Source organism: Halobacillus sp. K22, assembly GCF_052246795.1.
Lineage (GTDB): Bacteria > Bacillota > Bacilli > Bacillales > Halobacillaceae > Halobacillus.
The window spans coordinates 1-57671 of sequence record NZ_JBQQCN010000005.1; the positions used below are offsets into that span (position 1 = coordinate 1).

A 57671-nucleotide genomic window follows, 5' to 3' on the forward strand; every position below is an offset into this window, starting at 1 on the left:
CTCGAAAACTGACATTTTCCGTTAGATAGCGGTGTACGGCCAAGTGTTTTTCTTGGGAAGTAAGTTTGGACATATGGTGGATCCCTCCTAGGTTTCGTGAGGTGTCCAACATTTGGGGGTCATTACAGGAGTGAAACGAGCGAGGAAGCTCACCATTCCCCCATAGGAAAGCGAGTTATTTACCCCTTCCAACATAGAGTAACGGCCTCGATATATCTCGAAACTGAGTCTTCCAGAAACGGGAGCTTATTTGGAAAAATAGACAGAGAGATTTACTTGAGCTAAGAGTTTGATAAGAAGGCAATGCCTTCGGGAGTGATTTGGGTGCCGGAGCGTCCCCGTTTAATCGTTACATATCCGCGGGCTTTCAAATTCTCCAGTATTCTTCTTATCTGCTGTTCTGTTAAATGCAGAGTGCTGTGGTCAAGGCTTTCATAAATTTTTTTCCGACTGGCATTCGTGAAAGAATCATTTAACTCCTTAACCACAGTTAAAATCTTTTGATTTAACCTTTCATCCATAACACTTTCCGAGTTAGGGCGGGACTGTGCTTTCGGTCTCTGGAAAAACTCTTTACCTGGTAAATCTTCCATAGTAATGATCGGATTCTCGGATACGGTAATTAGATACGAGATGGTATTTTTTAATTCCCGGATGTTTCCGTACCAGTCATAGCGCATCAATTCGTTCATTAAAGAAGGATGAAACTCTTGATCCTGTCTTTGGTTCACTTGTAAAAATTGTCTTACCAGTGCAGGGATATCAGCTTTACGTTCCCTTAAAGGAGGAACATTTAAAAATAGTACTTTCAACCGGTGGTATAAATCCTCTCTAAATTCTCCGTTCTCGATTAAGTCCAGTAAATTTTTATTTGTAGCTGCAATAATCCTCACATTAATCGGGATCGTTTTAGTACCGCCGATTTTCCTTATCTCCATTTCCTGAATGACCCTCAGCAGTCTCGCCTGCAGTTTTAAGCTGATGTCTCCAATTTCATCCAGGAAGATCGTTCCGCCATCCGCCTGTTCGAATAACCCTTTCTTTCCGCCTTTCTTGGCCCCGGTAAATGATCCTTCTTCGTAGCCAAATAATTCACTCTCCAGCAAATCCTCAGGTAAAGCACTGAAATTAACGGCGAGAAAAGGTTCATAGACACGTTCTGAATGGTGGTGAAGGGCATGCGCAAATAATTCCTTTCCAGTGCCGCTTTCTCCTTGAATCAATACGGGCAGCTCTGTACTTGCTAATTGCCTGGCTATTTTTTTCGCTTGCTGGATAGCGGGGCTGGTTCCCAATATATGATCGAAGGAATGTTTAGCAATATATCCTGTCTTCAGCAACTGCTTACGCGCGGCTTTTTCCATGTTAATGGTTTCATCCGTGTTTTTAAAAATGAAGATGACATTCTCGCTTTCTTCCCATTGCACGCGATAGATCATCAGATTATACCCATTGATGGTAAAGTACTTTCCCTCCTCTTGGGGATTCGATAAAAATTGAAGCAGTTTGGTATCTTTGAATAACTGAGGCACTGTTCTTCCAATAGCGTGAGTACTGGATATACCGCTGTATTCTTGAATGAAGGGATTAAAAACTGTTACCTTTCCGTGTCTGTCAATCGCCATCACTCCGTCGTTCACTCCATCTACGACCTGCTGAAGGTGATGATTTAACAACTCAGTCTGGCGATTCATATCAGCAAGCTTTTTACTGAGTTCGATAATCTTACCGGTGTAACGACTGGAGATTGTTCCGCCCAGCAGCTGTTTAAGTTCAAAATGATCCAGTATTTCGATTAAGGTGGTAATATCAATTAATCGAACACCAATATCAATAATCGTCTTTACGGAAGAAGGGGCAAAAGTAATTTCTCCAGGGGTAACGGCCGTTTCAATTTTTTTATCTGATTTTTTGCCGGGATAATATGGAAAGTAGGAAAGGTGATTCATGCCGATTTTTTTCAGAGTATCGATCGTTTCCTCTGCCATTTGCCGCGTATCGTTCACGCAAAGAACAGAAGTTCCTTTCTCAAGTTCAAACAAACGATCTATGTGCTGGTAGTTCATTGTTCTGCGAGCTGTCCTACATGGAGATGAAGTTGAAACAATGGGGGAGGCTTCTTCTTCAACTAAGTAGGAAGAAAAAATAATGAGGCGGTTATTTAATTCCTCCGGTACATACTCATCGACGGCGTAGCTTGTGATCTGAATAAACTCCCCCAATAGATCTTCAAGTTGTTCATGTAAGGCCAATTTAGTTTCAGGTGTGCCTGTGATCAGAGTTAAATGATTATTCATGTAAACCTTCCTTTTGATGATAATTAGTTGTTATTATAACACCCAATTACAACCAAAAGTCGTTTTTTGGATAATTAAATACTTAAATATTCAGAATTTGAGGTTGGCATGATTTTTGCATGTAACCAGGGGAGAGGAAAAAATAAAGGAGGAACTTGTAATGGATAACAAGAAAAAAGGATTCGAAATGCCGCACACATACGTGATTATCTTTTTCGTAGTATTACTGGCGGCGGTCCTTACGTATCTCATTCCTGCGGGGATGTTTGAAACGAAGGAAGTTACTTATGAACATTCGGGTGCAGAGGAGACGCAAACGGTCTTAATCCCTGGAAGCTTCAACGTGGAAGAGGGATCCAGTGAAGGTACCAGCTTATTTGAACCCGGAGGAGGAGCCGGTTTATTAAATTATGTGTTTGAAGGGCTAGTTTCTGGAGATAAGTGGGGGTCTGCGGTAGGAGTCGTTGCTTTTATACTTATTATTGGCGGTGCCTTTGGAATTATTATGAGAACTCGAGCTGTTGAAGAAGGCATCTTATCCGTTATTGACAGGACCAAAGGGAAAGAAGTTCTGATTATTCCAGTTATGTTCTTCTTATTCTCTTTAGGCGGAGCGGTTTTTGGAATGGGAGAGGAAGCTATCGCTTTTGCTATGATTCTTGTTCCGCTTGTCGTCGCCTTAGGATATGATGCGATCACTGGGATCATGATTACGTATGTAGCAACACAAATCGGCTTTGGGACCTCCTGGATGAACCCATTTGGAGTAGCTATTGCTCAAGGTGTATCCGATGTGCCTGTATTATCCGGCACACCATTCCGGTTTGTAATGTGGCTGGTGTTTACAGCGGTTGGAACATTTTATACTTGGAAATACGCGAGCAAAATTAGAAAAGACCCGACGCAATCCTTATCCTACGAGTCTGATCAATACTTCCGTGATGACTTTGATCATCAAGACATGACTGTTAAATTCAGAACAGGACACATGCTTGTATTGCTTACTGTCGCTGCAGGTATTGGCTGGATTATTTGGGGAGTTATTCAGCACGCGTACTATATTCCCGAGATTGCGAGTCAGTTCTTTACGATTGGTCTTGTAGCTGGGATCATCGGGGTAATTTTTAAATTGAATAATATGAAAGTAAATGATATTGCTGAAGGATTTGCTCAAGGAGCGAAAGACCTGCTTCCGGCTGCCCTGGTCGTTGGTATGGCAAAAGGTATTATCATCATTCTAGGTGGAGATGATCCAACCACGGCTTCTGTACTGAACACAATTCTGCACTCGGCTGGTCAGTTGTTTGAGGGAGTACCGGAAGTTATTTCTGCCTGGCTTATGTTCCTTTTCCAATCTATCTTTAACTTCTTTGTCGTATCTGGTTCAGGTCAGGCTGCTCTGACGATGCCTTTAATGGCACCACTTGCAGATATTGCCGGAGTAAGCCGCCAAGTAGCCGTACTTGCCTTCCAATTAGGAGACGGATTAACGAATATTATCGTTCCGACATCTGCCGCCTTAATGGGAACACTTGGTGCTGCTCGGCTGGATTGGGGAAAGTGGTTCACGTTTATTATTAAATTCCAATTACTCATGTTTGGTTTGGCGAGTGCGTTCATTATCACGGCGGTATTGGTTAATTTCACTTAAGGATACAGGAGGTAGTTATGATGATTACATTAATTAAGAATGCAGCCCTATATACTCCTGAGTTTTCAGGTAAAAAAGATGTCCTGATCGCTGATCAGCGAATTGCAGAGGTAAGTGACTCTATCGATATATCAAGCAACACCAATTCTGTCCGGGTAATCGAGGCGGAAGGTAAAGCGTTAACTCCCGGCTTTATAGATGGTCACGTGCACATTACGGGAGGAGGCGGAGAAGGGAGTTTCCGGTCCCGCACTCCTGAATTAAAACTGACCGATGCGACTAAAAATGGAGTTACGACTGTTGTCGGTGTGATTGGCACAGATGGAACCACCCGGACAATGACTAACTTAGTAGCGAAAGCGCGGGCTCTGCAGGAGGAAGGCCTTTCTTGTTACGTTCATACCGGATCCTATCAGGTTCCAGTTAAAACGCTGACAGGTAAAATTGAGGATGACATTATTCTGATGGATATTATTATAGGCGCGGGCGAAATTGCCATCGCTGATCACCGCTCTTCACAGCCCACGGTGGAGGAGTTGGCAAAAATCGCTTCTCAGGCAAGGATTGGTGGCATGCTTTCTGGAAAAAAAGGAGTAGTTAACATTCACTTAGGCGACAGTAAAGATGGCTTGTCTCTTATTGAAGAAGTCGTTGCCACCACAGATATTCCAATAAGTCAATTTTACCCTACCCATATAAACCGGACGAAGCAGTTATTTGAAGATGGCATCGACTATGCACTAAAAGGCGGGTTTGTAGACTTCACCACAAGTACCATTCCTAAGTTTATTGAAGATGGCGAGGTGAAAAGCAGTGAGGCGCTGAAGCGGATGCTCGACCGGGGCGTTCCTGTGGAACAGATGACTTTTACATCGGATGCGCAGGGAAGTCTGCCGGATTTTGATGAAAAAGGAAACCTTGTCGGTATGAAGGTAGGCAAAATCCAATCCCTTTTTGAAGCATTTAAAGAAGCGGTCAAACAGCATGGTGTCCCTTTAGAAGATGCTTTAAAGGTTATTACCTCGAACCCTTCTCGTATTTTAGGGCTTCATAATAAAGGAAGCGTTGAAGCTGGAAAAGATGCTGATCTTGTATTAATGGATTCTGAAGATTTAGAAATTCATACAGTATTCTCTAAAGGACAGGAAATGATAGCGGACGGAGAAGTGCTGGTGTACGGTACGTTTGAATAAATCAAGGAAGAAATACCTCGTGACTTTATAGACTGAGCTCAAAAAAATGCTTAATATTCTTTTCATATGGTATTCTTAAATTACTAGATACTAGATGAAAGGATTGCCAATGAAGTGAAAATCCTATCGAAACTAATAAGTTTTACCGTATTCATAGTGACGCTCGGACTGGTAGTCTATATCCTGATTCCAGAGATTGAAAAACAATGGCCCGGATCTCCCTTTGTAAAAAAAGATGTACCGGTGCCTGAGGAACTTCATCCCAGAGTAGAAGAATATAAAGAGAAGCTGGTAGCTCTAACTGCAGAACAGGGAATAGAAATTGCAATCACGGAAGGACACCGCTCGATTGAAAGTCAAAATGAGCTTTATGCACGAGGACGCTCCGAAGAAGGCCAAGTGGTGACCCATGCCAAAGGAGGCGAATCCTACCACAATTATGGCCTTGCTATCGACTTTGCCCTGAAAACGGATCATGGTGTGGTTTGGGATATGGAAAGAGACGGCAACGGCAATGGACAGTCAGACTGGATGGAAGTCGTGGCGATTGCGAAAGATCTTGGTTTTGAATGGGGGGGGGACTGGTCGAACTTTAAAGATTATCCCCATCTGCAAATGGACTTTGGTTTAACGATCCGAGATTTGAAATATGGGAAAAGACCGAACGTAGCGGAGTATGCAGATAACTAAAAATAGCACTAGTCATTTTCACAGATAAGCTCCCGATACCGAAAGACTCAGTTTCGAGATAATGGTTATGAGGAAGGTCCTCCGGGGGACGATTTCGCTTTCCGCGGGCATGTGCTGAGCCTCCTCGAGCAAGCTCTGCGGGGTCTCACCGATCATGTTCATCCCGCAGGAGTCTCCATCGTCCCCCTCCGGACCTTGCCAAATCAGCAATTCGAAACTACTTATGATGTCTTCTAGATAAGCAAAAAGAGCACGGGAACGTGGCACTTTTTCATGCTATAAATATGTGGAATAGCCTGTCATAGAAGCATTTAATACCAGTTAAGAAGGAAAGCATTCTCTCTTATAAAAGGGTCCGTTATTCTACTTGGGCTGGGTTGGTGGGGAAATGATGAGACTCCCATGGGAGAAGGGACTAGGTGAGATCCCGCAGGGAGTGAAACGAGCGAGGAAGCTCACCGTTCCCCCATAGGAAAGCGAGTTATTTCCCCACCATCCCGCTCCTCATTTCGTAACGGGCCCAATATATCTCGAATTTGAGTCTTCAACTATCCGGCCCTATTGTTTAATAATCTTTATAAAAAAAGTCACAAATAATCTTGCCATAATAAAAGCAGTGTCCCCACTCATTGGAGACACTGCTTTTTATTTACTGCTGATACGTTTCATAGGGTTTGATCATGGCGTGAATGGTTTCTGTATAAGGCATGGACAGCCCGACTTCACTCCCAAGTCTTAATGCTCCGCCATGAAGATGTTCGACCTCAAGCGGCAGGCCTTTTCTTCGATCCTGATGCATGGAAGAAGTCATTTCATGGTCAAGTTTACGCAGGTTTTCAAACGCTTTCTCTGCCTGCTCATCTGTTAAGTTTACTTGGTGAGCATTAGCAAGTTCCTTCATTTCGAACAGAATGCGTTCAGCAATACGGAAGGTCTGAGGATAGGAACGGATCTCCCCGATTGGTTGATTAACAGCCGTCGTAATGCCGGAAAAAGCAGAAATGAACATATACTTTTTCCACATATCTTCTAGGATGTTCGGGCTGGTACTCCCATTAAGATTCGACTGGTTACAAGCAAAAGCAAGCTCTTCACATAGGGATTGCTGGGAAGGGTGCAAAGGTCCAAATACAAGATCGTGAAACTCGCTGGAATGCACAACATGTCCTTGTTCATCAAGGGTGGCAATAATATAGGAAAGACCGCCGATGACGGCTTCTTCGCCCAGTTCTTTCTGCAGAATACTAATGTGCTCCATGCCATTCAGAACTGGAAAGACTTTGGCTCCCTTTTGAACCAGCTGCTTCAGCCAATCGATCGTTCCGTGAAGATGATAGCCTTTGACAGCGAGAAAGACTAAGTCGGCATCCTCTATTTCTTCCGGGCTTCTAGCAATGACTGGTTCGGAAACGGTATAATCTCCCATTTTACTATGTAACTGTAATCCGTGTTTCTCCAGTTGTTCTGCTCTTCCTTCTCTTACAAGGTTAACAACTTCGTGTCCAGCCTCTTGCCAGCGTGCCCCAAAGTATGCCCCTAAAGCACCTGCTCCTAATACAACGATTTTCATTTCCTCCACCTCCAATAAATTGTAATTCTATGATAGCACGTCTGCTTAATGACTACACTTAAAATGGAAAGACATGTAATCACAAAAAACCCCCAATACTTATTGAGGGTTTTTAGTAGTGAAAGAAGATGTGACTACACGCGTCATTTCCACTAAATCTTTAATATACTCATCCAGATAATGGATCATGTCATTTGATTTCACACTTTTCATCACTTCATAATAATGATCTTCACTGTTGAAAACGGATTGCGCCATAAGCAATTCTTCATCTTCTTCGACGTCCATTAAATTGAGTACACCCATAGAGCCTTGTCTGCCTGTAAGCATATTGGAAAAATAGACATGATGGGAAATGGTGCCGTGAGATTCCAGGATATCGCCGCTTTTCCTAGTCATTTTCACGAATTTTTCCACGTTCTTTTTTTTGACTCTAAAAAAACAAAGTACTGTATACATAGACGCATCCTCCTCTATTGTAGAAAGATTGATAAATACATTTTCTGGTGTGATTAGATGCTTCTATTTCTTAGCTAGCTTTGCTCTTTTATCCGTGCCAGAGGAAACTCCAGCATCTATTAAAAGCACGATAGCTGTAGTCGTATGCATAATCCAGCCAATGAATGGGATGACTCCTATGGCACTTGTAACAAGACCAAGGATACTACCGACGAAAAAGCGGTTTTCCCTAATGGATACTACCAGAGTGATTAAGTGAAAAATAAACATGAATAGAAGGGGAGCCCATCCATTCCCTAACACAAAGGCGCCGCCGGCAATAGGAATGGCCAAAAATGCTTCACAGGCTCCTGTTATCCATTTTAATAGTGTTGATGTTTTCATAATGAGATCCTGCTCCTTATCAAAAAATCTGTCCTAATTGGACTTCGTGCAGCAGTATCTTAAGCTGAAGCCTCTAGGTATATTCTATCAAATCAAACGCTTTTGTCCATACAAGTGTTAGTATTGAAGAATTAAACTGCCCTGGACTTACTCGTTAACACACTACATAGAGGGAAATACCTGTTGTTTATACGATAAAGGAGTCTTCACATGAAAGAAGCCTTGCGACCGTGACATCGCAAGGCGCCTTCCTTCTGCTCAAATGTGTAAGCCATCTAATTAAACCCAGCGGGAATGAAATGGGGGAACATCTCATCTTTTAAAAAACACAATATATTTCTTAACAAACCTTCTTAATTAGTGGATGCTTTTTGCAGTTTTTGAATCATCTTCAGAGACTTTCCTGTCCCAATAGCTACTGATTCCAGAGGGCTTGGAGCCATGTGCACAGGTACGGATATTTCATTTGATAGCCATTCCTGCATACCGTTTAATAAAGCACCGCCTCCCGTAAGGATGACTCCATGATCAACAATATCGCCGCTTAGTTCTGGCGGGCAATCCTCAAGTGTAGCTCGAATGGTTTCCAATAACTGTTCCAGGGACTCTTTAATGGCCGATTGTACTTCAGTCGATTTTAACTCGATCGTTTTCGGAAGGCCGGTAACCATGTCGCGCCCACGAACATCCATGGTAACTTCAGGATGGTCAATTAAAGCATAGCCAATTTCCATTTTAATTTCTTCTGCTGTACGTTCACCTATTAACACATTATACGCTTTCCTTACGTAATGGATAATCTCTTCATCCATTACATCTCCACCAGTACGTATGGATTTACAGGATACAACGCCGCCAAACGAAATAATGGCAACTTCGCTTGTCCCTCCCCCGATATCAACTATGACATTCGCAATTGGTTCATCAACTGGCAGATCGGCACCGATGGCAGCGGCAATGGGTTCTTCAATTAAATGGACATTTCTTGCTCCATAACTTTTAACGGCATTATGAATAGCCCGGCGTTCTACAGAAGTAGATCCTGAAGGCGTACAGATAACCACTGTAGGTTTGCGCATGGACATACCTGATTTCTTGGATACCTTTTTCAAGAGCTCTTTTAACATTTGAGCTGTTAGGTCATAGTCAGCGATGACACCATCACGAAGCGGGCGTACAGGTATAATATGTTTAGGTGTTTTACCTACCATTTCCTTAGCTTCTTTACCTACGGCTACTACAGTTTGAGTTTCAGTGTTGTAAGCTACTACCGATGGCTCGTTTAAAAGCATACCTTTAGATTTAGAATAGATAAGTATATTGGCTGTACCAAGATCGATTCCAATTTCAGCATTTGAGAACATTAGGACGTACCTCCACAGGTGTCAAATTCTAGTTTATTTTATAAACTAATAGTAACGCTTTTTTGACAGAAGGTCGATACAAAAATCAATCTTTATAACAATGTAGTTTTATAGGCCTACTTCCATGTATAATATAGGCAACGAAAAAGAAGGAGTTTTATAATGGACCGTTTTTTAAAACATCATGAAATCCTGGAAAAATGTGAACGGCTCAATCAATCCTACGAAATTGACCCAGCTTTTTTTGATAACATCATAGATGAATTACTAGATAGTGAGGCTGAAACCGAGACGGTGATTTTACAAGGTTTTCAAAATCTGCTTAAAGAGGTTGATCATGAAATTAACCGTATGGAATCATTCAGTGGAATGGAAGCAAACTGTTTTAAGGGATGTGCATTCTGCTGCTACTTTCCAATTGTTCTGAGCCGGATGGAAGCGAAAATGATGTTTCGCTCCATCGAGCAATTTTCCGAGCAACGAAAGCATGCGATCTTTGAACACTGGGAACGATATTATAACCAGCAGGCTGAGAAGCTTGATACCGCTCTTGCTATGGATCCCGATGATCCGGCAACAAAACTTGAGTACAAAAAGCTCAACCTTCCGTGTCCAATGCTTGATCCGGAAACCCAGTTGTGTATGGCTTATGAGGTTCGTCCCATTCCTTGTCGTACGTATTTAAATTATAGCGATCCAACTGTCTGTGCGGAGAATCATATGCCTAAAGAACCTTTCAGCTACGAATTTTTGTACACCTATTATTTTGGGGCGATTAATGAATTAATTCAGGCTTTGTATGAAAATGGAGAAGACGTATTTGTTGATTATCCAAGTGATGCATGGAGCTATGATTTTCTTCCCGCATGGGTGAAAAGCTATAGAGAGGGGACATTGAATGAAATATAAACTCTTATCTTTGAATGTAGGACGCCCAGAGGTGTATGAGACAGAGCAGGGAGAGTTGGAAAGTGCCTACCGCAAAACCCCTGTTCAGGAAAGTACTTATTTAACGTTTTATAATTTTGAAGGAGATGAGCAGGCGGATAAGAAAAACCATGGAGGAAGAGATAAAGCCGTTTGTCTTTATCCTGCTCAGCATTATAAGAATTGGGACGAGCACTATGGTCAGTCTTTCTCTTATCCAGCTTTTGGCGAGAACCTAACAGTTGATGGAATTGATGAGCGTGAGGTTCATATTGGAGACAAATTCCAACTGGGGGACGCTCTCCTGGAGATCTCAGAACCTAGAAAGCCCTGTTATATTATTGCTCGTACTCACGGTATTAAAGATTTTCCTGCAAGAGTGATGGAAACGGGTTACACCGGTTTTTACCTGCGAGTATTGGAAGAAGGAAAAGTAACCCCTGGAAACTATATGACACTTGCGGAACGTCATCCGTCAGCGGTTACCGTCCAGGATGTAAATGATGTACGTTATCACGATAAAAATAATCCTGATAAACTTAAGCGTGTGATTGAAGTCGATGCTTTAGCCAGGGGGTTGCGTGATTCCTTGACTCAGCACCTGAATAAAATAAAGGAGGCGAGGTAACTGTGAATGAATGGATGGAAAAAGCATTAAAGCTTGCAGTAACCAACGTAGAAGAAGGCGGTCACCCTTTTGGAGCAGTACTGGTAAAGAATGGCGTATCCGTAGCAGAAGGTGTTAATGAGCTGCATAGGAAGCCGGATATAAGCGCACATGCAGAATTAGTGGCCATCCGAAAAGCTCAGGAAGACCTTCAGACCACAGATTTAAGTGATTGTACTCTTTATGCTAGCGGCGAACCGTGTCCCATGTGTTTAACGGCTGCTTACTTTGCTGGTATTAAAGAGATTCATTATGCGCAGACCGTCGAAGAGGCCTCTCAAGCAGGATTATCTTTATCAGGCAAGGTGTATGAAGAGTTAACAAAAACTAAAGACGCAAGAGAAATAAATTTTGTCCACGATCCTGTTCAGAATTCTGGGCTTGATGCGATGCAGCTGTATTCCAAGAAATTATAGGAATAAAGGGAGGCGAAGCTATGGATTTTGGTCATATTATAGAAGAGAAAATCAAGCAGTCCATGGAACGTGGTGATTTTGAGGACCTTCCGGGCAAGGGGAAGCCTTTACCAAAAGATGATCTTGCTTACGTCCCTGCAGAACTCAGAAATGGATATCGTATCTTAAAAAATGCTCATATGCTTCCAGAAGAAATGCAGCTCAAGAAAGAAATTGTACAGTTGGAAGAGCTGCTCTCGGAAATCAAAGATCCAGACCGTGCGGACCGTTATAAAAGAGAGTTATCCGAGAAGAGAATACGTTTTGATTTAATGATGGAAAAGAGGAAGCTTAACCAGTCAGGAGCCTATCGTCAATATAGCCATAAAATCCATCGGAATTTTGGATTCTGAACACACAGTCGAAGGGCTGTGTTTTTTAATTACACTAAATGAGTGATTACTCACTTTACTTTTTCAGCATAATGGTGTTTAATAAAAGTGAGTAATCACTCACAATTAGTGGGTAGGGAGGCGAAATGTATGGATTTTGTTGTACAAATGAACGGTATTTCCCATCAGTTCGGAAAAACCACCATTCTTCAGGATATAAATCTTTCAATTGAAAAAGGGGAAATATTTGGCTTGTTAGGCCCTTCGGGAGCCGGAAAAACAACGCTGGTAAAAATGATGACAGGAATTCTGGCACCTGGGAAAGGCGAAGTTTTTCTAAATAATGAATTGATGCCTTCGCTTAAACAAATGAAGAAATACGGGTTCATGGCTCAATCGGATGCTTTGTATCAAGAGTTAACAGCTAGAGAAAACTTGGAGTTTTTTGCTTCCTTGTATAAATTATCTAAAACAAAAAGGAAGCAACGTATTCAAGAGGTCATGGATATGGTGGATTTAACAAAACACCTTGACCAGCCGGTCGAAACCTATTCGGGCGGTATGAAAAGGAGGCTCTCTCTTGCAGCTGCGCTTGTGCATGAACCAGAAATTATTATTCTGGATGAACCGACTGTAGGGATTGATCCAGTATTAAGACAGTCAATATGGCAGGAATTATACCGGTTAAAAGAAGGCGGGGTAACTATAATTGTTACCACCCACGTGATGGATGAAGCAGAAAAATGTGATCGTCTGGCGATGCTCCGCGATGGCAAGGTTATTGCTGTAGATTCCCCTGAACAATTAAAAGATAGGATTGGTGCTTCAACCATCGAAGAAGTATTTTTGCATTATGGGGGTGCTGCTCAATGAATACGTGGACGTTAATGAAACGAATACTAAAGCAGTTTCGCCGGGATAAAAGAAGCATGGCCTTAATGATTGCAGCCCCGATCTTTGTGCTCACCCTGATGTGGCTGGTGCTCGATGGAGGTAGTAAGACGCTTAATATGGCAATCGTTGACGTACCTGATCCTTTTCAAGCAACGCTTGAGGAAACGGAACTCCAGTTGACTTCCATGAGTTTAGCTGAAGCGGAGCAGCAAATAGATGAGGGAAAGATTGATGCCTTCCTGCAGTGGAAAGAACAGAAGCCTTTATTAACATTAGAAGGAAGCGATCCTAATACAGCAGGTGCCATACGGACGGAGTTACAGGCAGCAGGACCAAAGAATCCATCGAATGATATTAATGTAAGTTTCTGGCATGGTTCGGAAGATATGGAACTGTTTGATTATATCGGCCCGGTATTGATCGGTTTCTTTGTTTTCTTTTTCGTATTTATAGTTGGTGGTGTATCCTTCCTTAGAGAACGAACGCAAGGCACACTGGAGCGGTTGTTAGCATCGCCAATTAAGCGAAGTGAGGTAGTTTTTGGATATCTAGGAGGTTTTGGATTATTCACGATCTTTCAATCCATACTAATTGCGGTTTTTTCCATTTATGTATTACAGGTATATATGACTGGAGAGCTAATATATGTGTTGCTGATTACTTTTCTATTAGCTCTTACTGCTCTTAGTCTTGGAACGCTGCTTTCTGCCTTTGCCAAAAATGAGTTTCAAATGATTCAGTTTATCCCTCTTGTAATTGTCCCTCAGGTCTTCTTTTCAGGGCTTTTTCCAATTGAAGGTCTGGCCGTCTGGCTTCAGGCGATAGGCCGTATTATGCCGCTCACATACGGTGCAGAGGCATTGAGGGGGATTATGCTGCGTGGCGAGGGGTTAGCAGAATTTCAGTTTTCCATGTATGTACTGATCGGTTTCGTAATTTTGTTTACCCTTCTCAATATATTCGCGTTAAAGCGGCACCGGCGTCTATAATGGTAGTAGAGAGACTGATAAGTGAGGAGGACGCAAGTGAGTGAATTTAAAGAGATCTATCATGCTATAAATGAAGCCCAGGATGGAAAGGGTTTAACCCCAAAACAGGAACAAATTCTGAAAGCGGCCGTAGAAATCTTTGCCGAAAAAGGATATGCATCTTCCTCTACCAGCGAAATAGCAGCAAGAGCCGGAGTAGCTGAAGGAACGATCTTTCGACACTATAAAACAAAGAAGGATTTACTATTTTCTATCGTGACCCCTTTTATGACCCAATTTACTGTTCCTTTTTTAGCAAGTCACTTTACAAAAGAAGTGTTTGATGAACCACCTGAAGATTTTGAACCATTCCTTAAGAAAATTATTAAGAATCGGTTTGAGTTTGCAAAAGAAAATTCGCCCTTATTAAAAATTGTTTTACAGGAAATTGCTTTTCAGCCTGAACTTCAGTCTCGTTACGAGTCTGTATTTCTTGAAGAAGTTTTTCCTAAATTTGAACACTCCTTAAATCAATTGAAAGAGCGGGGGAGTGTGATTGATTTCCCTAATCGTTCGATTATCCGGATGATTATTTCGACGGTGGTGGGCTTTCTGGTCACCCGATTTTTACTTGCTCCGGAAAGTGACTGGGAAGATGAAGAAGAGTTAGATCGAACGATTCATTTTATTATGTATGGATTAGCAGGGAAATAACTTTTCCGCGAAAGGTTCAGCTACATATTCGGCTGGACCTTTTAATAATTAATGCGGCTGGTATGCCGGTTAAACAGGAATCTCGAGTGGGTATAATAATAAAAAATGTGTAGGAGGAGTTAGGAATGTGCGGAAGGTATACCTTGTTTTCCGAAGAAGCTCAAATAGTAGAAGAGTTTGGAATTAATCATTCAATTGAGGACTATCAACCACGATACAATATTGCGCCAGGTCAAAAGGTTCTCGCTATTATTCATAATGGTAAAGAAAAGAAAGCAGGCTTTATGTACTGGGGACTGGTGCCTTCCTGGGCGAAAGATCCTAAGATCGGTTATAAAATGATTAACGCTCGAAGTGAAACAGCTCATGAAAAGCCTAGTTTTAAGCATCTAATGTCCAAAAAAAGATGCCTGATTGTTGCGGACAGTTTTTATGAATGGAAAAAAACTGAAAATGGGAAACAGCCGCTACGCATTTATCCGGAAAACCGTAAATTGTTTGCTTTTGCGGGGCTTTGGGATCAATGGAAAACGGAAGAGGAAGAACGCTTTACATGTACCATCTTAACTCAGGAAGCGGACCGTTTTATGGCGGATATTCACCACAGAATGCCTGTAATTCTACCAAAACAAGAACAGGAAAAATGGATTGAACCCCTTAAATGGAAGCCAGAAGAAGCGCATGATTTTGTGCAGGATTTGGGCGGTGAAAGTCTGGAAGCTTACGAGGTAAGTGATTACGTGAACGCTGCTCAGCGTGAAGGGGAAGAATGTATTAAACCTTTAATCTAACTAACTGGTTATATTGTCTTCTTTTAATCCATTCGTTCAGATATACTTTGATCATAAGCGTTTTCACATGAGGAGATATAGAATGTGGCGAATAAAGATACCCCGATTGATTTAGAGAAAATTACCCATATTTGTGAGCAGCTGGCATCCAAAGCGGGAGACACTTCTTCCTTTACCCTTTTGGAAGAAGTGAAGAATATTATCCTCCCACACATAAAAGAATATGAAGAATTGGAATCAAAACGGTTTCTTCAAAGACAGGATTTCTCACGTACGCTTGAAGCTATCGTGAACGTAGTATTTAAAGTAAAGAAGAAGGAAGATCAATCGTTCTACTATGCCCTGTTTGAAGGGAAATTGGCGAAAGACTTAGGATTGACTACAGCTTTGGTAAAAGGGAAAAGTTTAGAAGAGCTGTTCACGTACGAACAGGCAGCTTTTTTCCGTCAAAAATATGTACTGGGTTTTTTAGGAAAGACAATATCTTATAAACATTTTTATAAAGGAAGGTATTTCCAAACTACGCTTTCTCCTATCCAAGAAAATGGAAGAGTTACAGAATTTATCGGAAGTTCAGTTGAAGTAACTTCTTATGAAGAAGCAGAACAGCGGATCGAACACATGGCTTCCCACGACCATTTAACCAATCTCCCTAACCGAAACAGGCTTCATAAAGATTTTACGGACTTCAGCAGCGCAGCAAGTCCATTTACGATTATGTTCTGTAACCTGGACCGATTCAAGTATGTAAATGACACCATGGGGCATATGGCTGGAGATCAGGTGCTGCTGTTAATGGCTGAGAGGATACAGCGTTCACTTTCTGCGAAAGATCAACTGTACCGTATGGGTGGGGATGAGTTCGTTGTGTGCCTGGAGGGCGAGCATTCTCCGTCTGAAATTGTCAGGCTGGGGAAAGAGATTTTACATAATATCCGTCACCCAATTAACTTGCTGGGGAGACAGTTTTTTATTACCGCAAGCCTCGGCGCAGCACAATATCCTAAGGATGGATCAACGGTTGCTCAACTGCTAAGCAGTGCTGATATCGCGATGCATTTCTGTAAACGGAACGGGGGTCAGAATTTGTTATTTTACCTGCCTAATATGAACCAGCATTACGAAACAGTAATTACTTTAGAAGGGGACTTGCGACAGGCAATCACAGGGAATGAGCTTTATTTACATTATCAGCCTAAAGTGGATATCCGTACGGGCTACATAAGCGGAATGGAAGCTTTAGTAAGGTGGGAGCATCCGAAACGAGGGAGGGTCTCTCCAGCAGAATTTATTCCAGTTGCTGAGGAAACTGGATTGATAAACCAGCTCGATGAGTGGGTTCTCAAGGAAGCCTGCAGGCAGAATCAGGAGTGGATTGATCACGGATATGCGCCTGAGCGAGTAGCTGTTAACGTTTCGGCCAATGAGATTCAGCGCAATGATTTCTCTGAGAAAGTAAGGCGCATCTTAATGGAAACCAGACTGGAGCCTCAGTACTTAGAAATTGAAGTAACGGAAAACAGTGTCATGAGAAATACGGAACAATGTATTCAAACCATGCAGGACCTTAGATCAATGGGAGTATCTTTATCCATTGACGACTTTGGGACAGGATACTCCTCGCTAAGCTATCTCCGCCAGTTTCCTATTCACTATTTGAAGATTGACCAGGCTTTTATCAAAAGAGTACTGACCGATCCGAGTGACGCGGAAATCGTCAAAACGATGATTCAGCTGGCCGACGCCTTCAAATTGGAGGTTGTAGCGGAAGGGATAGAGGATCAGGATGTCCTGGATTTCTTAAGAGAGAATGAGTGTGCCTACTATCAGGGATATTACTTCAGCAAGCCATTGCCTCCCCACGAGATGGAAAAGCTGCTGATCAAAAAGCAGATCTACTCCTAATAAAACCCTCCAGTAAAATCAATTTATTTTAAAGATAAGCTCCCATTACTTGAAAACTCAGTTTCGAGATAACTCCGGTCCGTTGCCAAAAAAGAATGAGGGCGGCTACGGAAACAACTCGCTTTCCTAAGGGGTAACAGGCAAGCTCCTCAGTCGTTAACACTCCTTGTGGGGTCTCGCCTAGCTCCTTCTCCCGTTCTTACACTCATGATAGATGGATTCATAATTTAATTCCTAAACGGCATGGAGTGCTATCCAGCTTCAGCACCTAGCGGCTAGTGAGACTTCCCTCGCTTCTGTACGAAAAGGCAACATCGAATCGCTCCGCTCTTCGTGTTTTCTTTATCTCCGCCAGCTCTAGGCTAGTTTTGGTGCCTAGCCTCTCGAGGTCTTAACTCCAACCATGATAGGAAGAAGGGCACTTCCTTTCATGGTCGTTCTTAAGCTTGTCGAGGCTGAACAAGGCACCTCCACATTTAAACGTCCAGTCCATACGCCGCTGACCAAGGTGCTTCCGCTTTCAAATTGTGAGTCTCGTTGTTTCCTTCGCCACCCCAGCGTAAAAGGACTCTGCCATTGGAGATATAAGCCATAATGCTTCTGCTTCAAATGCTTCTACAACAAGGTTCCTACACGTAAACAAACATTAAATCCCAGGTTTGTGGATTATAGATGATCCTTGTTCATTGGAAGGCGTTTAAGCAAAGATTTCGTGCTCTCAATAATCGCAAAGGGGCGGAAGGGAACGGCGAAGACTCCTGCGGGATGAACATGACAGGTGAGGCCCCGGAAGGCGCCAGCCTGAGGAGACTCAGCGCAAGGGATGTTCGACTAAGGTCGCCACGTCCTGTGGCAACGTCGAACGACCCTGCGTCGTGCAGGGCCGCGGAAAGCGAGTCGTTCCCTGGAGCCCCTTTCTCTACACAATATCTCGAAACTGAGTCTTATAGTAACCGGTCCGATTGTGTAAGAATTGTAAATCAATAGGGACGATTTAAAGACTCAACAAAAAAGCAGGCCGGAATTTCTTCGGGCCTGCTTTTTTGTTTAATTTGTATATTGTGCTTTTTTCTCCTGTTCCCGCTCTTTTTTAGCTACTTTAAGGAACTTGGTTGTTTCAGCTCCTACAACACCTGATAGAAGCAGTAAGCCGATTAAGTTTGGAAAGGCCATTAGTCCGTTCATAACGTCTGCGAACTTCCAAACCGTATCAAGCTGAGCAACGGCACCTACGAAAACGAATAATACAAATACAATTTTGTAAAGTCCTAATCCTCTTTGACCGGTTAAATAGCCGAAACATTTTTCTCCATAGTAGGACCAGCCTACAATTGTAGAGAAGGCAAAGAAGACCAGGCCGATCGTAACGATATAAGACCCAAAATCACCTAGGAAAACGCCGAACGAAGCGGTTGTTAGGTCAGCTCCATCCAGCTGTCCTTTATATTGTCCGGCCATAACAATGGTCAAGCCGGTCATGGTACATACAATAATGGTATCAATAAAAACCTGGGTCATGGACACTAATGCCTGACGTCCGGCATAATCCGTACGTGCGGCTGCGGCCGCAATAGGCGCCGATCCCAGACCGGCTTCGTTGGAAAATACACCACGGGCCACACCAAAACGAATCGCTGTTCCAAGAAGACCACCGCCAACTGCGCTGCCTGTGAAAGCATCACTGAAAATAGTTCCAAAAGCCGGAAGTACTAAATTCAAGTTCATAACGATAATAATAAGTGCACCAACAATATAAAAAACAGCCATGATTGGTACAAAGAAAGCTGTTACTCTCCCGATACTGCGGATCCCACCTAATAGAACAAGCCCGGCAAAGAATAATAATATGAGTCCAGTTACCCAATGTGGCACGCTAAAGCTTGTTTCCATCACGTCGGACACCGAGTTTGATTGCACCATGTTGCCGATTCCAAAAGCTGCTACGGCTCCAAATATGGCGAAAAGAACCCCAAGAGGTTTCCCGAGCCACTTTGTTTTAAGCCCCCTGGATAAGTAATACATCGGTCCGCCTGCCATATTTCCATTTTGATCCGTAATCCGGTATTTAACGGCCAGAACGGCTTCTGCATATTTAGTAGCCATTCCGAATACGGCAGTAATCCACATCCAAAACACTGCACCGGGTCCACCAAGAAAGACTGCGGTCGCCACTCCTGCGATGTTACCTGTCCCAATAGTTGCGGCGAGGGCGGTAGTTAACGCTTGGTAATGGGAGATATCTCCTTTTTCATTCTTTTTCTCTTTGGCTGGTTTGAAGGCCAGCCTTAAAGCGTAGGGAAGAGTTTTAAACTGTAGAAACCCAAGCCTTAGAGTTAAGTATACACCAGTACCAACTAATAGAATTAATAAAACCGGTCCCCATACAATCGCGCTTGCTGCATCAAAAAAGTTATATAATGCCCCTTGATCCTCCATGAATATCCCCCTTCAATTTCTTGAAAATTATGTCTATATATAAAATATTCCGAAAATTATGTATAAAAGTCAAGGAATTTTCAAAAGTTAGAGGAATTAAATCCTGGTTTATAATCACAAGTTGGGGGAAATTATCCACTAGAGTTGTCGAGATAATGCAGGAATTGAAGAGGATTCATAGAAATTATTAAACATGAAATACTATACTTGGGGGCTTAGGAAATGATTCGTGTACTTTTTGTCTGTTTAGGTAATATATGCCGTTCTCCTATGGCTGAGGCCATATTTAAGGACTTAGTGAAAAAGGAAGGACTGGAAAAAGAAATTACAACTGATTCTGCTGGTATAGGGCACTGGCATGAAGGCTCGATTCCTCACGAAGGAACGAGGGGAATTTTAGATGAACATTCCATTTCCTATGAAGGAATGAAAGCTCGACAGGTTGCAGAAGCGGATTGGGACGATTATGATTATCTTATTGCTATGGACAGTAAAAACATTCAGGATCTCAATTCCATCCGTGAAAAAAACGGAGTGACCGTAGCTAAACTTTTGGATTATACCTCTCATGAGGAAGTTGACGTACCGGACCCGTATTTTACCGGGAATTTCCAATACGTATATGAACTGGTAAGTGAAGGGTGTTTTCGCTTACTTGAGCAAATAAAAAAAGATAACCATTTATAAGGAGGAATTGTTATGGGACAGCAAAAGTTATGGAAAGGTGTAGTGATTGGAGCTTTGGTCGGCGGTGCGCTTGTACTAATGGACCGGGATACAAGACAGTATGTAGGGACGAGGTCACGCGAAGCTGGAACGAAGTATAAAGGTTACGTAACCAATCCATCGGACGCCATCCATTCGGTTAGGGTAAATTATGAACAATTTTCTAAACGGGTAAGTAAAGGATTAGAAGATTTAATTGAAATATTGAATAAAGCAGAAGACGTATTGAATAGAGTAGGAGAGATTAATAAAGAGGTTGAACAACAATTGAAAGCAGTAGATGATCCAAAAGAAGCTTCTTAAGTTAGGGTGATGGAAATTTTGAATAGCGTTTTAACATTTGGAAAAGAGCTGCTGACCCGTTTTAGAGATGATGATGTTGCGGGGCTGGCAGCTCAGCTTGCTTATTTCTTCCTGTTATCATTATTTCCATTTATGATTTTCCTGCTTACGTTACTTGGTTACTTAAATATTGACGAAGAACGAGTTCTGGCTGTGATTAGTACCTATGCTCCTCCTGAAACCTTTGACTTGATTACAGAAAACGTAACTTCCTTGTTAAAAAGTGGAAGCGGAAGTCTTTTATCAGTAGGTCTCCTTGGTACATTGTGGGCAGCATCTGTTGGCGTAAGCGCCATTATGCGTGCTTTTAACCGCGCTCATAATGTAGAAGAAGAACGGTCTTTCCTTGTATCAAGGTTTATAGCGATCATCTTGACCATTGCTATGGTTCTCGTTATTTGTATTGCTTTTTTGCTGCCGGTTCTTGGACATACGGTCGGAGTTTTTATCTTTTCTTCTTTTGGCTTATCGGATAGTTTTATTGAAGCCTGGGGAACGCTTCGTTGGGCGATTTCGTCGATTATCTTCTTCATTGTTTTATCCTTTTTATATGTAACCGCTCCAAGTCTTCGTTTGAAATACAGGGACGCAGTAGCCGGCGCAATTTTTGCTACCATCGGGTGGCAGCTCGTGTCCTTATTGTTTTCCTTTTATGTGAGCAGTCTCGGAAACTTTTCAGCTTTTTATGGAAGTTTGGGCGGAGTCATTGTCTTAATGATCTGGTTTTTCCTATCCGGCATCGTTATTATATTAGGTGGTGAAATCAACGCCATCTTCCGTCGTCGTCGGAGAGACAAGAAATATTCCTGAACAAAATAAACGGCACCCCGGTTCCAAAGTCGAGCCGGGAGTGCTTGTTTATTTTAATAATCGCAGACCATTAAGGATAACCAGAATGGTGCTCCCTTCGTGTCCAACTACACCGAGAGGAAGATCAATAACCTGAAGGAAATTGCTGATGATTAACAGCATGATTATGGTTATGGAGAAGACTACATTCTGCTTAACAATCCGATTCATGCGCGAAGATAATCTTCTCGCTTGTGAAATCCGCGATAGGTCATTTTTTATTAAAACAACGTCTGATGTTTCAAGTGCTACATCGGTGCCTCCCCCCATAGCCACTCCTACATTGGCCGTAGCAAGGGCGGGAGCATCATTAATTCCGTCTCCTACCATGGCTACCTGAGTGAAGTGATCTTTCAATTTCTTTATCTCTTCCACTTTTTTCTCAGGAAGCAGTTCGGCAATATAGTGGTCAACTCCGGCTTCAGATGCAATAGCTTCAGCGGTAGCTGAGTTGTCGCCTGTCAGCATTATGGTATAAACACCCTGCTTTTTTAATTCTTCTATAGCCTTTTTGGTATCCTCCCGAACCGTATCCTTCATAGCAAAAACAGCAGCAATTTCATTATTCTTTTTTACAAAAATAACGGTTTTACCTTGTTTGGCTAATGTTTCAGCGATTCCATTCTGGAAAAGGTAGGCTTCCTCTTTCCCGACAAAATCAGGCTTTCCAACTTTCCATTCATTTCCTTCGTGAAAGGCTTTTACACCGTTTCCGCTTATATCCTGCATGTGTTCCACTGGGCTTAGGGGCACTTTTTCCTGTGAAGCATACCGCACAATAGCCTGCGCAATAGGGTGGTTCGATTCCTGTTCGATGGAAGCTGTAATAGAAAGGATCTTTTCTTTACTTTCTTCTCCTGCATAGAACACATCGGTTACCTCAGGGGTTCCATTAGTCAACGTTCCCGTCTTGTCAAACGCGATTGCATTCAGATGCGCCAAATTCTCAAGGTGCACACCGCCTTTAAAAAGGAGACCATGACGTGCTCCGTTTGAAATGGCCGACAAAGTAGCCGGCATAATGGAGGCTACTAAAGCACATGGGGAAGCAACTACAAGCAGGATCATCGCTCTATAGATCGTATCCATCCAGCTCCAGCCAAATAAAAAATGGGGAAGGAATAACATCACAGCGACTACAAAGAGAACAATCTTTACGTAAGTACTTTCAAATCGCTCAATGAAAAGCTGAGAAGGAGATTTCTCGCTTTGTGCAGATTGAACCATGAGTATAATTTTTTGAAATAACGTGTCTGTTGATTTCTTGGATACTTCAACAGTTAGACTTCCATTCAAATTCACTGTGCCAGCAAATACTTCTTTTTCAATCCCCTTGGTTACAGGGACAGATTCTCCAGTAATCGTACTTTCATCAATTGAACTTGCACCTTTAATAATCGTTCCATCAGCCGGGACACGTTCCCCTGGTTTAATTAAGATCAGATCATTTATATGCAAGTCAGTTACCGGAACAATTTCGTATCCCTGTTCAGTCAATTTTAGCGCCACTTCGGGCTGCAAGTCCATTAAAGAAGAGATCTCCTTCTGGCTTTTATTTAATGTGTATGTTTCCAGGGCCCCACTCAGCGCAAAGATAAAAATCAAAATGGCTCCCTCTGTCCAGTAGCCGATAGCTGCAGAACCAATGGCTGCTAAAATCATAAGCAGTTCCACATTCAGTTCTTTTTCGTGTATGGTGTCTTCAAGACCTTCTTTGGCTTTTGCAAAGCCACCGATTACAAAAGCAGCGATATGAATAAATACAAAAGCGCTCTCAGAGATGTAACTGGATAAAAGCCAGGCGGTCAACACAAGAACTCCGCTTAATAATGCAGCCAGAAGTTCTCCGTGCGTTTTCAGAAAATTAAAAGAAGGATAAATGAAACGACTTTGGATGGGGAGAGACCGGGATTCAGAAGACATGATTCTCAACTCCTTGATATAATTGATAACGATTATCATAACCAACTAGCTGTGGAAGGGTGTTTTTTTGGATTTAGATTAAAATGATTATAATTTGATATATATTATTAATATACCACTAAAACGTGTCTAGTCAAGAGTAAAAGAAGCACTATTTTTTGACAATGGAGGAAATCAATATTCGAGCAAGCTGGTTGATATAAATGCCTTAATATTGCTATATTTAATAGGTGCTTAACAATTTAAGAAAGGTGGATATTCATAAATGCGTAAAGGACTTTTATTTATACTTATACTTACGCTTTCTGTGATACTTGCCGCTTGTGGATCAAGTGGAGATGAAAACAGTGAAAGCAGTGAAGATAACAGCTCCAGCCAGGAGGCATCTGGTGAAAAATGGAGTGAGATCAAAGAAGATGGGAAAATTGTAGTCGGTACAGCTGGGACATTATTTCCGGCCTCTTACTATCCGGAAGGTTCGGACAAACTGACGGGCTATGATATCGAAATAATGAGAGAGGTTGCTAAACGTCTGGACCTTGAACTGTCTTTTAAAGAGTACGGAGTAGATGCGTTATTATCCTCCATTAATAGTGGCCGCGTGGATATGGTTATTAACGATTTCCAGCCGACAGAGGATCGTAAGGAAAAATTCGCATTCAGTGAACCTTATAAGTATTCTTATTCTACAATGGTCGTCCGTGAATCTGATCTTTCTGGAATTGAAACGTTGGAAGATCTGGAAGGTAAGGTACACGGAGGAGGAGCTACCACGGTATACTCTCAAATTGCCGAGCACTTTGGTGCAGAAACAAAAAGTTACGGAAATGTTGCGAATGATGTGTACCTTCGTGACGTAGCGAACGGCCGCACGGATTTCATCATTAATGATTACTATTTGCAGACACTCGCTTTAAAAGCTCTTCCAGAGATTGAAGTACAGCTTCATCCTGATCTTCAGTTCCACCCAACCACTTCAGCGATTGTGATGCCTAAGGATGCACAGACGCTGAAAGAGAAGGTTGATGCCACGCTTCAAGAGATGAGAGAAGACGGCATGCTTACGGAAATTTCAAAAGAATTCTTCGGAGGAAAAGATGCTTCCAAGAAACCTGAAAAAGATGTCCGTGAGCTTGAAGGCATCGACTTGTAAGGGTTTATTATGTTAGGAATTCAAATTGATGAGATTAAATTAGACCAGCTTTTTGATACGGAAACCGCCTGGAACAATCTTCCCTTCATTTTAGAAGGGGTTCCGCTCACCTTGCTTATTTCAGTGATAGGTATGACCATAGGGCTGATTATTGGCTTTTTCCTTGCACTTGCCAGGGGAGCGGATCCGATTTGGCTAAGATGGCCTGCCCGCTTATATATCTCATTCATGCGCGGAACGCCGATTCTCGTCTATTTATTTGTGTTGTACTATGGATTTCCGCTTATTGGTATAGAGTTTTCTGCGATAATGGCTGCTATTATAGGTTTTGGTACAAACAGTGCCGCTTATATTGCGGAAATAAATCGCGCCTCCTTAAATAGTGTTTCTTATGGACAATGGGAATCCGCAAGGGCTTTAGGATTCTCCTATTGGCAGACAATAAGACGGATCATCATGCCACAGGCCACGAGAATTGCCATTCCGCCGCTTGGTAACGTATTTTTGGATCTTTTAAAAGCTACGTCACTTGCAGCGATGATTTCTGTACCGGAAATCTTAAACAAGGCTCAAATTGCAGCAGGACGAACGATCGATTCGTTAACGATGTACATTACAGCTGCATTAGTTTATTGGCCGCTGACGATGCTGTTTTCTGCTTTACAGGATTATTTGGAAAAGCGCTACAACAAGTATTTATAGTTCCAACAAGCCGCCGGAGGAAAAATTACTCTGGCGGTTTTATTGTCTCTGTTAAAGTTTATTGTTGTTTTTTCATAAGAAGCTTATTACACAATAGGGCCGGTTTATGGAAGACTCGATTACCAGATAAATCCTGGTCCGTTACTTAAAAGGTATAGGTTTGGTGGGGAAATAACTCGCTTTCCTATGGGGGAACGGTGAGCTTCCTCGCTCGTTTCACTCCCTGCGGGATCTCTCCTGATTCCTTCACCCATGGGAGTCTCGCCATTTCCCCACCAACCCAGCCAAGGGAGAATAACGGACCCTTTCAGAAAAGAGAATGCTCTTCTTCTAAATAGGTCCTAAATGCTTATATGACAAGCTTTTTCACATCGTTTTAGCATGAAATACACTCTTCATCTCATCTTTTTTTCTCGCCAAGCAAACCGCGTATTTAGTGGTTTCGAGTTTCTGATTCAGCCAGGTCCGGAGGGGGACGATGTAGACTCCTGCGGGATGAAAATGACAGGGGAGACCCCGGAAGGCGAAGCCTGAGGAGGCTCCGCGCATTCCCGCGGAAAGCGAAATCGTCCCCCGGAGGACCTTCCGCTCAACAAATATCTCGAAATCAAGTCTTCAAGTAATGGGAGCTTATCCTTAATATCAACACGGAAGTTTAACAGAGCCATTTTTTTAGTAATAATAAAGCTTCTCTAATGGATAAGTATTGCGTGAAAAGCCGTTTTGTTTTATGATGAAAGTTGTGATTTAAATCGTAACCATTATGAATTAGTTGAATAGAAGGGGAACATCCCTGTCATTTACTTAAAGCTCTATGTCTTATATAATTTAAATCGTAATCATTATTATTTTTTGAGAGGGATTAAAATGAGTAATCATCCAATTGTAAAGATGGAACAGGTCTCTTTTAAATATGAAAGAGAATGGGTCGTAAAAGATGTGAATTTGACCATTAGACAGGGGCAGTTCCTGGGATTGGTTGGCCCTAATGGTTCAGGCAAATCCACATTAATTAAGCTCATGCTTGGCCTTGCTAAACCTGACCGGGGTTCCATTACTCTTTACGACCGTCCAATTAAAAACTTCAGTAACTGGCAGGAAATTGGTTTCGTTTCCCAAAAAGCCAATAGTTTTAACTCCGGTTTTCCAGCCACAGTGCTCGAGGTTGTGAAAGCAGGTTTGGTTTCAAGAATTGGTACATTTAAGTTTTTTAATAAAACACATAAAGATAAAGCGATGCAGGCTTTGCATACAGTCGAAATGGAAGATTACGCTCATTCTAATATAGGAGAGTTATCGGGAGGACAGCAGCAGAGGGTGTTTATAGCTCGTGCGCTGGTCAGCGATCCTTCTCTCCTTATTTTAGACGAACCAACGGTAGGGGTGGATGCTAAGCATGTGACCGAATTTTATGATCTGCTCGGCCGTTTAAACAAAGAACAGGGAATTACATTGTTAATGGTAACGCACGATATCGGAACCATCACTGAGCATGCGACCCAGGTGGTTTGTATGAATAAAACCGTTCACTTCCACGGAAATACTGAGGAGTATAAAGAATTCAACGATGAAGACTTAAACCGCCTGTATGGCCATTCTGTACAGCAGTTGACTCATAATCATCATCATGACGAGGTGAATCCTTCATGATTGATAGTTTTTTTCAGTATGAATTTCTACAAAACGCAGCGATTACTGGGATTCTGATCGGGATTGTAGCCCCTCTTCTCGGTGTATTTATTGTGGTTAGACGCCTATCGCTTATTGCGGATGCTTTATCCCATATTACTTTAACGGGGATTGCAGCAAGCTTGTTATTGGAAAAAAAGGTCACAGGCATTAACGACTGGAACCCTGTCTATATGGGGATGGTCTTTTCGGTTGGCGGTGCAATTTTAATTGAAAGACTCCGAAAACTTTATAAGCATTATGAAGAACTTGCTATTCCGATCATCCTATCAGGTGGAATAGGGCTTGGAGTTATTCTTATTTCACTTGCTGACGGTTTCAATACCGATTTGTTCAGCTATCTATTTGGAAGTGTAACGGCTGTGGATCGGACAAGCATGTGGACAGTGCTCATTATTACTATCATGGTTATTGCTATTGTTATACTATTTTATAAAGAATTGTTTGTATTATCCTTTGATGAAGAACAGGCAACGATTTCCGGGGTGAACGGCCGGTGGATTCACCTGTTATTTATTGTTATGGTAGCGCTCGTTATTGCCGCTTCCATGCAGGTGGTGGGTATCCTGCTCGTTTCTGCCTTGATGACACTTCCAGTTGCCTCAGCGTTACGCCTGGCGAGGAGCTTCAAGCAGACAATCGGACTTTCGATTGCATTTGGTGAAACCTCCGTATTAATCGGTTTGTTTTCATCTTACCATTTGAGTGTGCCTCCGGGCGGAACGATTGTTATGGTTGCCGTAATTATTCTTGTGATGACGATTCTTTTCAAAAAAGTTAGAACCCAACAATGGATAAAGGGTGAATTATAATGAATGTTGAGACTGCGTTACAGCGTTTAAAGGAAAAAGGTTATAAACGAACGAAACAAAGAGAACGGATTGTCGAGATATTTGTTCAGCAGGATCAGTACATCGCCGCAAAAGAGATCTTAAAAACGATTCAAGAGGATTTCCCCGGGGTCAGTTATGATACGATCTATCGAAATCTTTACCTGCTTACGGAAGAAGAAATTCTGGAGGCCACTGAGCTTAGAGGAGAGAAACATTTCCGGCTGGGGTGTGACACCCATGGTCATCACCATCATTTTATATGTACCACATGTGGAAAAACGAAGTCTATTGAATTTTGTCCGATGAACAGCATCAATGAAAATTTAAAAGGCTATGATATTGAAAATCATAAGTTTGAAATTTACGGAAAATGTCCTCAATGCAATTAAAGGTCTGCGGTGTCAGGCATCGCAGACTTCTTTTTTTAAACTTTCAAAAAGTAACGGTTACTATTTACAAACTGTAATCGTTACGATACAATTTTGACGTAATGGAGGAGGAGAAATGGTGAAAAAACTAGCAATAATATTATTTATAACGATCTTAGCGTTATTCATGGCGGCATGCAGTGAAGACACTTCAAGTGAGGAAGGTTCATCTGGAGAAAATGATAAGTCTCCTTTGCAAATCCATACGACTGTATATCCTTTACAGTATTTTACGGAACAAATTGCCGGAGATGCAGCTGAAGTGGAAACCATCCTTCCGCCAGGGACAGATCCTCATACGTATGAGCCAACAACTAAGGAAATGGTGAATATGGCTGAGGCTGATGCCTTTATATACAATGGAGCAGGTTTGGAAGGTTATGCTCAAAAAATCTCTGATTCTTTGAAACCTGAAGATGTTAAGGTATTGGAAGCGGCTAAAGGGATTGATTTAGAGGAGAGCGTGCATAACCACGGGGAAGAGACCGAGAACAGTGAACATGCCCATGAAGACGAGGATCATGCTCATACTGACGAAGAAGATAGCACGTCCCATGAGGATGAAGAGCAGAGCGATCATGAAGGCCATAATCATGGAGAAAATGATCCGCACGTATGGCTTGATCCCATCCGGGCGATCCAGTTAGCTGAAAATATAAAAGAAATGCTTGTAGAGCTAAAGCCTGATCAAGAGGAACAATTTAACCAAAACTTTGAAGAACTAGAACAGAAGCTAACGGAGCTGGATCAGCAATTTCACGAACAATTAGAAAATAAGCCAAAAAATGAAATCATAGTTTCTCATGCCGCCTATGGTTACTGGGAGCAGGCATACGGAATCGAACAAATTGCTGTTTCCGGTTTAAGTCCATCCAATGAGCCTTCCCAAAAGGAATTGGAGAATATTATTGAGACAGCTGAAGCTCATGATTTAAACCATGTTCTGTTTGAACAGAACATCACCCCTAAAGTGGCGGAAGTGGTTCAAAGTGAAATTGGAGCTGAACCTCTGCGCATTCATAATCTTTCGGTGCTGACAGAAGAAGATATTCAGAACGAGGAAAATTATATCAGTCTGATGAAGCAGAATCTGGAGAAGTTAAGTGAAGCTTTGGCTGAATAAAGAAAACTGCGGACCTAAGCGTCCGCAGTTTTTTGTGTTTGAGGATCGCTGGATAAAGCGGTGGCAGCAAACACAATAACCAGGAGAGCGACGATAATATAAAAGAATGACAGACCTGGCATAAAATCTAAGAAGGCTCCGGAAATAAATGGACCAAGAATACTTCCAATACTAAAGGCCATTCCACATAGGATATTTCCTGCTGGCAGCAGTTCCCTGGGCAGCAAGTCGGTCATATAGGAAATTCCTAAGGAGAATAACGAGCCAACAAAAAGTCCACCCAGAGCGAACGTAGCGAATAAGCCAATGGTTGATTCCTCGAAGATGGCCGCTAGAATAAATGCAACAATCCCTCCGGATACAACGGTCAGGATGACGACCTTACGACCTATTCGGTCACTAAGTGCGCCCAGAGGGATTTGCGATAGCAGACTGGCCGCTGCAAAAGATGGAATGATAAATGATAGAACATTCACATCGTGTCCTATTCTTAATCCGTAGACAGGGAAGATTCCATGGAGAGTAGCCTCGAGAAATCCATAAGCCATCGGAGGAAGAAATGCGGCCCAGCCGATTTTAATAGCCCCTAGAAATCGCTTGTAAGAGCTGGTTCCATAAGCAGTAGCCTGATCGCTTGGGGGAGTTTCATTATTAACTCTCCACATCATAAGCCAGACCATAAAACTGAGTCCCGAAGATAATAGAAACGGCAAGTAGATACTGAACTCTAGCAAGTTGGTCATTAAAGGACCAATGGTGAACCCTAAACTGAAAAAAAGTCCGTAGTAAGCAATATTTTTGCCGCGTGAGTGCGAGGCAGATGTAGCGGTGATCCATGTCTGGGTGCCGAAATGCAACACCTGGTCACCGACACCGATTGCGACTCTTAATATAAACCAGAACCACAAAGCCTGCCAGAATGGGAAAAGAGCCAATGAGATAAATACCAGGGCTCCTCCAATCATAATCACGGGCTTGTATCCGAGCTTCTGAAGTGGCTTTTCCATAAAGGGAGAGGAAATGAGAATCCCGATGTACAGCCCGGTTGCGTGCAGGCCATTGATTGAAGAGGAGACACCATTTTGTTCAAGAATAACAGCGAGCAGTGGAAGAAGCATTCCCTGCGAAAATCCTGATATTGTAACCAGTCCAATTAAAATCCAAAATCTTGTACGAGTGGAGACCAAAGAATTCCCTCCTCTCCAAATGTATGATACCTTCATTATCGTAAAGGAATCCCAATAAATAGGGCAAGTCTTTTTACTTAGAAGGTTATGGTGAGGGTTAAAACGGTTACTATATAAGTAAAGGCTTGATAAAATTCGAAAGGAGTGGGGAACATGGATTTTTATTTAAAAGAGAACGGGGTACGTACATCATTTGATTATGGACAATTGAATATTTCAGGAGATGAAACATTCGGTTTCCGACCTTATCAATTAATGGTAGCTTCCATTGCCGGCTGCAGCATCGGAGTCTTCCGTAAAATTCTCGATAAACAGCGGATTGAATTTGAAGATATCAAAGTTACGGCGGATGTTACACGTAATTCGGAGATGGCGAATCGAATTGAAAAAATCCATCTCCATTATGCTGTGAAAGGTTATCGACTGAATCAGGATAAACTGCTGAAGAATCTTGATATATCAAGGAACAATTGCTCGATGGTACAATCTGTTCAAAACAGTATTGAAGTGGAAGAAACACTTGAGTGCATTGAACTAAGCTAGTATTATGAAAGAGCCTTATCCTGAAAAAGGATAAGAGCTCTTTTTTTATGAAAAAGCTTTATTAAAACTCAATGCTTGTTCCATATAAGCTCCCGATACTGTAAGACTCAGTTTCGAGATATCTAGTGAGAGAATTAGGTCCTGCGGGGAACGACTCGCTTTCCGGCCCTGCACGACGCAGGGTCGTTCGACGTTGCCACACGACGTGGCGTTCTTAGTCGAACCTCCCTTTCTGTGCTGAGCCTCCTCAAGCTAAAGCTTTCCGGGGTCTCATCGATCATGTTTATCCCACAGGAGTCTCCCCGTTCCCCTCCGGACCTTGCCAAATCAGCAACTCGAAACTAATTAAGACCTCGTCTGCTTGATGAGAAAAAAGAGCAGGGGATAATGAGGAAATTTTTATGCACAATGTGATAGAAGCATTTAAGACCAGTTAAGAAGGAGAGCATACTCTCTACTCTGGAGGGGTCCGTTATTCTCCCGCGGCTGGGTTGGTGGGGAAATGGCGAGACTCCCATGGGAGAAGGAACTAGGTGAGATCCCGCAGGGAGTGAAACGAGCGAGGAAGCTCACCGTTTCCCCATGGGAAAGCGAGTTATTTCCCCACCAGCCCTTCTCCCCATTCGAGTAACGGCCCCCCCTTTATCTAGGATTCGAGTCTTCAACTATCCGGCCCTATAGTGAAACATCTACTTATAAAATTTAACCACGTTGTTTAACGTTGCTTATGGAAAAGGGAGAGAAGTTTATGAAGAACATGGCTTTTAAATCGATATTCTATTTAGTTGGAATTGTTATTATTGCTTTTGGTATATCTTTAACGATTAAAGCCGATTTAGGAGCTGGGGCGTGGGATGCGCTGAACGTTGGATTAACAGAGTCTTTCGGGCTTACAGTCGGAAACTGGGTAATTATCATCGGCGCTTTGTTAATTGTAAGTAATGCTCTAATCGCAAAAGAGAGACCTGATGTACTTGCGGTAATTACTATATTAATCCTGGGGAAAGTCATTGATTTTTGGCTCTTAACCGTATTAGATGCAGTTATATTCTCGGTTTTCTGGGAGCAGCTGGTTATACTTCTTAGCGGAGTTGTCACTATAGCTATCGGGGTTGCTTTATATTTACAATCGAAGTTCTCTCTAAATCCAGTGGATGGATTTATGGTAGCTCTGCAAAAGCGATTTGGCTTCAGTCTAACGCTCTCCAAAACGCTGACTGAAGCATTTGCATTGGTAGGAGCTCTGATACTAGGGGGACCGATTGGCTTTGGGACTCTCGTTATTTTAATAGGCATCGGACCGGCCATCCAATTTTTTGATACAAAAGCTCAATGGGCTATGAATAAATTGCTTTCCTGAGGTTTCCAGCATAGGAGAACTCCATCTTTCGCAGACTAAGAAAAACGAAAGGCGGTCTGGAAGATGGAGTGTAGGAAAATACTTGTTATGGCTATAATGGTGTGTCTGACTTGGGGCTGCTTATTGGGAGCCGCAGTTGAAGCGAAACAGGAAGATAGAATGGAACACGAGATGCCAGGGCATGTGGTCAGCATAGCTGAAGAGAATACGTACACGAATGAGCCTGGCGGCGTTGAGCAGAAACTGAAAAAAGAAAGCAGGACACAGGAACTTCTCAAAGAGACAAACGTGAACATTACCAATCCAAAGTTAATCGAGATGCTCAATGGAACGTCGATTACTCCCTCCCCGTTTGCGATCGGTTATAGAGGTGAGATCTTCCTTGGCCGATGGCCGCTTGCTTATAACTCTAAAGAAACAACAATGAACTGGAAATATCAAAAAATTAATGAGAATGAATTAAGTAATTTAAGCGGCCTCCAGACTGAGAAAGTAAGTTATGAGCAAATCGAAGAGAAGAAGGTTCAGGGCGGTTTGGCCACTCAAATCAGTCACAGTGAACAATTGAGGAAGATGATTTTACTGGAAGCACAAAAAAATACAGAGTTTCCTCTCGCTTTTCAAACCGTGTTCGGAAAAGGAACGACTCATAGCAGGTCCTACGACGTAGCTGTAGATTATAAAGGTCTTCTGGAGGCATACGCTCCAGCTTTGAAGGAAATGGGGGAAGCGGCCTTTGGTGATGTTTACATTCAGCTAAAGGGAAGCGACAAAACAGTTGTTGTAAAGAATGTAACCAAGCAGGAAATAGGAGCCTGGATTCCTATACAAAATCACATTAGTTTTAGATTGATTGCAGAATAGAAGACCTATTCTTCCGTTTCAGAGGAATAAGTCTTCATCTCAATACGCTGTTCAGCCATAGCAATCTTGTGTTTGTGCATGGTCTCAGCGAGGATCCGCCTGGTTTCTTTGGCAGCTGTCCAGTACACAAGATCATAGACCAGTCCAGTCACTGTATATTCATAACCTCGATAGTGATCGTTTAAAGAGGTCATGCCATAGACTTGGAAGGGCTCAATCGGCTTGTCTGCTAAATCCTTCTTCACGTAGATGGACAGTTCTTCATTCATTCGCGCACAGGCTTCTTCTAAAACCTCAAACATGCGCTTTGGATCTTCTTTGAAGTTAGTCGTGACTTTTTCAATTACACGCATATGCTCGAAGTTATAATTCTCAATCGTTGTAATCTGTCCATTACTGATGGTAAGCAGCCGGCCGCTCCATTGCCGGATTTTCAAAAACCGGAGTCCGATTTCCTCTACTGTACCGTGAAAGGTATTATTTAAGGTGATAAAGTCACCTTTATGAAGTTGCTTTTCATAAAGGAGAAATAAACCGGCAAAGAAATCTTTAATTAAATTCTGGGCACCAAAACCAACAATAATACCAATAACTCCTGCACCAGCAAGCAGTCTTCCAATAGGAATGAATTGATCGAGTACAATAAAAATAAAGCCGATGACGGCGGCGTAGCTGATGATGGAGTTAAACATGGATTCTAACGTTTGTTCTTTTCGTTCCTCAATAAAGGAGGTTCGTTTGAAGAATGATTGAATTATTTTTCGGATGATAATGACAGCTAAGAAAAGTAAAATGGCGCTGCTTATAATCACAACTGCCGGGCCTGGATCATTTATCCATTCTTTAAAATTTATATTTTCTAACCCCATAGGATTTGACCTCCTCTTAGGCAAGTATTATAGCATGTTTCTTCTCCAGTATGTCCATGTAGGACATAAAGCTATGCTTATCCTAATTATCCTAATCTCCATTTTCATCTCTCTTTATAGTACGGATTCAGCTCGGTTAAGCATGGTCAAAAACGTGCAAAGTACCTCCCACCATAAGTAATAATTTATATCTTAATGTAACATATTAAAAACATCAGTTAGTTTTGTAAAAACTGGGACCTCAGGTCATCCATATTATGGATGACCTGAGGTCCCAGTTTCTTCTAATTGATATGGGATTTTTAAGATTTTTTTAAGAACTTTATAAATGTCTATTAAGTTTTTTTAGAGATAATAATCTAAACAAGCTTTAGAGGAGGGACAAAAATGAGCCAACCCGTTGCTCAAATTATAAATGTTAAGAAAAGCATAGGAAATACACCCATTATTCATGGAATATCCCTCGATATCTATCAAGGAGAAGTATTTGGTTTTCTTGGACCCAATGGAGCAGGAAAGACCACGATGATTCGAATGCTTGTGGGGCTCATGAAGATGTCTGAAGGAGAGATCTATATTCAAGGCCATCACATTCAGCATGATTTCGAAAAGGCCATCGCTCACGTAGGCGGTATTATTGAAAATCCTGAAATGTACTCTTATCTCACTGGATTTGAAAATTTGAAACAATTTGCTCGTCTTACGCCGAAGGAAATTCCAAAGAAACGTTTAGAGGAGATCATTAAACTTGTAGGGCTGGAAAAAAGAATTCATGAGAAGGTAAAAGGATATTCACTGGGAATGAGACAACGGCTGGGCATTGCTCAGGCTCTTCTCCATTCGCCTTCCTTACTTATTTTGGATGAGCCAACTAACGGCCTTGATCCTGCAGGTATAAGAGAAATTCGTCAGTATATCCGGAGAATCGCTCATGAAGAAAATCTGGCAGTTTTTGTTTCGAGCCACTTACTGTCCGAGATGCAGCTAATGTGCGACCGAATTGGAATTATTCAACACGGGCGGTTGATTCGCGTAGAGAACATACAGGATCTTGTAAGTAAAAATATAGATCTTACAGTTAAGTTGAAAGCTTCCCCTGTTGAAAAAGCTTTCCAGCTATTAACCGACCGTTCTTTGCAGCCTAAAAAGCAGGATGCCTGGATAGAACTGACGGTTTCAGAAGAAGAAGAGCTCCCTGAATTAGCAGAATTATTGGTCTCAAACCAAATTAAACTTTACCAAATCTATTCGAATGTTCAAACCTTGGAAGACACATTCCTAGAATTAACCCGGGAGGAATCCTAATGCATTTTCTAAAAATTTTACAAAATGAACAAGTTAAAATTTATAAAAAAACAGGAACGTGGATTATGATCGGAATTCTTGTTGCTTTACTCCTTGGTTTTGCCGTTTTACAAAAGTATGTGCTGGAAAGTGGAGACCAGTCCAATTGGAGAAATCAAGCGGAAGCGAGAATTGCACAAATGGAAGAGGGGATGGAGAAAGGTCCTTCCATTGAAGCAGGCCGAGAAGCCATGAGGAAGGAGATTGCCATTCAACAGTATCGTTTAGATAATGACGTTCCACCTGTTGCTAACGACTCTTTATGGGGATTTATGATTGACGCAACTAATTTTACAGCAGTGGCGACTCTGTTCACGATTGTCATTGCAGCAGGGATTGTAGCCAGTGAATTTTCTACAGGAACGATCAAACTGCTGTTGATCCGTCCTGTGCGCCGCGGAAAAATCCTGCTGGCTAAGTTTATTACAACGATGATGTTTGCACTTTTAATGCTTGTATTATTATTTGGATTCTCTTACATTTTTGGTCTTACATTTTTCGGACTCTCAGCATCCGAGTTACCGTATTTGAGTTTTACGGATGGTCAGGTTGTTGAGCAGCATATGGTAGCACATATTATTAGTTTGATTGGTTTTCGAAGTATAGAAATTATTATGATGGCTACGGTGGCCTTTATGATTTCTACCATTTTTAGAAGCAGTTCATTAGCGATTGGGTTTTCAATATTTCTTATGTTTACAGGACCGCAGATTGTTCAGCTGCTCAGCCAGTATGATTGGGTGCGATTTGTGCTATTCGCTAACACAAACCTTATGCAGTATATCGACGGAACTCCAGTTGTGGAAGGAATGACGATGACATTTTCCATTATAGTGCTGCTCATCTATTTCCTGGTTTTCACCATCTCGTCCTGGGTAATTTTCAAACAAAGAGACGTTGCCGTATAATGACAAATTATAGTGGTATGCAGGCACTGGGGGATGAATATGGAAAAGGAACGAATACTCATTGTCGAAGATGAGTTTGAAATTGCGGACTTAGTTAGAGATTATTTAATGATGGAAGGTTATGAAGTGACGCATGCAAAAGATGGGCAGGAAGGGTTGGCATTGTTTCAAAAAGAAAATCCAACTCTTACTGTCCTCGATTTAATGCTCCCAAAACTTGATGGAATGGAATTATGCAGGCTGATCCGATCACGATCGATGACTCCGATTATTATGATGACAGCTAAGAAAAGCGAAACCGATAAAATTATCGGCCTTGGTATCGGCGCAGATGATTACATTACAAAACCTTTCAGTCCGAGTGAGTTAGTAGCACGTATTAAAGCACAACTCAGGCGTTATCGGCACTTTTCACAGCACGCCCCCTTACATCAGGACATTTTAACGTTTGGGGATCTGACAATCGATGCTAAGGAGTACAAGGTTTTAATGAAAGATCATCCGATTGAATTATCGGCAAGGGAATTTCAAATCCTGCATCTGCTGGCTAGCCATGAAGGACAAGTCTTCACGAAGGAGCAGCTTTTTGATAAGGTTTGGGGCTATGACCATATGGGTGATTTCAATACATTAATGGTGTATATGCGGAAGCTTAGGGAAAAAATTGAATCGGACCCTTCCAATCCTATTTTTCTTAGGACCGTATGGGGTGTAGGTTATAAATTCGATGGAGGAGATGGATCTTCATGGGGCGATTGAAGCCACGTTTAATCTTAGCATTTCTATCTCTTATTTTATTGCCTATTATGGTGACAGGAGCCCTTCTTCACCTCCAATCTTCCGAATTAGAGGAAAAAGAACGTGCTTATCGAGATTCAATCCATGAATTAGAATCTAAACTTAAAAGCAAATTAGCGAACACCCCTGTTCCTGATCCTGAACTCAATGCGCTTGCAAATCAGTATTCAGCAGATATTGAAATTACGGATGCAGAGGGCAGAACTGTGTTTACATCACAAACGGAGTCAGGAGCGGCTGAAAATGATGCCATCAGGGATAGTTCTACTCTTTTTCAAGTCCAGGCCGAGGATGACCGTATCTTATTTGTCGAATTATCTAGCCGCATGCCTTTCACCGATACAATTTTAAGAAGTATTCTCATTAGTGTGGGAAGCGGATTAATCGCGCTCATCCTGCTTATAGTCGGCTGGACGTGGTATATCTCACGTACGATTCTTAATCCTCTGAAAGAAATTTATACAGCAACTGAGGAAGTTAAAGAAGGAAATTTAGATTATCCGATTCAATATCGAAAAAAAGATGAGATCGGCAGGTTCATCGGTGGTTTCAATACAATGAGGACACACTTAAAGCAATCGCAGGAAAAAGAAGAGCAATATAAACAAGACCGCAAGCAGCTGATTGCAAGTATATCGCATGATCTTCGTACTCCTCTTTCTTCAATCAAAGGGTATGTAGAGGGACTGCAAGATGGAGTAGCTCAAACGGATGAAATGCAGAAAAAGTATTTTCGGGTAATCAGTCAAAAAACCGATCAGCTCGATCGTCTAATAGAGGATCTCTTTCAATTTTCTAAATTAGACCTTCAACAGCTGCCTATCGATAAGCAATTTGTGGACAGCCGTGCTTTTTTTAAAGATCTATTAGAAGATGTAGCAGAAGACGGAAGAAGCCAACAGGTACGTGTACAAATTCCCGGGCAGATTCCTTCCGTAACTCTTTCTATTGACCCTGTGAGAATAGTTCAAGTAATGAATAATCTGATGGAAAATGCAGTCCGTTACGGAGCTGACCATGTAGTTGTTGCCATTAGAACCGAGCAGGCAAAATCTAATTTAACTATTTCTATTAAAGATAATGGAGAAGGTATGGAACAAGAGGATCTCACTAAAATTTTTACCCGGTTTTACAGAGCAGAGAAGTCACGCTCAAGGGAGTCGGGAGGTACGGGACTTGGTCTTGCTATCGTAAAGTCCATTATAGAACAACATGGGGGGTCTATATGGGCTGATAGTGAACTTAATTATGGAAGTACCATCACTTTCACTCTCCCATTTTTAAGCAAGAGTTAGTATAAGGTGTTCTTTTTATTAACATTTTTTCATCTTCGGTAATGAGCATGAAATTCATAATCTGTATAATTAGAGGTTTTATTTTTCAGTAGGTCCATGATGGACATAAAGCTATGCTTGTACTATGATAAGCATGGTTAAAAAAGTGCACAAAGGAGTTCGTTATAATGACACAGCAGGATAGAATTGAGGATTTAAAAACGAGGCTGTCTGAATTCATGATTCGAATTGAAGAATTAGAGCCTGAGGAAACCTCTGTAGAAGATATTGATCGCCTGATTTCTATGCTAGAAGAATTAGAGAATAAAATGAACAAATAATAAATAGGAGGGGAATGAATTGGATCTGCTGATTTTTTATATTTCCCCTGTGCTTGGCTTTTTGTTTATGCTGACACTTATAATGGCTGGCTTCCGTAAAGTGTCTGGACATCCGGTCCCAGTTTCGCATAAAAAGATTCTTATGGGCTCAAGTATGGCTCTGGCAGTTATTATTGTTTATGTGAATTTTTTCTAGGTTAACTCTCAAATAAGAGGGTTGATTTTTTTATTATTGTACTTTATCATGGTAAATCGCTAATCAATAAAAGAGAGTAATGGAGAGGAGAATGGGTTATGGCCTGGGCAGTCATTGTATCTGTCCTCGTAATGACGATCTTAAGTTTGTTACGAATCAATGTCATCATTGCCATTATTGCCGCCGGACTAACAGCTGGTTTAATGAATGGCGAGTCGATTACGAGATCGGTGGAAATACTAGTTAATGGGATGGGAGATCAGGCAAGTGTCGCTTTAAGTTATGTATTGCTTGGCGCGTTTGCTGTCGGTATAAGTTATTCTGGAATCACGTCTTTACTGGTGAATTTCTTGCTTCGTTCATTAAAAAGCAGACGTACGATGATTGTATTCGTTATTGCTTTTGTTGCGAGTTTATCCCAAAACGTTATACCTGTGCATATTGCTTTTATACCTATATTAATTCCGCCAATGTTAAAATTATTTGATGAAATGAAGCTGGATCGACGTGCTGTAGCTGCAGCATTAACATTTGGTTTGAAAGCCCCTTACGTTATGATTCCGGCAGGTTTCGGATTAATTTTTCATGAGACCATTCAGGAAGCAATGGATGCGAATGGAATCACTATTGGGATCGGATCGATTGCACAGTCGCTGCTTATTCCAGGGTCTGGAATGGTTGTTGGATTGTTTATTGCTGTATTAATTACGTATCGGAAAAAACGAGAAGCCCCAAATCTTGTTGAAGCTGAGAATACGGTTGGGGAACCTGAATTAAGTGAGAGTTTTCAACTGAAGCATGGGTGGACGATTCTTGCCATTTTCGTCACTTTGATTATTCAGGCTGTCTGGCAGAACTTAATTATTGCGGCTCTTGCTGGAATTATTATTATGTTTGTCTTTCGGGTCGTTCCTTTTAATAAAGGGGACAAAGTGGTTAACGATGGAATTGGCATGATGGGATTTATTGCTTTTGTTATGCTGGTTGCAGCCGGCTATGCTAATGTATTAACCCAAACGGAATCTGTGACTGCACTAGTTGAAATCAGTTCAGATTATTTAGGGAACAAACAGGCCTTTATTGCTTTTATATTATTACTTGTAGGACTAGTAGTCACTATGGGGATTGGGTCTTCCTTTGCGACTGTACCTATTTTAGCAGCTTTATTCGTTCCTATATGTGTCAGTGCCGGTTTTTCACCAATGGCTACAGCAGCCTTGATTGGAACGGCAGGAGCCTTGGGCGATGCAGGCTCGCCTGCGTCCGACAGTACGCTTGGACCTACTTCCGGTTTGAATGCTGACGGGAGACATAACCACATTTGGGATACATGCGTACCTACTTTTCTCCATTATAATATTCCGTTATTCATTTTCGGATGGGCAGCTGCATTAATTCTTTAAAAAAGGCGAGTGGGTAATATTCCCACTTGTCTTTTTTTATATTTAAGTTGTGACTCACGCATACTAAGCAAAAAGTGAGTGGTAGTCATGTTGAAATATATTCTGGCTTTAGTTGTAACCAGTGCGTTTCTTCTTCAGCCCCTATCGATACAGGCAGAAGGATGGGGGTACAAAAAGAGCAATAATGGAGAAGCCCCGGATGTAGGCCGATACGGACCTATGCTGGAAAAAGAGGACGGATTTTACGTCGATCCTTCAGGGGCACCAGTTATTTATCTAACCTTTGATAATGGATACGAGCAAGGATACACAGGGAAGGTATTAGATATTTTGAAGGAAAAAGAGGTTCCTGCTACTTTTTTCGTGACCGGACATTACATTCAAAGTGCTCCTGATTTGTTGAAGCGTATGGCAGCTGAAGGTCATCTGATCGGTAACCATTCGTGGAGTCACCCTGATTTCACAAAAGTTTCTAAAGAAAAAATGAAACATGAGTTGGACAGGGTGAATGAGGAAGTGAAGAAATTAACAGATCAGGAGATCATGACGTTTGTACGTCCCCCGAGAGGTACATTTAATGAACAAACCTTAGCATGGGCAAAAGAATTTGGATACACCCATGCGTTCTGGTCTCTTGCTTTTAAGGATTGGGAAACAGATAAGCAAAAAGGTTGGGAATACGCTTATCACAGTGTTCTCGATCAAATTCATCCTGGGGCCGTTATTCTTTTGCATACGGTTTCGCAGGATAACGCAGAAGCTCTTGAGCAATTAATTGATGAATTAAGAAAACGTGGCTACCATTTTGGCAGCCTTAACGATCTGATGGTAAAAAAACTGCTTCCTTTTCCAATTTGGAGCCTTTAATAACAGACAGCCTCTGCACAAAGGTAGTGCGGAGGTTTTTTTATGGTACGGACCTTTTATAACGAAGCCTATGACAACCTTATCCCTATCCCGCCTAAGGTTTAGTTCGTCCACCTCTAGCAGGGAGTACGTGGTTTAGATTAGGCTTAGGAAGAAAAGGGAAAGTGAACTATACACATTATAATAGATCATTATGATAAAAGGAGGGTTACAGGGTTGTGGAAAGAAATGCTTACAGCAAACAGCTACTATGATTTCGATTATACATTGAAACGATGGTCCTATGACCCTTTAACAAATCTGGATAAAGAAGAGCGGTGGGTAGATGTTCCCGTGAAGCTGGAGGACGGCTCCCACGTTGTCCGGGTCCAGGCGCAGGGTACAACTGCTCAGCCTTCCTTTAGCATTTCCAGCGAAGATGAAAACGCTAAAGAAGCGTTAATAAAGCATGTCCGTGACTTATTTCAATGGGATCGCGACCTTGAGAAGGTGCGACGTCACTTTCAAAACACTAACCTGGAAGAGTTATTTTCAGCTTACCCAGGAACCCCAATCGTTAAGGACTTCCATTTTTACGACTGCTTAGTTAAAGTTATTATCCACCAGCAGTTAAATATGAAATTTGCTCATACTTTGAGTACCCGGTTTGTCGAACGGTTAGGGTATCAAAAGGACGGCGTGTGGTTTTATCCAGAACCTGAAACAGTTGCAGAGACTCCTTACGAAGAGTTAAGAAAGCTTCAATTCAGTCAGCGGAAGGCTGAGTACGTGATTGATGCCTCCCGTAAAATAGTTGAAGGAGAATTGGATTTAGACTGGCTCGCCCGTCAGGCAGACGAAGAAGTAATGAAGTATCTTGTTAAAATTAGAGGAATTGGCCCTTGGACAGCTGAAAACTGGCTGATGTTTGGGGTGGGAAGAGAAAATCTGCTTCCTAAGGCAGATATAGGTATACAAAATGCTCTAAAATCCTATTTTGAATTGGAAAACAAGCCATCCAAAACACAAATGGAAACGTTCAGTAAAAACTGGTCTCCTTATCAAAGTTATGCTTCACTAACTTTATGGAGAAGTATTGAATAATAAATAAGGTAGAAAAAAGTCATAATATCAATTTAAATTAAATAAATTGTAAAGATAATAAATCCTAAAATTTAAGAATAATTGTTCGAAAATATTCAAAATTTTCCTTTCATGCGTTATAATAAAACACGTATTGGAAAATCTTGAACGGTAAAGGAAAAGAGGTCTTAATATTGGTGATAAGAGAGAGGTATTCTGACCAAGTCCATAGTAATGAAATTCTGGATGTCCTGAGTATGAATGGCACACCTGCCTGTTTGCTGGATTTGCGTCTTCAAAAGGTAACACTCAATCCTGAGATGCAAAGAACTCTTGAACTGGAAGATGTTGAATTATCATTCACCGAATGGCTTCAGTCCTTCCCTTCATCCAGTCAAAATACTTTGCAGCGTGTTTTACACCAGTTATTAACAGAAGGACTACGCGACATATCTCTGCAAATAAACAACGGGAACACCTTTCGACCATGGGATTGTAAAATGGTTCATCTTACTAACGGTCAGATTGCATTTTCTTTAAAGGAGAGAGTTAGCTCTGAGGGACTCAATTCTGAAGCACCTGTCCGTGTAGCCCAAGAAGATGAAAAAATTTATCCTTCGAGATCTCTTAAAGGCACATTTGTGGAAAAACCGAAAAAACAGAGCATTCGATATTCAACTACTAAGTACTCACAGCTGAAACATCGAATGACCCATCTGGTAGATAAGTTTCCGCACGGGTTAGCTATTATCAGTCATAACTGGGAAATCACCTATGCTAATCAGAAGATGGAACACATTACAGGTATTTCTTTTGAACAGAATTGTAATCGCAAGTTATGGGATGTTTACCCTATTCATGAATATTATAATTTTTTTCAACACTATTTAAGGGCGATGGAAACCCAGGAAACGTGTGAATTTGAAGGTTTTATTCAAAAGACAAATACGACCGTGCTTATGACAGTTCATCCAACAGAACTTGGAATAACGGTATTTGCCCAGGATATCACTCAATATAAAAAGCAGCTTCAAGCATTAAAAGATTCAGAGGAACGTTTTGCACTGCTTGCTAACAATATTAAAGATGTCTTTTGGATTTGTGATCCCCAGTTTAATGAAATCCATTATATCAGTCCTTCTTTCCAAAATTTATTTGGAATTTCCCGCCGCGAAGTCTTTACTAATCCGTCCATTATCCTACGTGTGATTAACGAAGCGGATCAACCAAAAGTGGTAGAGTCTATGAAACTGATGCGAACGAAAAAGGATCAAGTAGAATACCGGGTGAAAAGCAGTAATGGAGAAGAAAGATGGATACGGTCAAGGGGCTTTCCAGTAGAAAATAATGGAACCGATTACGTGATAGGAATTCATGAAGATGTGACTGAATTTAAAGAAATGGAACAGCTGAAAGAAAAATCCCAGCAGCTTTCTACTATTACTCAAATGTCGGCTGGAATTGCCCATGAGATTAAAAATCCTTTAACTGCTATAAAAGGATTCCTGCAAATTGGTGCGGCTAATCCAGAGCTAAGGGATAATTATCAGGATATTATTCTGGATGAAGTAAACCGGATCGAAGCAATCGTGCAAGACTTCATGATGTTATCCAAACCTAAATCTTCTATCCAGTTAGAACAAGTATCTCCAGAACATGTTGTTTCTTACGTCATTCGTTTACTGGAACAGGAAGCTAAGGAAAAAGGTGTGAAGCTTGTATTTCACCATAAAGGGTTAGATGATGAAATCGATACTGAACCGAAGCGCCTGAACCAAATCCTGATCAATTTAATTAAAAATGCAATTGATGTGATGGACGGCGGGGAAGTGGTGATCGATGCGAAAATGTCGAGTCATGAACTAACGCTTTCCGTTAGTGATGAAGGTCCTGGTTTGACGGCGCAAGAGCTGGCCAAGATCGGTGAGCCATTCTTCACTACGAAAGAAAAAGGAACAGGGTTAGGAGTAATGGTTACGAAGAAAATCGTATCGGATCTTAATGGCACGATGTGCTATGAAAGTAAAAAAGGTGAAGGTACGACCGTAACGGTTCGATTGCCTAAATAAAATATCAATAATGATTTGAATTCATCCTAAACCACTGCATATTTATGCGGTGGTTATTTTTATCGCTGATCCTTTTTACTACTTATTATATCGGTCTAATATCCTGGATCTTAAATAGAGATTAAGGAAATTAGACTTAGGGCATGAAACTTATCTAAAGGGTAAATGGAACGACTGAAAAAGTAAAAATTGTGAATTTTTCAGCTTCAATCGCTTACATAAAATAAATTGTTTTTTTACATGCAAAGCTGTTTACAAAAGCAAAAAAGGGCTCTATAATCCCGATTGTACTATTAATTCGTTCGACAATATTCTTCAATATTTATAATAAAGGAGGCTTACTGATGCTTAAAAAATTATGGTCTTTTCTAATGATGAATTTAGGTGCTTTATGCGTAGCGGTTAATGTTCACTTTTTCCTTTCCCCAAACGATCTAGCGACCGGGGGAGTCAGTGGTTTATCAATCGTATTGAATAAAGTCATCCCTGATCTATCATTAGGAATGATAATGATCTGCTTAAATATCGTTCTGTTTATCGTTGGTTTTATATTCTTAGGTTTTCAATTCGGAGCAAAAACCATCTATGCTAGTTTTGCTCTGTCCTTCATGGTTTGGGGACTGGAAACCTATGTCCCAATGCAAGAAGCATTGAGCAATGACTTATTGATTCAATTAATTATTGGTCAAATTATTGCCGCATCGGGAATGGCCATTGTTTTTCATCAGGGAGCCTCTACAGGCGGAACGGATATCATTGCTATGATTCTCAACAAATACTTTTCTATTGAAGTAGGTAAAGGTGTCCTATTCTCTGATATAGCGATTGCTGCATCTTCAATCTTTATATTTGGTCCAACTGTCGGTATGTATGCTTTCTTCGGAGTTATTCTAAATGGTCTCGTTATTGATTACACGCTGCAGCAGTTTGATAACAATAAAGAAATTGTCATTATCAGCCGCGAGAGCGATCTTGTGCGTAATTTCATCGTTCAGCAGCTGGGACGCGGGGCAACCATTCACCACGCAAAAGGTGCTTTTAATCAGGAAGATAAGGAAGTAATTACGACAATTTTAAACCGCAAAGATTACACTCGCTTGAAAAAATTTATGACATCGGTTGATGAACGAGCGTTTATTACGGTTCATTCCATGAACGAAATTCTTGGAGAAAACTTCAAACGTCTCGCTTAATCGAATAAGAACACGAAAAAAGCCTTCAGATTTCACTTTAATCTGAAGGCTTTTTTATAAGGTTTTTTAATACGTGTGAAGCCGAATAAAGCAGAGAAATTTATCAAGCTTACAGCAATAAGTGAGGCTATGGTGTAGTTATAGCTCCCCGTTACATAAGAAAAGCAGAAAAATAATAAAATGATCATCATGGAAAGACTGGTAAGTAATAGAGACAATGGGCTTGTTAGTCTTCCGGTTTTTCCTCCAATTATAGAACCTCACTCCTCACGAACGAACTTGGTGTTACTAATCATACATGAAAAGATAATTTTCTGTCAATTTACTCTACTCAATAGATTTGCCCTAAGTAAAGTTAAATATATTGAATAATTAAGAATATTTGATATAATTAGTTTGCTGTAAAAATGAACAGACGCTCATTATTGTAGAGGAGGAAGATGAAGTGGATCGTGAAGAATTAATTGCCCCAGAAAGATATAATGTAGTATCAGAGATTGAAAAGTTTGCGGAAGATCCTTCCCGCAAGGCTCTATTATGGCTCAGTGAAGCCGGGGGCCAAAAAGAAGTTACATATGAACAGCTGCTCCATCAGGCAAATAAGATGGGAAATGCTTTTCTGGACCATGGTTTGCAAAAGGGAGATAAAATCCTTGTCATGATTCCTCGATTGATTGAAGCGTATCAAGTATATATTGCGGCCCTGAAAGCTGGGCTGGTTATTATTCCTAGTTCAGAAATGCTGCGTGCAAAAGACCTGCAGTACCGGATTACTCACGGTGATGTACGTGCAGTTGTCAGCTACCATCCGTTTACTGAACACCTGGATGCAGTGAAAGAAAGTGATCAACTTCTTAAATTTTCTGTAGGAGGGTCAAAAGAAGGCTGGTTTGATTTTGACGAATTATTAGAGGATTACAGTTCAACTCTTGAGACAGCTGATACAGCTAGTGGTGATATGGCCTTTCTATCGTACACTTCAGGAACGACAGGCAATCCAAAAGGAGTGGTTCATACCCATGGGTGGGGATATGCTCATTTGAAGACCGCTGCTTATAAATGGCTTGCTATTCAGGATGGCGATACAGTATGGGCAACAGCTGGTCCAGGATGGCAGAAATGGGTGTGGAGTCCTTTTTTATCTGTACTGGGTACGGGTGCAAGAGGTCTTGTGTACCAAGGTAAATTCAATCCGAAAACCTATTTAAGCCTTATGGATGAGCATAGCGTCAATGTTTTATGCTGTACTCCAACTGAGTATCGTTTGATGGCTAAAGTAGATAATCTGGATGATTACCAGCTTACAGACCTGCATAGCGCCGTTTCTGCAGGTGAACCATTAAACAGAGAAGTTATTGATACATTTAAGAATCATTTCAACGTTACTGTCCGTGATGGTTACGGCCAAACAGAGAATACTCTTCTAGTAGGAATTTTGAAAGACATGGAAGTACGACCTGGATCCATGGGCCGTCCTACCCCAGGAAATCAAGTAGAAATCATTGATGAATTGGCAGAACCTGTAGAAATAGGAGAAGTTGGAGATATTGCTGTTCATCTGGATACTCCTGCTTTATTCAAAGAATATTATAAGGATCCAGAACGCACAAAAATGTCTCATCGCGGAAACTATTATGTGACAGGGGACCAGGCGAGAAAAGATGAAGATGGATACTTTTGGTTTGAAGGCCGCAGTGATGATATTATTATCAGCTCCGGATATACCATTGGCCCTTTTGAAGTAGAGGATGCTCTTGTGAAGCATAAAGCTGTGCAGGAGTGTGCAGTAGTGTCAAGCCCGGACGAGGTCCGTGGTAATGTGGTTAAAGCTTTTATTGTACTGCAGAACAACTATGAGCCGACTGACAGTTTAGTAAAAGAATTACAAGACCATGTTAAGAGCACAACAGCACCGTATAAATATCCAAGAAAGATCGAGTTTACAGAGGAACTTCCTAAAACAACATCTGGGAAAATACGGCGAGTGGAGCTTCGCAAAAAAGAGAATGCTTCCAGGTAGGCTGTGACGGAAAGCAATTGCAAGAATATAACCTAGAATAAAGACCTGTTGCTGAGAAGCCTCTTCAACAGGTCTTTGTTATGGAAATGGATAGGAGAGAGAGCTTTGATAAGAGAAGCTGTTATACAAGATGCAAATGACTTAGCGGGGCTTATGAAAACCTTAGGTTATCCAACATCAGAAGACGAGATGAGGGAGCGTTTAGAAGCGATTTTGCCTCATGAGGACTTCAAAACCTTTGTATATGACACACCTGAAGGGCTAATTGGTATGATTGGGATGAGTTTCAGCTATGCATATCATACTGATAGCCCTCATGTTCGTGTAATTGCTTTTGTGGTAGATATAGAGCATCAAGGAGAAGGAGTGGGAAGATCACTTATGAGAGAGGCAGAGCACTGGTCAGAGAGAAAAGGAGCCAAAACCATTCAATTAAACAGTGGAAACCGTGATGAACGTAAAGCGACACACAAGATTTATGAGGGATTTGGTTTTGTTGGTAAAGCCACTGGTTTCTACAAAACGCTATAAAATTTAAAAAATCCGCTTTAAGGTAAATTCTTAAAGCGGATTTTTATGGATCTACGACCGGTTCCATAATTCCATTAACGGTCCGTTCTCCCCTAATAAAGGATCTGCTGCAGGAGCCGGCGCATCAGGGATCTGAGAAAGTGCCTCTTCGTATTCCTCTTTATCCCCAGTTTTTAAATCGAATGATTCACCGAATGGGTAAGCAGCAAGGACTTGGAAATCATCAGTGGCCCATTCATTTTTATGAGCAACGCCGGCTGGAATAATGATTAAATCTCCTTTTTTCACGTCCACTGTGCGACCGTTTGGTCCGCCAAGCTTCAAGCGGGCTGATCCTTCTACTAACGCAAGAATTTCATGGGTTCGACTGTGATAGTGGTGATAATCAAATACTCCGCCAACCCATGTGTTGGACCACCTGTGTTTCTTAAACAATTGTTCAGATTCATCGATAGGCATATCCACCGCCTGACGATATATTAAAGCTGGCAAAAACGGGTGGTTTGGGTAATAACCATCCTCTTCTAGTAAAATTCGATCTATACTTGTGTTCATGGGTATCTCCTTTCAAATTCTCTCACAGTAAAACATAACCATCCATAAAATTAGATAAACATTTTTTGGGTTTTAGTGAAACTATTACTAACTTAAAATCGTAGGAATATATAGAAGAACCATCTGAACTAGATAGTTAAATAATTATATTAACATAATGTAAAAAAGTTGAAAAACACGGGTGTTAAATATTACTAATATTGTTAGAATGATAATCGAGGTGAGCGAATGGCAAAAAAATTAATTATTATAACGGGTATTATATTCACGATACTCCTGTCGCTAGTATACATAGATCAACGATATTTCTTTAACCCAGTAAAATTCAGCCAAGACGCAGTAACACCTCATGAGTGGAATGAATATGAACGCCCGATGACTTTGACTTATTATAAGCTAGAAGATGGAAGACAGACGGTTACGATTAAAACAGAACAGGAAATTAAAGCTTTATTAAGCACGCTAAAAGAATCCCCGCATGAAGGGAACGCAGAGTTGTCTGAAAATGTCCACGGTGCGTTGAAGCTTTCAAGTAATAAGGAGACCTTATTAGAAGTTTATTTATATGCGGATCATTGGAAAATCCTGAAGGAGAAAGGCGCAATTTACGAAATTACACAGCCGCTTGAGCAATTATTTAACGAGTACTAGCCAGCCAATTTTTTAGGCTGGCTTGTTTTTGTTAAGAAAATAACTACCCATCCACAGAGCGATCTTTTTCTAATAACACTGTTAAACATTGTTGATTTTTCATAGGAGACTTATTAAAGAATAGGACCGGTTACTGTAAGACTCGATTTCGAGATATTCTGGGTCCGTTACTCGAATGGGGAGAAGGGCTGGTGGGGAAATAACTCGCTTTCCTATGGCCCTACACGATGTGGGGTCGATCGACGTTGCCACAGGACGTGGCGACCTTAGTCGATCCTCCTTTTACCAGGAGCTTCCTCGCTCGTTTCACTCCCTGCGGGATCTCACCTGATTCCTTCTCCCACTCTTACACTTTTTTGTGACGTAAGCATAAATGAGTGCCTAAACGTTGAAGAGAGCTATCCAGCTCCAGCACCTAGCGGCTAGTGAGACTTCCCTCACTTCTGTACGATAAGTCAACATCGAATCGCCACGCTCTTCGTGTTTCCTTTATCTCCGCCAGCTCAGTCCAGTCCATACGCCGCTGACCAAGGTGCTTCCGCTTTTAACCGGGGAGTCTCGCCATTTCTCCACCAACCCAGCCAAGGGAGATTAACGGACCCTTTCAGACAAGGGAAATGCTCTTCTCCTAAATAGGTCCCAAATGCTTCTATGACAAGCTTTTTCACATCGTTTTAGCATGAAATACACTCTTCATCCCATCCTTTTTTCTCACCAAGCAACCAGTGTATTTAGTGGTTTCGAGTTTCTGATTCGGCCAGGTCCGGAGGGGGACGATGTAGACTCCTGTGGGATGAACATGATCGGTAAGATCCCGGAAGGCGAAGCCTGAGGAAGCTTACCACATGCCCACGGAAAGCGGAATCGTCCCCGCAGGACCTAATTCTAACAAAAGTCTCGAAACTGAGTCTTCCAGTAACGGGAGCTTATCTGGAGTAAAAAACTAGAAGGTTTTAAAGAGCATATTTAATGAATCCTCTAACCGTTTTTCGTAGTCAAAAAAATAAAAAGAATGTAATATACTTGAAGAGGTTAAAATGAATAAGATAATAATTAGGAGTGCATATAAATGAGCAGAATATTTACTCATGTCTTTAACACACTGGTTGGAATTCTGATTCTCATTGAGGGAGGCGTCTACATCTTTGTAAACAATAAAGATGGGGACATTCATTTTCGCAGTATCATCATGTCCCTATTATTGCTTTTAGCATGGGGGATGTCTTATCGTAAACAATTAACGAGTGAAAATCAAAGTGCGTGGCTGATTGTCACTATTATCATTACGATCCCAATGATTCTCCCGTGGCTTTTCTTTATTTAATCAAGAATTGCCCAGCCACAGGATAAGACCAACAGCTCCAAATAAAAGCGCCGAGACGAGGTAAATATATCCGAAAACTCGGTGCTTTACTTCTTCTTGGTTTGTTTCCACAGCCCCTGAAAAAATAAGAAATAAAATAGCTATGATATACATAGATAATTCTACACCCGCATAGGGCTCTGTTTTTAGAATAAGCCACCCGTCGATAGGAATAGCCGTAACAAGAGGGAGGTATAGAGGATTAATCCACTCTCCTACTCCTTTTTTCTCCTTGGACATAAAATCTCTCCTTCTCTATAGCAGCAGCCAGCCGAGCAGACTTCCGGCTGATCCAAACCATAATGCAAAGCCAATATTCCATTTTGTAATGCGGTAAGGGTTTCTGCCCGTCAACTGACTCATGATGGTGACGGTTGTATTAAATGTGCCCGCGGCATCACTAGCCAGGGTGGACGTTAACAGTACAATAGCAAGACTTAAAGGATTTAATTCGGTTAACAGGGGTTGAATTAAGGTTCCCATTAGACTAATGGTTACTAAAGGGTGGATGCCGATTAGTGAGAACATTAGAGAAACCAGCTGAATGGCCAGGAACAGCACTAAAGGTGTAGTCGATAACTGTAATAAGGGAGTTTGAATCACTTCAATCATTTTCGTTTGTTCGAACATTTCACTGAAGAATCCTAGTGAAATAAACAAAAGCATTAAATTCTGTAAGCCGTTAACCTGGGGAACCCAGGTTTTTTTGTTATATCTTATAAATGCTTTCACTTGGTTAATAGTAAGCGCCCATAACAGAGTAAAAGGCAAAATGAATAGAATAACGGCATTAAAATAAGTAACATTTAAAAGCTTCTGTACGCCAAAAGCAAGAAAAATGAACAAGAACAGCATTCCGAGTAAGTAGCTGACTTTACCCAATAATTGACTGCCAGATATTTCTGTAGAGGATTCCGGTGCTTCATAGGCTTCTTTTCTATAAGTGAACCATCCAATACACCAGTCGATCAGCAATAAGGAGATAGAAAAGAACAAAGCCCATGGAAGCAATTCAAAGTAAGCTACTCCAGTAATTGTAACCGTAAGGGCAATGAATATTTCTATAGGGCTCCAAACGTTGGCAAGGGCAAAGGAGCGCAAAATGGATTGACTGGAAAATGGATCAAGACGTGAGGTGTTGATTTTCTGAGCTGAATTTTTAACAACTGCCTGGACAATAGTGATTGCCGAAAAAAATACAAAAAGACAAAGAATGTAAGCAATTAGAGAGCTACGATAGTAAAGCTGACCCAGATGCTTCGTCCTTAACTGCAGCAGATTCTGCAGTTCTTCGTCATACTTCCCCACGATCATTAGATTATTAATAAACGGAAGAAAATATAAGAGACTGAGAAGTAAAGCCGTAGAAGTAAAATGCAAGGGGAGTGAAAGCCAGCTTTCTCCAGAAAAACTGAAGATCACGAATCCTGCACAAACAAAAATAGCAGAAATGATTTGAAATGTTCGGCTAGCTCCTTTAAAAGAAACTGGGAGGATAACCAGTGCTGTACAACCTAATAAATAGGATATGTAGATGTTATCTATAAATAGAGATATTAGGTAAAAAAGGATAAAACTGGTGTATAAACAGGCTTTCAAGATTTTTCCATGTGTGAACTTCATGAACAAACTCCCCTAATTTCAAGCATCTCGTTTCAATCGTCCAAGAATAGCAGGAAAAAGTCAACTTTCATGGATTAAGTCTGACAGAGGGTTATTTTTTATAGTATTTAGACTCAAGTATCACTTTGTGAATTTGGCATATGTGTATCCACTTGTTAAGCTTAAGTTTGGCTACAAACTTCTCCCCATCTTTATACCCTCTTTTTTTCCAAACAGAATGGATTGTTTACTTAGGAACAAACTAACAACTAGCAGATAAGTCAGAAAGGATGCTTTAAAATGAAGACGAGATTGATCGATTGGCCTACGTTTATAGGTGCTTTAATTTTACTGGTAGCGGTTACGCTTCCACTAATTCTATTCCCGGACGCCGGAAGGGCTTTCGTGTCGGACGCCAATAGTTTTATGACAGGTAATTTCGGCGTTCTGTACATGGTAATGGGATTTGTGGTGTTTGCTTTTCTATTATTTGTAGCGTTTAGTAAAAATGGCTCCATTAAACTAGGGGATGAAGGAGAAAAGCCTGAATTCAATACGTTTTCCTGGGCGGCCATGTTATTTGCTGCCGGGATTGGCTCCAGTATTCTGTATTGGGCGGTTATCGAATGGGCTTACTATTATCAGGGTCCTCCATTTGGGGTAACTCCTGAATCTCAAGAGGCCATTCAATGGGCTTCAGCCTATGGAATCTTTCACTGGGGTCCTATTGCATGGGCAATCTATACGCTCCCTGCTTTACCCATCGCCTATTTCTATTATGTAAGGAAAAAGCCGGTGCTTAAAGTAAGTGAAGCCGTACGTCCTGTGTTAGGAAAATCAGTCGATGGACCGCTGGGAACGGTCATTGATGTCCTGTTTATGTTTGGGCTCCTGGGAGGGGCAGGAACAACGCTTGCGCTTGGTACCCCTATGATTGCTGAAGGGGTCAATAGTTTAACAGGTATCCCGGCAAATCTTGGATTGAAATCTTTCATTATGCTGTTATGTACATTGATTTTTGCGATCAGCTCTTATTCGGGACTTAAAAGAGGTATTAAAGTTCTTAGTGATATCAACCTTTGGTTATCCTTGTTTATTCTGGCCTTTGTTTTCATCTTTGGACCTACTCGGTTCATTAGTGAAACGACAGTTAACGGTCTTGGAATACTCGCAGATAATTTCTTTAAGATGGCTACATGGATGGAACCTTTTGCAGGTATAGGTCCATTTGGCGAGACTAATTTCCCCGAATCCTGGACAATATTCTATTGGGCCTGGTGGCTTGTTTATGCCCCGTTCGTAGGTCTGTTTGTTGCCAGAATTTCAAGGGGAAGAACCATTCGTCAAATGGTTCTTGGAACCATGATTTATGGAACAATCGGCTGTATTCTGTTCTTTGGAATCATGGGTAACTTCGGTTTATATATGCAGTTGACGGGCTCGTTTGATGTGGTAAGTTTCATGGACCAAAATGGAGCTCCGGCTACGATTATAGCTATTATTAATGAACTGCCGCTCGCTAAATTTATGGTGCTGGCATTTACGGTCCTCGCTATCATATTTCTGGCGACGACTTTTGATTCTTCCTCCTATATCCTTGCTTCTGTTGTGCAAAAGAATGTAGAAGGGGAGCCGATGCGCTGGAATCGTCTATTTTGGGCGTTCGCTCTATGTCTGATGCCGCTTGCACTCATGTTCCTGGGAGGCTTGGATACACTTCAGACGGCAAGTATCGTTGGTGGATTCCCGCTGATATTCATTATGATTTTATTAGCATGGTCCTTTATGAGAGCCTCAAACGAAGATATTCGAGCTTCTGATGACTATCAGTCATCTACTATTCACATTGAACGCTGGAAGAAGAAAGGCAAAAAGCGAAGAAGATCAGCTCTTGAAGTACTTGAAGAGAAAAATAAAGATGAAGATGACAATTAATCGATGAAAAGCCTGCGTGCCATGCACGCAGGCTTTTCATGTTAAAATAGACCAAAAGGAGGATCCTTATGATATTGAATGCTTTCGGGATATTAATCGTTGGGGCAGCCGTATGTATATTAATTATTCTCGTAGCTTATAAATTGTTTATTAAAAAAGAGTCGATTGATACTTCTCATTCTTACACTCCTTTTGACTATATTACCGGTCAAACCAGTCAGGAGTTCCACGAAGAAGAAGACTTCCTCCAGGAAGAAGAAAAAGATCCTAATGAAAAACCATAAGTTTATTTCAATTAACTTCCACCTCAGGTCATCCAGTATCTGGATGACCTGAGGTGGAATATTTTATGTGATTCTATTTTGGCAGATAGGGGAGAGGTGACTGCATGATAAAGTCTCCGCTGTCGCTTAAGAACTGATTAAGCAGGTGAAGATGATCGCCTCCAATTAGTACTAAGACTCGATCATCAGAGCCAGCAATCCGGGCAATATTAGCGGAGATGGCTAAATCCCGGTGGTGCCATTGTTTTAACCACTGAACACCGACCTGGTGCTGGCGGTTGCCGACTTTTGTAAGCTTCATGTACACCCTTTGCAGCTCTTGGATATACTCAGGTCGATTAATATAAGCCAGAGTATGCAGCATACTTTCATCGTTTTCCATCTTTTTTATCCTTGACTGAACCTCAAGAATCTCCTGGAATAATGCGGGCTGATGTTCCTTAGCCCACTCAAAGACTTGATTTAAGGAAGGAGAACTCATGTCTACCACTTCATCAACAGGATAGACTCGAGGATGCTCGAGCCCATGAGCCAGTCTAAAGGCAATTTGTTCGACTTCATCGTAGGCGGGTTTTAATTCACCGGATTGAAACTCTTGATATTTACGATCTAGTTCCTCTTCAATAAGAAAGGGCTTCTCAACAGCAATCTTAGTCGGGTTATACTTCTTAAAAGCTTCCACGACCGTATGGATATGATTCTGCTGTTCGTTCACGGTTTGAGGCTCCATCGCCATATGAAATGTGCCAAGAAGCATAACTTCAGGTTTACTCATTTTCATCCTCCTCACATACCCCCATTTTTATCCACCTCAGGTCATCCAGATTATGGATGACCTGAGGTGGGGGGTTTTAACATGATTATTCTGTTGATGTGTTGAAGTGGGGCAGTACATATTCTCCCAATTCTTGAATGATTTCAGGGACTGGTCGTTTATTCTTGGACAGGCCAAACATGATGTGATTAACTCCTGCATTTCTATATTCCTCAAGCAGTTCGACCGCGCGCTTTCTACCTGTTCGGTAGCCTGCAGGAATTTTCTCGAGCGGATAATCAGGATCTTCCATTAATTCCAGCGGAAGAGGCATGAAAAATGGACGAAAAGCGTCAGGACCATGATATTCCTTCACTTTTTCTCTGTAATCTGAAATAGTCTTTTGCTGCTTGTCGGGAGGCTGAGGGTAGAACATCCACCCATCTCCATGCTCAGCCACCCAGTCCAAGGTTTGCTGGCAATAGCCTGTCATAAAAGCAGGGATTCTGCATGTGGGCTTGGGGACCAGGTTCGACTTGTGGAGTTTACCGAATTCTGAATCCACCTCCGGAAATTCCTCAGCAATAACTTCATTGAAATAATGAAAACTCTCGCGAAACAACTCGCCTCGTTTCATAATATCAATTCCCAGGCCTTCAAAGTCTTTCCTACGATCACCAGATGAAATTCCAAGCATGAGCCGTTCAGGAAAAAGTCGCTCAATGCTGGCTGCCTCTTTAGCCGTTCGAAGCGGATGACGCAGAGATGTGACCAGAGCCGCTGTTCCTAAATTAATAGACGAGGTTTGTGAGGCCAGATAGGTAAGATAAATTAAACTGTCGAAAATTTGTCCGGTAGCCGGATCTTCAAAAGTAGGGTCTTCCAATAATACATCCTGAAACCATAGGCACTGAAAACCCATTCTTTCAGCAAGCTGCGCTCTTTCAACCTGGTGAATCATCTGTGGTGGTTCTTTATCGTAATTTTCTAGCGGAACATTAACACCAAATGATAGTTTGTCTTCCTTAAGCATTCTTTGAAAGCCTTTATGCTGTTCGAACAAGGCAGGTCCACCTCCGTTGTAATCATGATGCTTTCTATTATAAAGAGGAAAGAGAAGAAGTGCGAACAACAGACATTGCAGGTAAATTAACAGAGTCAAAATACAGTTAGCGGGCTTCAATCCATCAATTACAGGGTTCATTGATGCTCTGCTCTCGTTGAAGGTCCAACATAAACGAATAACCCCCAGGATATAACTATAAAAGGTGATCCTCCAGCGGAAAATCGAATGGAAGACGGTCTTTATTTAATAATGTCAACAATGACTCTGACAAACATGCGTTTAGATTGTATTGTATATAGCGGTGTAACCGCTTTAAAATAAAGTTACAGACAAAGAGAAAAAAAGCGTTGAGAGACGAAGGAGGAAACAAAATGAGTGAACAACAAGAGAAAGCGGGAATGAGGGCAAAAGTCCAGAAGTTCGGCAGCTTTTTAAGTAGTATGATCATGCCGAATATCGCCGCCTTTATTGCATGGGGACTTATTACAGCACTATTTATTCCGGACGGATGGTTCCCGAACGAAGATTTAGCCGCTATGGTTGGACCGATGATCAATTATCTATTGCCATTATTAATTGCTTTTACAGGTGGACGCTTGATTCATGGTTTACGCGGAGGGGTAGTTGCCGCTACAGCTACCATGGGTGTTATTGTCGGTTCACCGGATACACCAATGTTTCTTGGGGCCATGGTTGCTGGTCCAATTGCCGGTTATGCTATGAAGAAAGTAGATGAATTCTTTGACGGAAAAGTTCGCCAAGGGTTTGAAATGCTCGTTAATAACTTCTCAGCAGGAATTTTAGGAGCCGCACTAGCTGTACTTGCCTACTATACATTAAGTCCGCTATTTTCAGGTATCACAGATCTTCTTGGTGTGGGAGTAGACTTGTTAATTTCAGCTGGTTTATTACCATTAGCCAACTTATTTATTGAACCTGCCAAAGTAGTATTCCTGAACAATGCTATTAACCACGGAATCCTTACTCCTCTTGGTACGGAACAATCTGTAGAAACAGGAAAATCGATTCTGTTCTTACTTGAAGCAAACCCTGGTCCAGGTCTTGGCGTATTACTAGCCTTTATGTTCTTTGGAAAAGGAGTCTCTAAACAAACAGCACCAGGTGCAGCGATTATTCAATTCTTGGGTGGAATTCATGAGATTTACT

General features: G+C 41.5%; 56 protein-coding genes (1 of these 56 running past the window's edge). 42 read left to right on the forward strand and 14 right to left on the reverse strand.

Translation table 11 applies throughout. From position 1 onward, the window contains the following. Positions 1-281: 281 nt before the first annotated feature. The gene (locus ACTWPM_RS05370) at positions 282-2297 is read right to left on the reverse strand and encodes a sigma 54-interacting transcriptional regulator (RefSeq protein WP_443132039.1); all 2016 of its coding nucleotides are present in this window, start codon (positions 2295-2297) and stop codon (positions 282-284) included. Positions 2298-2457: 160 nt separating this feature from the next. Here ACTWPM_RS05370 and yfcC point away from each other — a divergent pair, with 160 nt between their 5' ends. The 3 genes from yfcC to ACTWPM_RS05385 all read left to right on the forward strand — a co-directional run bounded on the left by yfcC (position 2458) and on the right by ACTWPM_RS05385 (position 5831). Beyond that, on the forward strand, positions 2458-3948 hold the full coding sequence (gene yfcC, locus ACTWPM_RS05375) for a putative basic amino acid antiporter YfcC (RefSeq protein ID WP_443132040.1): 1491 nt from the start codon (positions 2458-2460) through the stop codon (positions 3946-3948). 20 nt (positions 3949-3968) lie between these two features. Next, positions 3969-5141 (forward strand): beta-aspartyl-peptidase, encoded by a 1173-nt coding sequence (gene iadA, locus ACTWPM_RS05380; RefSeq protein ID WP_443132207.1) that lies wholly within the window; start codon positions 3969-3971, stop codon positions 5139-5141. A 114-nt stretch (positions 5142-5255) separates the two neighbouring features. Continuing rightward, complete coding sequence (locus tag ACTWPM_RS05385) at positions 5256-5831, forward strand: M15 family metallopeptidase (protein ID WP_443132041.1); 576 nt, start codon at positions 5256-5258, stop codon at positions 5829-5831. Positions 5832-6480: 649 nt separating this feature from the next. On the opposite strand, the gene ACTWPM_RS05390 is transcribed toward ACTWPM_RS05385, so the two are convergent. The 4 genes from ACTWPM_RS05390 to mreBH all read right to left on the reverse strand — a co-directional run bounded on the left by ACTWPM_RS05390 (position 6481) and on the right by mreBH (position 9608). Beyond that, positions 6481-7401: a ketopantoate reductase family protein gene (locus ACTWPM_RS05390; RefSeq protein ID WP_443132042.1), complete on the reverse strand. Its 921-nt coding sequence runs from the start codon at positions 7399-7401 to the stop codon at positions 6481-6483. Positions 7402-7500: 99 nt separating this feature from the next. Beyond that, entirely contained in the window at positions 7501-7860 is a 360-nt protein-coding gene (locus ACTWPM_RS05395) for a DUF1428 family protein (protein WP_089754947.1), read from the reverse strand. A gap of 63 nt (positions 7861-7923) precedes the next feature. Beyond that, positions 7924-8244 (reverse strand): hypothetical protein, encoded by a 321-nt coding sequence (locus tag ACTWPM_RS05400; RefSeq protein ID WP_443132043.1) that lies wholly within the window; start codon positions 8242-8244, stop codon positions 7924-7926. 353 nt (positions 8245-8597) lie between these two features. Then, a complete protein-coding gene (gene mreBH / locus ACTWPM_RS05405) occupies positions 8598-9608 on the reverse strand; it encodes a rod-share determining protein MreBH (RefSeq protein ID WP_443132044.1) in 1011 nt (336 codons plus the stop codon). A 162-nt stretch (positions 9609-9770) separates the two neighbouring features. Here mreBH and ACTWPM_RS05410 point away from each other — a divergent pair, with 162 nt between their 5' ends. The 9 genes from ACTWPM_RS05410 (at position 9771) to ACTWPM_RS05450 (ending at position 17261) form a co-directional block, all read left to right on the forward strand. Then, entirely contained in the window at positions 9771-10517 is a 747-nt protein-coding gene (locus tag ACTWPM_RS05410) for a YkgJ family cysteine cluster protein (RefSeq protein ID WP_443132045.1), read from the forward strand. Then, positions 10507-11163, forward strand: a complete 657-nt coding sequence (locus tag ACTWPM_RS05415) for an MOSC domain-containing protein (protein ID WP_443132046.1) — start codon at positions 10507-10509, stop codon at positions 11161-11163. Before ACTWPM_RS05410 ends, ACTWPM_RS05415 begins: the two co-directional genes overlap by 11 nt. Before the next feature lie 2 nt (positions 11164-11165). Continuing rightward, positions 11166-11618 carry a nucleoside deaminase gene (locus tag ACTWPM_RS05420; protein WP_443132047.1) on the forward strand — a complete coding sequence of 151 codons (453 nt, stop codon included), beginning with the start codon at positions 11166-11168 and terminating at the stop codon, positions 11616-11618. Between the two features lie 20 nt (positions 11619-11638). Further along, positions 11639-12010 (forward strand): DnaJ family domain-containing protein, encoded by a 372-nt coding sequence (locus ACTWPM_RS05425; RefSeq protein ID WP_443132048.1) that lies wholly within the window; start codon positions 11639-11641, stop codon positions 12008-12010. A 129-nt stretch (positions 12011-12139) separates the two neighbouring features. Next, positions 12140-12862 (forward strand): ABC transporter ATP-binding protein, encoded by a 723-nt coding sequence (locus ACTWPM_RS05430; protein WP_443132049.1) that lies wholly within the window; start codon positions 12140-12142, stop codon positions 12860-12862. Next, the gene (locus tag ACTWPM_RS05435; RefSeq protein ID WP_443132050.1) at positions 12859-13872 is read left to right on the forward strand and encodes an ABC transporter permease; all 1014 of its coding nucleotides are present in this window, start codon (positions 12859-12861) and stop codon (positions 13870-13872) included. The genes ACTWPM_RS05430 and ACTWPM_RS05435 overlap by 4 nt, the downstream gene beginning before the upstream one ends. A gap of 36 nt (positions 13873-13908) precedes the next feature. Next, a complete protein-coding gene (locus tag ACTWPM_RS05440; protein ID WP_443132051.1) occupies positions 13909-14565 on the forward strand; it encodes a TetR/AcrR family transcriptional regulator in 657 nt (218 codons plus the stop codon). Between the two features lie 125 nt (positions 14566-14690). Then, positions 14691-15356: an SOS response-associated peptidase gene (locus tag ACTWPM_RS05445; protein WP_443132052.1), complete on the forward strand. Its 666-nt coding sequence runs from the start codon at positions 14691-14693 to the stop codon at positions 15354-15356. Positions 15357-15440: 84 nt separating this feature from the next. After that, positions 15441-17261, forward strand: a complete 1821-nt coding sequence (locus tag ACTWPM_RS05450; RefSeq protein WP_443132053.1) for a putative bifunctional diguanylate cyclase/phosphodiesterase — start codon at positions 15441-15443, stop codon at positions 17259-17261. Positions 17262-18308: 1047 nt separating this feature from the next. Here the strand turns inward: ACTWPM_RS05450 and ACTWPM_RS05455 are convergent. Next, positions 18309-19697 carry an alanine/glycine:cation symporter family protein gene (locus tag ACTWPM_RS05455; RefSeq protein WP_443132054.1) on the reverse strand — a complete coding sequence of 463 codons (1389 nt, stop codon included), beginning with the start codon at positions 19695-19697 and terminating at the stop codon, positions 18309-18311. A gap of 222 nt (positions 19698-19919) precedes the next feature. Here ACTWPM_RS05455 and ACTWPM_RS05460 point away from each other — a divergent pair, with 222 nt between their 5' ends. Genes ACTWPM_RS05460 through ACTWPM_RS05470 form a run of 3 tightly spaced genes read left to right on the forward strand, consistent with a single transcriptional unit; the run spans position 19920 to position 21575 of the window. Then, positions 19920-20384, forward strand: coding sequence for a low molecular weight protein-tyrosine-phosphatase (locus ACTWPM_RS05460; protein WP_443132055.1), 465 nt, complete (start codon positions 19920-19922; stop codon positions 20382-20384). A gap of 12 nt (positions 20385-20396) precedes the next feature. After that, positions 20397-20726, forward strand: coding sequence for a YtxH domain-containing protein (locus ACTWPM_RS05465; protein WP_443132056.1), 330 nt, complete (start codon positions 20397-20399; stop codon positions 20724-20726). Positions 20727-20735: 9 nt separating this feature from the next. After that, a complete protein-coding gene (locus ACTWPM_RS05470; RefSeq protein ID WP_443132057.1) occupies positions 20736-21575 on the forward strand; it encodes a YihY/virulence factor BrkB family protein in 840 nt (279 codons plus the stop codon). Between the two features lie 48 nt (positions 21576-21623). Here ACTWPM_RS05470 and ACTWPM_RS05475 read toward each other — a convergent pair whose 3' ends face one another. Then, a complete protein-coding gene (locus ACTWPM_RS05475) occupies positions 21624-23537 on the reverse strand; it encodes a heavy metal translocating P-type ATPase (RefSeq protein ID WP_443132058.1) in 1914 nt (637 codons plus the stop codon). A gap of 265 nt (positions 23538-23802) precedes the next feature. Between ACTWPM_RS05475 and ACTWPM_RS05480 the strand changes: the two genes are divergently transcribed. From ACTWPM_RS05480 to ACTWPM_RS05505, 6 genes are all read left to right on the forward strand, one after another. After that, on the forward strand, positions 23803-24690 hold the full coding sequence (locus tag ACTWPM_RS05480; protein WP_443132059.1) for a transporter substrate-binding domain-containing protein: 888 nt from the start codon (positions 23803-23805) through the stop codon (positions 24688-24690). Positions 24691-24699: 9 nt separating this feature from the next. After that, positions 24700-25392, forward strand: a complete 693-nt coding sequence (locus tag ACTWPM_RS05485) for an amino acid ABC transporter permease (protein WP_443132060.1) — start codon at positions 24700-24702, stop codon at positions 25390-25392. A gap of 867 nt (positions 25393-26259) precedes the next feature. Beyond that, positions 26260-27042, forward strand: coding sequence for a metal ABC transporter ATP-binding protein (locus tag ACTWPM_RS05490; protein ID WP_443132061.1), 783 nt, complete (start codon positions 26260-26262; stop codon positions 27040-27042). Continuing rightward, a complete protein-coding gene (locus ACTWPM_RS05495; protein WP_443132062.1) occupies positions 27039-27893 on the forward strand; it encodes a metal ABC transporter permease in 855 nt (284 codons plus the stop codon). The genes ACTWPM_RS05490 and ACTWPM_RS05495 overlap by 4 nt, the downstream gene beginning before the upstream one ends. Beyond that, positions 27893-28303 carry a Fur family transcriptional regulator gene (locus ACTWPM_RS05500; RefSeq protein ID WP_443132063.1) on the forward strand — a complete coding sequence of 137 codons (411 nt, stop codon included), beginning with the start codon at positions 27893-27895 and terminating at the stop codon, positions 28301-28303. Before ACTWPM_RS05495 ends, ACTWPM_RS05500 begins: the two co-directional genes overlap by 1 nt. A gap of 115 nt (positions 28304-28418) precedes the next feature. Then, entirely contained in the window at positions 28419-29465 is a 1047-nt protein-coding gene (locus ACTWPM_RS05505) for a metal ABC transporter solute-binding protein, Zn/Mn family (protein ID WP_443132064.1), read from the forward strand. Between the two features lie 14 nt (positions 29466-29479). On the opposite strand, the gene ACTWPM_RS05510 is transcribed toward ACTWPM_RS05505, so the two are convergent. Next, positions 29480-30652 carry an MFS transporter gene (locus ACTWPM_RS05510; RefSeq protein WP_443132065.1) on the reverse strand — a complete coding sequence of 391 codons (1173 nt, stop codon included), beginning with the start codon at positions 30650-30652 and terminating at the stop codon, positions 29480-29482. 153 nt (positions 30653-30805) lie between these two features. Here ACTWPM_RS05510 and ACTWPM_RS05515 point away from each other — a divergent pair, with 153 nt between their 5' ends. The 3 genes from ACTWPM_RS05515 to ACTWPM_RS05525 all read left to right on the forward strand — a co-directional run bounded on the left by ACTWPM_RS05515 (position 30806) and on the right by ACTWPM_RS05525 (position 33419). Beyond that, positions 30806-31195: an OsmC family protein gene (locus tag ACTWPM_RS05515; RefSeq protein WP_443132066.1), complete on the forward strand. Its 390-nt coding sequence runs from the start codon at positions 30806-30808 to the stop codon at positions 31193-31195. Between the two features lie 748 nt (positions 31196-31943). Continuing rightward, positions 31944-32555 carry a YczE/YyaS/YitT family protein gene (locus ACTWPM_RS05520; RefSeq protein ID WP_443132067.1) on the forward strand — a complete coding sequence of 204 codons (612 nt, stop codon included), beginning with the start codon at positions 31944-31946 and terminating at the stop codon, positions 32553-32555. Positions 32556-32642: 87 nt separating this feature from the next. Next, positions 32643-33419, forward strand: a complete 777-nt coding sequence (locus ACTWPM_RS05525; RefSeq protein ID WP_443132068.1) for a YfkD family protein — start codon at positions 32643-32645, stop codon at positions 33417-33419. Between the two features lie 5 nt (positions 33420-33424). Here the strand turns inward: ACTWPM_RS05525 and ACTWPM_RS05530 are convergent, their stop codons facing one another. Then, positions 33425-34288 carry a mechanosensitive ion channel family protein gene (locus ACTWPM_RS05530; protein WP_443132069.1) on the reverse strand — a complete coding sequence of 288 codons (864 nt, stop codon included), beginning with the start codon at positions 34286-34288 and terminating at the stop codon, positions 33425-33427. Positions 34289-34675: 387 nt separating this feature from the next. On the opposite strand from ACTWPM_RS05530, the gene ACTWPM_RS05535 reads away from it, so the two are divergent. The 13 genes from ACTWPM_RS05535 to ACTWPM_RS05595 all read left to right on the forward strand — a co-directional run bounded on the left by ACTWPM_RS05535 (position 34676) and on the right by ACTWPM_RS05595 (position 48294). Further along, the gene (locus ACTWPM_RS05535; protein WP_443132070.1) at positions 34676-35593 is read left to right on the forward strand and encodes an ABC transporter ATP-binding protein; all 918 of its coding nucleotides are present in this window, start codon (positions 34676-34678) and stop codon (positions 35591-35593) included. Next, positions 35593-36540, forward strand: a complete 948-nt coding sequence (locus ACTWPM_RS05540) for an ABC transporter permease (RefSeq protein WP_443132071.1) — start codon at positions 35593-35595, stop codon at positions 36538-36540. The genes ACTWPM_RS05535 and ACTWPM_RS05540 overlap by 1 nt, the downstream gene beginning before the upstream one ends. Positions 36541-36579: 39 nt before the next feature. Further along, complete coding sequence (locus ACTWPM_RS05545) at positions 36580-37299, forward strand: response regulator transcription factor (RefSeq protein ID WP_443132072.1); 720 nt, start codon at positions 36580-36582, stop codon at positions 37297-37299. Beyond that, a complete protein-coding gene (locus tag ACTWPM_RS05550; RefSeq protein ID WP_443132073.1) occupies positions 37287-38633 on the forward strand; it encodes a sensor histidine kinase in 1347 nt (448 codons plus the stop codon). Before ACTWPM_RS05545 ends, ACTWPM_RS05550 begins: the two co-directional genes overlap by 13 nt. A 167-nt stretch (positions 38634-38800) precedes the next feature. After that, positions 38801-38953, forward strand: a complete 153-nt coding sequence (locus ACTWPM_RS05555) for an SE1561 family protein (protein WP_443132074.1) — start codon at positions 38801-38803, stop codon at positions 38951-38953. 19 nt (positions 38954-38972) lie between these two features. Next, on the forward strand, positions 38973-39149 hold the full coding sequence (locus tag ACTWPM_RS05560) for a hypothetical protein (protein WP_443132075.1): 177 nt from the start codon (positions 38973-38975) through the stop codon (positions 39147-39149). 98 nt (positions 39150-39247) lie between these two features. Further along, positions 39248-40552 (forward strand): Na+/H+ antiporter family protein, encoded by a 1305-nt coding sequence (locus ACTWPM_RS05565; protein ID WP_443132076.1) that lies wholly within the window; start codon positions 39248-39250, stop codon positions 40550-40552. Positions 40553-40639: 87 nt separating this feature from the next. Then, positions 40640-41419, forward strand: a complete 780-nt coding sequence (pdaA, locus tag ACTWPM_RS05570) for a delta-lactam-biosynthetic de-N-acetylase (RefSeq protein ID WP_443132077.1) — start codon at positions 40640-40642, stop codon at positions 41417-41419. Positions 41420-41635: 216 nt separating this feature from the next. Then, positions 41636-42502, forward strand: coding sequence for a DNA-3-methyladenine glycosylase family protein (locus tag ACTWPM_RS05575; protein ID WP_443132078.1), 867 nt, complete (start codon positions 41636-41638; stop codon positions 42500-42502). 176 nt (positions 42503-42678) lie between these two features. Beyond that, positions 42679-44550 (forward strand): ATP-binding protein, encoded by a 1872-nt coding sequence (locus ACTWPM_RS05580; RefSeq protein ID WP_443132208.1) that lies wholly within the window; start codon positions 42679-42681, stop codon positions 44548-44550. A 344-nt stretch (positions 44551-44894) separates the two neighbouring features. Continuing rightward, the gene (locus tag ACTWPM_RS05585; RefSeq protein WP_443132079.1) at positions 44895-45743 is read left to right on the forward strand and encodes a YitT family protein; all 849 of its coding nucleotides are present in this window, start codon (positions 44895-44897) and stop codon (positions 45741-45743) included. Between the two features lie 445 nt (positions 45744-46188). After that, a complete protein-coding gene (gene mbcS / locus ACTWPM_RS05590; RefSeq protein ID WP_443132080.1) occupies positions 46189-47763 on the forward strand; it encodes an acyl-CoA synthetase MbcS in 1575 nt (524 codons plus the stop codon). A gap of 105 nt (positions 47764-47868) precedes the next feature. After that, positions 47869-48294, forward strand: a complete 426-nt coding sequence (locus ACTWPM_RS05595) for a GNAT family N-acetyltransferase (RefSeq protein WP_443132081.1) — start codon at positions 47869-47871, stop codon at positions 48292-48294. Positions 48295-48345: 51 nt separating this feature from the next. Here ACTWPM_RS05595 and ACTWPM_RS05600 read toward each other — a convergent pair whose 3' ends face one another. After that, positions 48346-48849: a cupin domain-containing protein gene (locus ACTWPM_RS05600; protein WP_443132082.1), complete on the reverse strand. Its 504-nt coding sequence runs from the start codon at positions 48847-48849 to the stop codon at positions 48346-48348. Between the two features lie 228 nt (positions 48850-49077). Between ACTWPM_RS05600 and ACTWPM_RS05605 the strand changes: the two genes are divergently transcribed. Together ACTWPM_RS05605 and ACTWPM_RS05610 are read left to right on the forward strand one after the other, a co-directional pair. After that, on the forward strand, positions 49078-49500 hold the full coding sequence (locus ACTWPM_RS05605; RefSeq protein WP_443132083.1) for a hypothetical protein: 423 nt from the start codon (positions 49078-49080) through the stop codon (positions 49498-49500). Positions 49501-50569: 1069 nt separating this feature from the next. Further along, a complete protein-coding gene (locus ACTWPM_RS05610) occupies positions 50570-50824 on the forward strand; it encodes a hypothetical protein (RefSeq protein WP_443132084.1) in 255 nt (84 codons plus the stop codon). On the opposite strand, the gene ACTWPM_RS05615 is transcribed toward ACTWPM_RS05610, so the two are convergent. Beyond that, on the reverse strand, positions 50825-51103 hold the full coding sequence (locus ACTWPM_RS05615) for a hypothetical protein (RefSeq protein ID WP_443132085.1): 279 nt from the start codon (positions 51101-51103) through the stop codon (positions 50825-50827). 15 nt (positions 51104-51118) lie between these two features. Then, positions 51119-52486 carry a hypothetical protein gene (locus tag ACTWPM_RS05620; RefSeq protein ID WP_443132086.1) on the reverse strand — a complete coding sequence of 456 codons (1368 nt, stop codon included), beginning with the start codon at positions 52484-52486 and terminating at the stop codon, positions 51119-51121. A gap of 279 nt (positions 52487-52765) precedes the next feature. Here ACTWPM_RS05620 and ACTWPM_RS05625 point away from each other — a divergent pair, with 279 nt between their 5' ends. Next, positions 52766-54400: a BCCT family transporter gene (locus tag ACTWPM_RS05625; RefSeq protein ID WP_443132087.1), complete on the forward strand. Its 1635-nt coding sequence runs from the start codon at positions 52766-52768 to the stop codon at positions 54398-54400. Positions 54401-54468: 68 nt separating this feature from the next. Next, positions 54469-54684: a DUF3951 domain-containing protein gene (locus tag ACTWPM_RS05630; protein ID WP_443132088.1), complete on the forward strand. Its 216-nt coding sequence runs from the start codon at positions 54469-54471 to the stop codon at positions 54682-54684. 73 nt (positions 54685-54757) lie between these two features. Here the strand turns inward: ACTWPM_RS05630 and ACTWPM_RS05635 are convergent, their stop codons facing one another. Both ACTWPM_RS05635 and ACTWPM_RS05640 read right to left on the reverse strand, forming a co-directional pair. Further along, positions 54758-55459: a DUF5694 domain-containing protein gene (locus ACTWPM_RS05635; RefSeq protein ID WP_443132089.1), complete on the reverse strand. Its 702-nt coding sequence runs from the start codon at positions 55457-55459 to the stop codon at positions 54758-54760. A gap of 85 nt (positions 55460-55544) precedes the next feature. Further along, entirely contained in the window at positions 55545-56471 is a 927-nt protein-coding gene (locus ACTWPM_RS05640; protein ID WP_443132209.1) for a TIGR03571 family LLM class oxidoreductase, read from the reverse strand. 404 nt (positions 56472-56875) lie between these two features. On the opposite strand from ACTWPM_RS05640, the gene ACTWPM_RS05645 reads away from it, so the two are divergent. Further along, positions 56876-57671, forward strand: the start of a protein-coding gene (locus ACTWPM_RS05645; RefSeq protein ID WP_443132090.1) for a PTS mannitol-specific transporter subunit IIBC. The gene runs 998 nt beyond the window's last position; 796 of the gene's 1794 nt are visible here — the first part of the coding sequence; it begins with the start codon at positions 56876-56878; its stop codon lies off the right edge, out of view.

Coding starts and splice junctions, on each gene's coding strand:
- ACTWPM_RS05605 (WP_443132083.1), top strand. CDS start 49,078: ATGGCAAAAAAATTAATTATTATAACGGGTATTATATTCACGATACTC.
- ACTWPM_RS05480 (WP_443132059.1), top strand. CDS start 23,803: ATGCGTAAAGGACTTTTATTTATACTTATACTTACGCTTTCTGTGATA.
- ACTWPM_RS05525 (WP_443132068.1), top strand. CDS start 32,643: ATGGCTATAATGGTGTGTCTGACTTGGGGCTGCTTATTGGGAGCCGCA.
- ACTWPM_RS05545 (WP_443132072.1), top strand. CDS start 36,580: ATGGAAAAGGAACGAATACTCATTGTCGAAGATGAGTTTGAAATTGCG.
- ACTWPM_RS05390 (WP_443132042.1), bottom strand. CDS start 7,401: ATGAAAATCGTTGTATTAGGAGCAGGTGCTTTAGGGGCATACTTTGGG.
- ACTWPM_RS05610 (WP_443132084.1), top strand. CDS start 50,570: ATGAGCAGAATATTTACTCATGTCTTTAACACACTGGTTGGAATTCTG.
- ACTWPM_RS05425 (WP_443132048.1), top strand. CDS start 11,639: ATGGATTTTGGTCATATTATAGAAGAGAAAATCAAGCAGTCCATGGAA.
- ACTWPM_RS05640 (WP_443132209.1), bottom strand. CDS start 56,471: ATGCTTAAGGAAGACAAACTATCATTTGGTGTTAATGTTCCGCTAGAA.
- pdaA (WP_443132077.1), top strand. CDS start 40,640: ATGTTGAAATATATTCTGGCTTTAGTTGTAACCAGTGCGTTTCTTCTT.
- ACTWPM_RS05435 (WP_443132050.1), top strand. CDS start 12,859: ATGAATACGTGGACGTTAATGAAACGAATACTAAAGCAGTTTCGCCGG.
- ACTWPM_RS05445 (WP_443132052.1), top strand. CDS start 14,691: ATGTGCGGAAGGTATACCTTGTTTTCCGAAGAAGCTCAAATAGTAGAA.
- ACTWPM_RS05395 (WP_089754947.1), bottom strand. CDS start 7,860: ATGTATACAGTACTTTGTTTTTTTAGAGTCAAAAAAAAGAACGTGGAA.
- ACTWPM_RS05530 (WP_443132069.1), bottom strand. CDS start 34,288: ATGGGGTTAGAAAATATAAATTTTAAAGAATGGATAAATGATCCAGGC.
- ACTWPM_RS05585 (WP_443132079.1), top strand. CDS start 44,895: ATGCTTAAAAAATTATGGTCTTTTCTAATGATGAATTTAGGTGCTTTA.
- ACTWPM_RS05535 (WP_443132070.1), top strand. CDS start 34,676: ATGAGCCAACCCGTTGCTCAAATTATAAATGTTAAGAAAAGCATAGGA.
- ACTWPM_RS05430 (WP_443132049.1), top strand. CDS start 12,140: ATGGATTTTGTTGTACAAATGAACGGTATTTCCCATCAGTTCGGAAAA.
- ACTWPM_RS05550 (WP_443132073.1), top strand. CDS start 37,287: ATGGGGCGATTGAAGCCACGTTTAATCTTAGCATTTCTATCTCTTATT.
- ACTWPM_RS05630 (WP_443132088.1), top strand. CDS start 54,469: ATGATATTGAATGCTTTCGGGATATTAATCGTTGGGGCAGCCGTATGT.
- ACTWPM_RS05465 (WP_443132056.1), top strand. CDS start 20,397: ATGGGACAGCAAAAGTTATGGAAAGGTGTAGTGATTGGAGCTTTGGTC.
- ACTWPM_RS05410 (WP_443132045.1), top strand. CDS start 9,771: ATGGACCGTTTTTTAAAACATCATGAAATCCTGGAAAAATGTGAACGG.
- ACTWPM_RS05555 (WP_443132074.1), top strand. CDS start 38,801: ATGACACAGCAGGATAGAATTGAGGATTTAAAAACGAGGCTGTCTGAA.
- ACTWPM_RS05455 (WP_443132054.1), bottom strand. CDS start 19,697: ATGGAGGATCAAGGGGCATTATATAACTTTTTTGATGCAGCAAGCGCG.
- ACTWPM_RS05625 (WP_443132087.1), top strand. CDS start 52,766: ATGAAGACGAGATTGATCGATTGGCCTACGTTTATAGGTGCTTTAATT.
- ACTWPM_RS05485 (WP_443132060.1), top strand. CDS start 24,700: ATGTTAGGAATTCAAATTGATGAGATTAAATTAGACCAGCTTTTTGAT.
- iadA (WP_443132207.1), top strand. CDS start 3,969: ATGATTACATTAATTAAGAATGCAGCCCTATATACTCCTGAGTTTTCA.
- ACTWPM_RS05400 (WP_443132043.1), bottom strand. CDS start 8,244: ATGAAAACATCAACACTATTAAAATGGATAACAGGAGCCTGTGAAGCA.
- mreBH (WP_443132044.1), bottom strand. CDS start 9,608: ATGTTCTCAAATGCTGAAATTGGAATCGATCTTGGTACAGCCAATATA.
- ACTWPM_RS05620 (WP_443132086.1), bottom strand. CDS start 52,486: ATGAAGTTCACACATGGAAAAATCTTGAAAGCCTGTTTATACACCAGT.
- ACTWPM_RS05370 (WP_443132039.1), bottom strand. CDS start 2,297: ATGAATAATCATTTAACTCTGATCACAGGCACACCTGAAACTAAATTG.
- ACTWPM_RS05600 (WP_443132082.1), bottom strand. CDS start 48,849: ATGAACACAAGTATAGATCGAATTTTACTAGAAGAGGATGGTTATTAC.
- ACTWPM_RS05490 (WP_443132061.1), top strand. CDS start 26,260: ATGAGTAATCATCCAATTGTAAAGATGGAACAGGTCTCTTTTAAATAT.
- ACTWPM_RS05460 (WP_443132055.1), top strand. CDS start 19,920: ATGATTCGTGTACTTTTTGTCTGTTTAGGTAATATATGCCGTTCTCCT.
- ACTWPM_RS05515 (WP_443132066.1), top strand. CDS start 30,806: ATGGATTTTTATTTAAAAGAGAACGGGGTACGTACATCATTTGATTAT.
- ACTWPM_RS05475 (WP_443132058.1), bottom strand. CDS start 23,537: ATGTCTTCTGAATCCCGGTCTCTCCCCATCCAAAGTCGTTTCATTTAT.
- ACTWPM_RS05505 (WP_443132064.1), top strand. CDS start 28,419: ATGGTGAAAAAACTAGCAATAATATTATTTATAACGATCTTAGCGTTA.
- ACTWPM_RS05615 (WP_443132085.1), bottom strand. CDS start 51,103: ATGTCCAAGGAGAAAAAAGGAGTAGGAGAGTGGATTAATCCTCTATAC.
- ACTWPM_RS05520 (WP_443132067.1), top strand. CDS start 31,944: ATGAAGAACATGGCTTTTAAATCGATATTCTATTTAGTTGGAATTGTT.
- ACTWPM_RS05495 (WP_443132062.1), top strand. CDS start 27,039: ATGATTGATAGTTTTTTTCAGTATGAATTTCTACAAAACGCAGCGATT.
- ACTWPM_RS05470 (WP_443132057.1), top strand. CDS start 20,736: ATGGAAATTTTGAATAGCGTTTTAACATTTGGAAAAGAGCTGCTGACC.
- yfcC (WP_443132040.1), top strand. CDS start 2,458: ATGGATAACAAGAAAAAAGGATTCGAAATGCCGCACACATACGTGATT.
- ACTWPM_RS05635 (WP_443132089.1), bottom strand. CDS start 55,459: ATGAGTAAACCTGAAGTTATGCTTCTTGGCACATTTCATATGGCGATG.
- ACTWPM_RS05565 (WP_443132076.1), top strand. CDS start 39,248: ATGGCCTGGGCAGTCATTGTATCTGTCCTCGTAATGACGATCTTAAGT.
- ACTWPM_RS05540 (WP_443132071.1), top strand. CDS start 35,593: ATGCATTTTCTAAAAATTTTACAAAATGAACAAGTTAAAATTTATAAA.
- ACTWPM_RS05415 (WP_443132046.1), top strand. CDS start 10,507: ATGAAATATAAACTCTTATCTTTGAATGTAGGACGCCCAGAGGTGTAT.
- ACTWPM_RS05500 (WP_443132063.1), top strand. CDS start 27,893: ATGAATGTTGAGACTGCGTTACAGCGTTTAAAGGAAAAAGGTTATAAA.